A 57,671-nucleotide genomic window follows, 5' to 3' on the forward strand; every position below is an offset into this window, starting at 1 on the left:
AACCGTTAGGCGCTGAGATGACAATGAAAATTGTAAATTGCGCCCGGGAATCCCTAAACTCAATCTCAAGAACAGGAGAAAAAATACCATGGCAAACCCTGAACATCTCGAAATACTCGAACAAGGTGTAGAGAAGTGGAATGAATGGCGACGAACAAACCCTGACACCATACCCGATTTGGGAATGGAAAACTTGAGCGACGCTGCACTGACTAATGCCAACTTGAGCGGCGCTATACTGATCAATACAAACCTGAGCGGCGCTGACCTGACCGATGCCGATCTAAGCAATGCGAACCTGGGCAGTGCCATTCTAAGCAGCGCTAACCTAACCAACGCTAACCTGGCCAATGCCAACCTGACTAAGAGCGGTGTGGGTCTGCATGGCGCTGGCTCGTATAGCGCCAACCTAAACAGTGCCGATTTGACGAATGCCAACCTAAACAGTGCCGATTTGACTGGCGTCAACCTGCCCAACGCCAACTTGAGCGGCGCCAACCTGACCGATGCCAACCTGACCGAGGCCAATCTGACCGAGGCCAATCTGACCGAGGCGAACCTGACCAATGCCAACCTGACCAATGCCAATCTGAGCAATGCCAACTTGAACACGGCCAATTTTACGAATGCTAATCTAAGTCGCGCCAACTTGACGAATGCAGACCTCGGCAGCGCCAACCTGAACAATGCCAGACTGAGCGATGCCATCCTATTAAATACCAACTTGAAGTATGTTCAATTTATAAATATCGAGGCAAATCCTGAAGTTCTTGAAGAGTTCCAAAAATTCAATTTCAACCCAGAACATCTGAAAATAATCATGAATAGTGGCGAAGTTCAGTGGGGTGAATGGCGAAAGGCCAACCCTGGAGTGCAACCGGTCCTGTGTCAGGCGAACCTGAGCGGTACCAACCTTAATGGTATCGACCTAAGTAATACAGACCTCAGTCGCGCCGACTTGAGCAATACCGACTTAAGTGGCGCCGACCTAAGTGGCGCCGACCTGAGCTATGCCAATTTGAATGGCGCCAATCTGCGCAGTGCCAACCTGAACGGCGCCGATTTGAGCCATGCCGATCTGAGTCACACTAATCTGCACGCCAACCTAAGCAATGCCAAATTAACCTTCGCTAAGTTGAGCGGCGCCGAAATGTACTATTTTTCCAACCGTGATGATGGCACCAATCATACGACAATGCAAAAAGCCGATCTGAGCAATACTGATTTGAGTCACGTTAACATGAAGGGTGTCGACCTAAGCGGCGCCGATCTAAGCGGCGCAAATCTGAGTGGCGCATATTTGAGTGGCGCCAATCTAAGCAAAGCCAAATTAACCCTCGCGAATCTGAGTGGCGCCCAGTTAACCAATTATTTACTTGTCGATTTTTACACTGATCATGAATATGGCAACATGATCACGAACCTGCGCGAGGCTGATTTGAGTGGCTCAAACCTGAGTGACGCCGATCTAAGCGGCGCGATTCTCAAAGACGCCAATTTAACCAGCGCCAACCTGAAGAACGCCAAGTTATCCGGCGCCAATCTATATAATGCCGACTTGATCAAATCAGATCTAACCGGCGCCGATCTAACTGACGTAAACCTGAGCCTGGCCGATCTGGTGGAAACCAACCTCACGGACGCTACCATTACAGGTTGCCGTATTTACGGCACTTCCGCTTGGAATGTGGCGATGAACAATACTGCCCAAAAGGATCTGGTCATCTCCAAAGAAGGCGAGCCTGTCGTCACAGTGGACAATCTGGAAGTTGGTCAATTCATTTATCTGATGTTGAACAATACGAAAATTCGTGACGTAATCAACACTATCACGTCGAAGGGTGTGCTTATTCTCGGAAGATTCGCTGACCCCCAACGTAAGGCCGTTCTGGATGGATTAAGAGACAAACTGCGCGAATTCGATCTGTTGCCGATCGTCTTCGATTTTGACCGTCCGACCGATAAAGACTACACCGAAACGGTGCAAACCCTGGCAGGAATGAGCATGTTTGTAATCGCAGATGTGACCAATCCGAAATCGACCCCATTGGAACTCGAGGCGACTGCCAAGCAATTCAAGATCCCATTCATCCCCATTATTGATATCAGCGTTGACCCTCGTCCATTTGCGATGCTGGTTGACCTGCAAAAATCTTTTCACTGGGTGCTGCCAACTCTTTCGTATGAATCAAAGGAAGACCTGTTGGACGATGAGAATCTAAAAACCTATATTATCGACCGCGCGGTTGCGAAGCGTGAGGAATTGAGAACAGCCAAAAGCCAGGAACCAGAAATTATCCTAATCCGCAAGAAAAGCGCTGTTGCTCCACCTTCGTAAGAAGATGCAAGAGATCGAGAGGTATCGTCAGCGCGAGCCACGACAAATCCAGTTCGCGCCTAACAAAGCGTGCACTGGACTTGTGGGTACGGTGCGGCTTTTTGAGCATTTTCAGCATCCCGAACATTTTTCTGCCCGTCGAGTGAATCAGCGTCCCGCCCACAAGCCAGTAACGCAAACCGTTGGGCGCACTCGATTCTTGATAATCAGAAAGTCTAATTAACTAAAAAAGGTAAAGGCTATGTCGAAGACAATATCTGCTTTCACTCTAAATCACTTGGCTCTTTCCGTTAAAGACCTTAACACATCTATTGGGTTTTATAAGGAGCTTTTTGATCTGCAAGAAATTACTAATCGCACAGAAATCGAAGGCATTAGATGGCTTTCTTTAGGCGAGGGAAAAGAATTACATTTAATTTCGGTCGTGAAAGATTCTGTCTCAATTAATAAAGCGGTACACTTTGCATTTACAACTCAAGATTTCGATGTTTTTTTTACTAAACTTCAAAATATGAAGTTAGACTATTCAGATTGGCCCGGAAACTCTGGCAAAATTAATATTCGAGCTGATGGCGTCAAACAGATATATTTCCAAGACCCTGATGGTTATTGGCTTGAAGTAAATAGTGTTGGAGATGTTCAAGATGCATAATTTTGAAAAAACAGCAGGGCACCCCATATACTTTACCATTTTGGTGAAAAGCGCCTAACAAAGCATGCGCCTGACGCTGGGGATTCTGCGGCAATCTCAGGCAGTTTTCTACGCCTTAGCATTTTTCCAGCTGGACGGCTTCGCCGTTTTCACCCATATGCAGGTAACGCAAACCGTTAGCCCGCCTTCGCATATTATCAATGAGTTACAAATTAGCAATTCACCAATATGGGATAATTAACTGATGGCCTCCAAGTTACACATCAAAGCCGTACTGCAAGCATTGTTTGTAACTTTTCTATGGTCAACATCTTGGGTGCTTGTCAAAATTGGATTAAAAGCCAGCCTACCCGCTATTACTTTCGCAGGTTTGCGTTATTTCATCGCTTTCCTTTGCTTGATTCCATTTATTCTAATTAACCCAAATCACCGAAATGTATTACGCACCTTTTCTCGTGCTACATGGGGGCAACTTGCTTTACTTGGAATTGTATTTTATACCTTGACACAAGGAGCGCAGTTTGTAAGTCTTTCTTTTTTACCTGCCGCCACCTTGAGTTTACTACTCAATTTTTCACCGATTTTTGTCGCATTATCGAACAGCTTTCTAAAAGATGAATCACCTTCAATAATTCAATGGGGCGGTATCATCTTATCGGCAGTAGGTGCAATTGTTTACTTTCTTCCGTTGAATATACCAACAGGACAAATTCCTGGTTTAATAATTGCGCTTATCGGCGTTTTGGCAAATTCAGGGTCATCCATACTAGGAAGACGAGTCAATCATCAAAGCGGCTTAACGCCAATTCTTGTTACAGCAATAAGCATGGGTATTGGCGGTTTTCTTTTATTAATTATCGGAGTAACGACTCAGGGCTCTGGCAATCTTAACCTTGTGCAATGGCTAATCGTAGGTTGGCTTGCAGTTGTAAATACAGCAGTTGCATTTACATTGTGGAATAACACCTTGAAAACACTTACCGCAGTTGAGTCGAGCATTATAAATAATACGATGTTGCCACAGATCGCAATACTAGCGTGGCTGTTCTTGGATGAGCCGCTAAACTCAAGACAAATTCTTGGAATAGTTCTTGTTGGAGTTGGCACATTAATTGTCCAACTATGGCGTCATTTGCCAGGTGTTGCAAAATCTATGGCAGTCAAGCCCGAATAAAGCGGCGGGCTAAGGCTAACACAGCGTGCACTGAACGCCGGGAACTGCCGTTTTGCGACGTGCCCGATTTACAATCATTTTCATGGCTTCGAGTTTCTCCTGCCCCAAACATTGTCCACGCCCGCCCCATCGACAGTCCACGGGCACAAAGTCGGCGGTTTACGCACTCAAAATTATGTCAGGAACCTACTTTGATAATCCAAGAGAAAGTCGAACTTGGGCGGATCATGAAAGATTGTCAATTGACCGGGCAAACGGAATCACCCATGGCAATCGTGTCAGCACTCCTGGCAGAAAATACCACAAACAGGCACCCCTCGTAGGTCACAGGCTGTGGGTTAGACTGTGTAGGATCAAGAGGAGTTCCTTGATACCGTCCGTTTACGATGACAAACCACACCCTTGTTTCTCGAGGCCAGGTACTATAATCCCCATCGCCCAGCCCAATCATTTGGTTGGCTTCCTCAAAACTCATCTCTTCCGCAAATAACGGCCTGGGAACAGTGAGCCAATTTGCGCCACCTGTCGTCTCCAAAATTCTTATGCCTGCGGCTTCAGCAGCAAACTTCGTATCCACCATTGGAGCACCCGAAACATACAAAACAGGGGTCGCTACTGGCATCGGCGCATTGTACGAGATGGCTTCAGGCGTCGAGCAGCCCGCCGCCAAGACAAGTACGCTTGAAAGTAAAAATACATTTAGGAATCGCATAAAGGTCAGATGCATTCGCCGCGTCATTTGTTCCCGTGTATTCGCGCGAAAACAGGACCAGAAATTCTCAGGAACGAGCAACCCTAGAACCATCCGTGAACAAAAGGCCAACACTCCGCTTCTCCACCAGCCCCTTATACACATCCACAATCTGCGCGGCGATGTTTGCCCAGGCGTAGTCCAATGCATATTCCGCCGCATGCAGACCCATCGTTTCGCGCAGATGCGCGTCACCTAATAATCCAGATAATTTATTGCACAATGCTTCGGGGTCACTGTCGGGAATCGTGTATCCTGTCGCCCCATCCTGCACGAGATAACCGAGGCCGCCCACTTCTGAAGCAATGACGGGCGTGCCGCAGGCCATCGCCTCCAACGCCACCATCCCAAACGACTCATACAACGAAGGCATCACCAGCACCTCCGCCGCCGAGTAATAATACGGCAGCGTATCCTGCCCGCGCTTGCCGAGAAAAACCACCATGCCCCCCATGCACAGGTCGTCGCACATTTTCTGCAAGCGTGTCATTTCAGCCGACATATTTTCAGGCGTCACATCTGGCTCGCCGCCGATGATCGCCAGATGTACGGGCTGATGCGCCTCATTCAAACCCAAACAAGACATCGCCTGGATCAACGTATCCACACCCTTCAATGGCTCGATACGCCCAACGAAAAGCACCATGCGGTTATCAGGCTTCAGGCCGATATACTGCTTCGCCTCATCCGCAGGGATGGGATAAAAATGACTCGTATCCACACCGGGCGGGATGACAACCAGCTTGCGGTCATTCGCGCGGTAGAGGAATCTCAACTGGGTCAACTCAGCCAAAGTGGCGACGACGATCCGATCCGCCCGACCGAGAACCTGTCTCTCACCTTTGAGTCGGTCCTCCCCTGCGCGTTCATCCTCCGAACGCGCCACCCGATTCTTCATCTCCCCCAGCGTATGAAACATGTGGACGATCGGCGTGCCGCCCCAGGCATCACTCAACGCCTCCGCCGCCAAACCAGACATCCAATAATGGCTGTGGATGACATCGTACGTGATGCCCTTTTCCGCGGCAAACTGCTTGATACCCTCCACAAATTCAGGGATGTAATTCGCCATTTCGCTCTTGGACTTGGGTGCTTCCGGGCCCGCAGGCACATGCACCACGCGGTTACCGAACCCCAATTCATGGACAACATGCGGCACGTGCTCATCCTGCGAGCGGGTAAAAACATCCACATGGATTCCCATCCGCCCCAATTCACAGGTCAGGTCACGGACATAAACGTTCATTCCACCGGTGTCCTTGCCGCCAAGCGTGGCCAAAGGACAGGTATGATACGAAAGCATGGCAATACGAAGCATAATGATATCAATCTCCAGGGTACTGACGACATGAAACCCCGAAAACTTGCGGGTTTATCTGTAATCCTTTATAATCTCGCCGCTTCAAAATACCCTAACAGGTATCAGGCCACCATAGCTCAGCTGGTAGAGCAAACGATTCGTAATCGTTAGGTCGTGGGTTCGTATCCCACTGGTGGCTCTCAATAAATTCCTCTCCGCGACCCGCAGGGCAATAAAGCCTTACGGGTTCTCTTTTTAAAGTAGAATTGTTCAATCTGACAATATGAAAAAACACCTCAGAAAGACACCAAACCTCGCAGAAAAGACAAGCTCGCTTAACGCGCACGGAATTGTCCTCGCCACCCTCTTTACCGGGGTGATAGGGTCTGCCTTGATGGCGGTCATCAACATCAACCGCGCCGAAATGATGCCGTTAAGTGTGATGCTTTTCATCACATTGCTATTCGGGTATTTCGGCTACCTGAACGTGGCGCGCTGGCTCTCGCTCTTCACCACACTGGGGGTGATTTCAAGCCTCGTTTACAAAAATAACGGTATACGTGACCCCGCCATACTTGGGCTCGTCGTGGTTTTGATCGCAGCGGGGCTGCTGGCAGGCCGCAAAGGGACCATTATCGTTGGCACAGCCATCCTTGCCGAGGTGATTCTGTTCGGCTTTCTCGAATCACAGGGATACATCACAAATAAATTCAGCCAGTTCAACTATTTTGCAGATTATTTTTCCACAAGCCTGTGCATTGTGCTTGTCACTGTTTTTCAATGGCTGGTAATTGCCCGTCTCAATGAAAATATCAAAACCGCCGAGCAGGAAATCGCAGAGCGCGAACTTGTGGAAACACAATTGCGCGATGCCGAGAATCGCTACCGCAACCTCGTCGAGCAGATCCCCGCAGTTGTTTATATTTCCGAGCCTGGCGCGGCTGGCGTTTGGCATTACGTCAGTCCGCAGATCGAAGCGATGACAGGGTTCACACCCGAAGAATGGACAGGCAATCAAAACCTGTGGTATCGGCTCATCCATCCAGAAGATCGCGAGAAAACCGTGGAAGCTGAATCCACGGCGCTCAGCGAGGGCCACATGCCTCGCACCGAATACCGCCTGCAAACCCGCAGCGGTGCCTACATCTGGGTGCAGGATCAAAGTATGCGCTCGATGGAAAACAACGTTCTGCAGGGCTTTCTCGTGGATATTACCGCCCGCAAGATCGCGGAAGATCAACTGCAAAAACGTCTCGCGGAATTGAACGCTGTCCGCGGAGTGAGCGAGACACTTATCGCCCAAACCGACTTGAAAGAATTGATCCAACAAACAGGCGACCAGATCAGGATCACTTTTGGGGTCGATAACCTTTTCATTTCCCTGTTGAACACCACCACCAGCCAGATCCACTTCCCGTATTATGTTGAAAAGGGCCAGGAACTTCAGGCTCCCTCGCTGACATTCGGGAAAGGGATTACCTCCAGCGTGCTGTTAATGAAGAAGCCGCTCCTGATCAACGAGAACTGGAACGAAAACTCCGCCGAATACGGAATCATCTACTACGACAACCATCCCGCCAAATCATCGCTGACCGTGCCGCTGATGATCGGCGACAAAGGCATCGGTGCGATCTCCGTCCACGATATGGAGAAGGAAAACGTATTCACTGAAAATGACCTGCGCCTGCTTTCCACCATCGCCGCCAATCTCGCGGTTGCAATCGAAAATACCCGTCTGCAGGAATCGCTAAAAAGGGAATTGACCATTCAGGAAAAACTGGTCATGGAACTCGAGCAAAAGAACGCGGAACTGGAAAGATTTACATACACCGCTTCGCACGACCTCAAATCTCCGCTTATCACCATCCGCGGCTATTTGGGCTATCTTGAACGCGACGCGCGCAGCGGCAATTTCGACCGACTGCAACAGGATGTCAGCCGCATTTCGGAAGCCGCCGAAAAAATGCACAACCTGCTCAATGACTTGCTCGAACTTTCGCGCGTTGGCCGAATCATGAGCGAACCACAAACCATTCAATTCGAAGAGATCGTGAAGGAAGGCTTGAGGCGAGTGGAAGGCCAGTTGAATCAGAGACAGGCCAAAGTCCAGGTGGGAAGCGAGTTTCCGCAAATCCTCGGCGATAAGGAACGTCTCATAGAGGTCATCCAAAACCTGGTCGATAATGCCTGCAAATTCATCGGCGACCAACCCAACCCCACCATTGAGATCGGTGTGGAAAAAAGGGACGGCGAAAATATCTTTTTTGTCAAAGACAATGGCGTCGGCATTCGCAAGGAATTCCACGACAGAGTGTTTGGACTTTTCGACAAGCTCGACCCCGATAGCAGTGGCACGGGGATCGGACTGGCGCTGGTCAAGCGCATCATCGAGGTACATGGCGGGCGGATCTGGATCGACTCACATGGCTACGGCTCGGGGACAACTTTCTACTTCACCCTCTCGGAAAAACCAACCCTCTAAATGCTCTGGAAAACCCAGAGCATTTTTTTACCCTTGACAATTATAAACCTTATACTATAATACTAGTATTATAGTATAAGGTTTATAATCACTATACGCAAGGAAGTAAACATGTCGCTCAAACACGCCATCCTCGGTTTTCTGTCTTTTGCTCCATTCTCAGGCTACGATCTCAAAAAAGCCTTCGACCATTCGGTTCAGCATTTTTGGCCTGCCAACCAAAGCCAGATCTACCGCACACTGGCCGAGTTGGAGGAAGACGGTTTTGTCGAAAAAGAGATCATTGAGCGCGAAGAACGGCTCGACATGAAGATATACCATATCACCGAAACAGGCCGCGGCGAACTGCATCAATGGCTTGCCACTCCCCTGCCCGAACGCGACGGCCGCGAACCGTTTTTGATTCAAGTCTATTTCGGCAGCCAGCTCAGTGACGATGAATTACTCAAGGTGTTTCGCCACAAACTCACAAAGACTGAAGAACAACTGGCAGTATATGAATCGGTTCTTCAAATGATCCAAAGCACCCCGTCAAAGATCAACGACCCGCGCGCCATCTTCCTGAGCGTACTCACGCTGGAAGCGGGCTATGTCAACACGCAATCCATCGCAGCGTGGCTGCACTCTGCCATTGAACGCATCGAAAACAAAAACTACTCGATCAATATAGGAAACTCATGAACAAAATAATTCGCAATATCGTCATTGTCGCACTCTTCACCGTGGGCGGCGGCTGGCTGGGCATCTGGCTCAACAACATCACTGGCAACACCATGCCGCCCATGCAAAGCTTGGGAGCGCTCATCTGGCTGACAACTCCCGCCCTATCAGGTATTTTGCTGCGCGCCATCGGTGGGGACGGCTGGAAGGATTCTGGCTTCGGGTTGAATCTCATCTCAGGCTGGAAGTGGTACCTTATCGGAATCCTGGTCTATCCGCTCGCGGCTCTTTTGACCTTTGGCCTGGGTGCCCTTCTCGGCATCGTCAGCGCCGACGGTTTTGCCGCGCAGGGCTTCGGCGCGTATCTTTCTGTGGCAGGCACAATGTTCGTCGGTTCGTTGATGAAAAACATCTTTGAAGAATTCGCCTGGCGCGGCTACCTCACCCCACGATTGGAAGCGGCAAAAATCCACCCGCTGATGAATCACTTCATCGTCAGCCTGCTATGGATGACCTGGCATTTGCCGTATTACTATTACTACCTCGACCGCGCCCTTCTGGAAAGCGCCCTCACGACAAGCATCCCTGTTTTTCTCATCACTGGCTATATTGTTATGTTCCCCACATCCATTTTGTTTGGCGAACTCAGGCTGTTGAGCAAATCGGTGTGGCCTGTCTTCATTCTGCATAACATCATCAACGCCCTGAGCATGCCGCTGCTCATGAATGGCTTTATCAAGGTCAATGGTCCACTGGGGTTTGTTTTCACTCCTACAAATGAAGGCATTATCACATCCATTTTGTTGGGTGTGGCAGGGTGGATGCTGTACCAGTATCGAATGAAGAAGGAAGCCAGCGAAAAAATATCGGTATAATTGCGCCTCATCAAATCCAAAATTGACGGAGGAATCCATGCAGTTACCCGCAAATTTCATTCTTTTGCTGCTTCTCGGAGGCGGCTACTTGATCGCTGTGCAGCCATTCACAGGCTCACTATGGGTCGGCATTGCATGCATTGTCGCAGGGTTTTATTTTAGCTGGCGAAAACGCAACGACATCAAGGCCAAAAGGGAACAGTTCAAGAAAGACCAGGAAAATCTTCGCTAAGCCATGCAAGTGTCAACAAAAAGCATCCCCGAAAGATTATTTCGGGGATGATTTTTGTTGCATTCGTTTATTCAATTCCATCGAAAATGTGATCGAGCACATCCTCACTCACATCGAAGACTGAGCCGTTTTCGGGAATGGCTTCTTCCATCATCCACTTCGGCAGGCGGTCATCTTCTTTGGTAAAGCCAGCCCGCTTGTTGAACTCACGCTCCAGTTTAATGGTCTCTTTGCCAAGCGCCTGCAAGATGTTGTCGGGCAGGTCGTCCCAGCCATAACGCGCCTTGAGCAGGCGCTTCACCACGCCATCGGGGGTGGCGGCATAACCGAAACCAGCGAAAATACAGGCACCGAGGGTATCATAGCCCGCCATGTTCAACTGGGCGTTGAGCGAAGCTTCTTTTTGCTGGGTCGGGTCAAGATGATTAACTTTGGCTCGGATGGTCAATCCGCAGGTGTGGTCGGCGCCTTGGGGCGTGGTTGCGTAGGTAACACCCGTGCCTTTGATGGAGCGCGGCTCATACGCCGACATGGCCTGTCCCTTCACGGCAGGGACACGCTCAATGTTGTATTTCTTTCCAACCGTCACCGCGCCATCGCCCAGAATGCGTCCAAGTTCAGTTCCAGCGCGCATTTCGTCGATCAACTTTTGGGCGTCTTCCTCACTGCCCCAACGCATGAGGCCTGCTTCGGCAGCAACCCCCAGCGCACCACCGACCTCGATCGAATCAAGCCCAAGGTCATTGACATGCCAGTTCATGCGGCCAATGGCGTCGAGAGAGTCAATATCGAGGTTGGTACCCATCAGGCCAATGGTTTCATATTCCAAAGGTGAGACGATGATCTTGCCATCTTCCCCGCCAAAGACATTCGAGCATTTAATAGTGCAGCCCGCCATGCAGGCATGCGCAGGGTCAGACGGTTTTCCGCGGGTCAGCGTGAACTCGCGCAAGGTCTCGCCGCTTATGGCTTCCACATTGTCAAATGTGCCGCGCGAAAAATTATGCGCGGGAATGGCCGCAAAGCTCTGCGTCATCTGAGCCATAGCCGCCGTGCCATAGTCACGATACGTAACCGACTGCGGATGATTCATCACAGACTGGGTGTAATCCTTCTGTGCGACTTTGAACGCTTCAGGATCCGCGATGGCAGGTTTCTGCCCACCAGCATGATCGAACACGATGGCCTTGAGCCCCTTCGAACCCATCACCGCGCCGAGTCCACCCCGGGCTGCAATACGTGAAGGGATTCTATCCTTGTCGAGATTCTGGATTCCCGCAGACTTCATACGCATCTCGCCGCCAGGCCCGATCATGGAAATGGCGACCTTATCACCATATTTTTCCAGCAGTTTTGGCGCAGTGGCATATACACCCAGCCCGGCGAGGTCGTCGGCGCGTTCCCATTTTGCACCATTCATTGAAAGATACAGCACCCAGTAGCCATCTTCATTTGGCATATCTTCGATGATCAAGGCGTGCATTCCCATAAAAGCCATGTGATAGCCCGTGCGCCCACCCGCGTTGGCTTCCTTGATGCCGCCCGTCAGCGGGGATTTACCACCCACTGAAAGGCGATCTGTGGAAGAAAGCATGTGCCCAACTAAAAGTCCGGGCGTAAAGATCAGCTTGTTTTCTGCACCAAGCGGATCACATTTTGCATCCACCTCATCCACGAGGACACGCGCGATCAGACCGCGTCCGCCCAGTCGCTGCCAATTTTCGGGGACAGGCTCACGCTTGAGTTCCTGCGTTCGGGTGTTCACCCGCCAAATTTGAGATTTGTATTCAGCCATTTTTCACTCCTGTGAACAGGATTATATTCACATCTATTTTCAAAAAGTTTGCAAAAACTGGAAATCAAGATTTAAGTGCTCCAACTCCTAACGATCAATTCCCAAATAACGAAGTTACCGCTTCCCTGAAAACCCTCGTATGATAATCCACATCGGCTTGTGTGGTCTCAGGCGAGATCAAAGCCATATTGTGGAAAGGCGTCATGAGAATGCCGCGATTTAGGGCGTAGAGATGCATGTAACGGTCAAGTTCGGGGTCAATGGCCGCATGCGCTTCCCCGCCATTCTTCGGCGGGTTGGGACGGAACCAATATTCGGAACGGTTGCCCAATTGTTTAACGATCCAGGGAAGTTGGAACTCTTTGATGACCGATTGAACGCCTTCAGTGAACTGCTCCTGAAGTGAGGTTGCCTTTGCGTAGAAATCCTCGGTCAAGACATTTTGCAGCGTGGCTTTCATCGCCGCAATGGACAGGGCGTTGCCCGCCAATGTGCCGCCGATGCCGCCCACATCAGCATCGTCCATGGCGAGTTTGGCGGCGAAGGCTTGGGAGACTTCTTCAGTAAAGCCATAAATCGCGGCGGGCACTCCTCCAGCAAGGGGTTTGCCGAGGGTCAAGAAATCAGGCTCGAGGGAGTAAGAAGCGGTGTATCCGCCTGGTCCAGCGCAGATCGTGTGAGTCTCATCGATGATGAGGTAAGTGCCATATTTGCGGGTAATGTCGCGCAAGGCTTTATGATAGCCAGGATCCGGATGAATGATTCCGATGTTGGTCATCGCAGGCTCAGCGAGGACGACCGCCACATCGCGGGCGGAAAGCGCAGTCTCAAGCGCGGCAATGTCGTTGAATTCAATAACCTTGCTGGTCTCGCGCGGATCAATCTGTGGACCCATGTTGTTGGGACGTGACATCGGCGTCCCTTCTTCATCAAGCGTAATAAAAGTCTCATCCACGGAACCGTGATAGCAATAATTGAAAACCAGAACTTTGGAACGCCCCGTGATAAGGCGCGCCATACGCAACGCAAATCGATTTGCATCGGTGGCCGTGAGAGCAAATTGCCAGTATGGAAGTTTGAAACGGCGCTGAAGTTCCTCACCGACCCAGATGACATCTTCATACGGGAGCATGAGCGTAATGCCTTTTTGAATTTGCTCAGTAATGGCTTTGATGGTTGCCTCAGGGCCATGGCCTGTCATTGCGCCCGTATCGCCGAGACAGAAATCGATGTAGTCGTTGCCATCCACATCGGTGAAGTGGGCGCCTTTGGCTTCTTTGACAAAGACAGGAAAGGAACCCGCCCAACGGATCATCCACAACATCGGCACGCCACCATGCAGCGACTTGCGCGCACGCTGGTAAAGTTCGTAGGATTTTGGATGGTTCTTATGAAAGAGTTCCTCCTCTTGTTTGAGGAGGGATTCAAGTTTGGAACGGTCAAGTGATTTTGTCATTTTATGTCCATTGCAAATAAGTTTTTAGGATTGTCAATATCTTGAATCAACTTTATATTTCATTGTACGCGGGGCTTCAAGCGAATACCCACACCTTCTACCGAGGAAAACATGGAAAACACAGCTACTGGAACTTTGCTCGACACGCTCAATCAAGACAAGCGCTTTCGGATATATGCGTATCACACGGTTTGCTTCGGCGGCCTGCCATCCTGCCTGCGCTTTTCCGTATTCACAGACCGCACCCGAACACTTGTGGATGAGATCATTACCTGCCTTGACCTCGAACGCTTTTCATTCGAAACGATCTTCAAAAACTGGTCCACCGAGGATTTCAAAAACGCGCTGCCTACCGATGATTATCCCTATGAATACGTTTTCAAAAGCGAAAGCGGACAAATGCTCGTTCATCTCAACGCCCGTGAAGGTTTCATCACCGTTGATTTTTACTACAACGTGAATCGCGCCGACTGCGAACAATGGATCCTCAAAACGAACCAAAACCTGCGTGCGAAGTTCAGCCCGGCGAAACAGCCGAAATTCAAGGTGCTTATGCAACAGGAGGGCATGTTCGGCACAGAGGACGTCAATACCAATGATTTCGAAGCCATCAATCTCACCGAGTATTACAACGACGACTTTATGGAGATCGACGCGACTATTTCAGATTTCATGACCAAAAAAGAATCGGGCATCATCCTTCTGCACGGCGAGCCTGGCACAGGAAAAACCACCTACATCAAGAACCTGATTTCCAGATTCCATGACAAGAACTTCATCTTCGTTCAGAACGATTTCGTCCGCGACCTGTTGAAGCCGTCGTTCGTATCCTTTCTTTTGCAAAATAAAAATGCAGCTTTGATCATCGAGGATGCCGAGAAGGTCGTCGTTTCCCGCGATAATGTCTCGGAGGATTCAGTCGTCTCGACCATCCTGCAACTGACGGACGGCCTGTTCAGCGATTTTCTCAACATCAAGATCATCTGCACCTTCAACACAGACATCGAACGCATTGACAAGGCGCTGCTTCGAAAAGGCAGGATGGTCGCAAAATACAATTTCACGGCCCTCTCGGCTGAAAAGACCGCCGCACTGGCGAAAAAGCTCGGTCACGCTGAAGTAAAAGGCAGCCTTACCCTGGCAGATATTTTCGAGTTCGACAAACGCGATTTTAAAGATCAATCAAAGAAAGTGATCGGATTCGTTTAGTTTTGCAGTTCAATATTCTGATCGTTACAAGGAGACAAGTGGTATGCACTTGTCTCATTTCTGTTTTCTACGCTGATTCCTTCAACGCCTCACCAAAAATATTCAATCCATCATTGATCTGTTCGGACGTGACATTCAACGGCGGGATCCAACGCAAGGTGTTGTCGTAGGTCCCGCAGGAGAGAAGGAGCATGCCTTTTTCCTCAGCCTTGTGAACGATCTCCTTGACGAGCTGCTTGGCTTTGGCCTGACTTCCATCAATGATGAATTCAGTTCCGACCATGAGTCCCTTGCCGCGCACATCGCCGATTTGCGGATATTCCTCCTGCAATTTGCGTAAGCCCGTCATCAATTGGATACCTTTATCTGTGGCATTCTCCAGCATCTTTTCGTCTCTCATCGCGCGGATAGTTGCCACACCTGCCGCACAAGCGACTGCGTTCCCGCCATATGTTCCGCCAATCGAACCGACATCGAGCTTCTTCATAATGTCTGTGCGGCTGAACACAGCAGAAAGCGGCATACCTGAGGCAATGCCTTTCGCGGCGGTGATGATATCTGGCACGACGCCGAAATGTTCGAGAGCAAACCATTTGCCCGTGCGCCCAAAGCCTGACTGCACTTCATCGAAGATGAGCATAATGCCGTGCTTATCGCAGATCTCGCGCAGACCTTTCATGAACGAAGTCGGCGGGACGATATAACCACCCTCCCCCATCACGGATTCGATCAGGATGGCAGCGGTGTCTTTCGGTGCAGTTTGTGAAGCGAGGAGATATTCAAGCTGTTCCAACGCATACGCGGAGGCTTGCTCTTCGGTCATGTTCATGTGGAAAGCGTACGGGAACGGCGAGACGTAAATCCCCGCAGGCAATGGGCCAAAGCCCGTGCGATAACCGATCTTGGATGTGGTCAATGCCATCGTCTGAGCAGTGCGTCCGTGGAAGGAGCCGTTGAAGACGATGATATTTTGTCTGCCTGTTGCAGCACGTGCGATCTTGACCGCATTCTCCAATGCTTCCGCGCCAGAGTTAGCGAAGTAAAAAGAGTCAATCGAAGGCGGAACAATTTTTCGGAGTTCTTCGATCAATTGCAGCATCGGCTTATGGACAACGATATTGGCCTGCGCGTGCAGGAACAACCCAGCCTGCTCGCGGATGGCTTCCACAACCTTCGGGTGGCAGTGACCTGTGTTCGTCACGCCGATTCCGCTGGTGAAGTCCAGCAGTTTTTTGCCATCGTCGGTGTAGATGTAAGCGCCTTCGGCACGGTCGGCTACAAAATTAAAAATGCGACTCCAGGCGGGAGTCATGTGAGAGAAATTATCTTGATAGAGTTGGTTCATGATTTTCCTTGAAAATAGTAGACCACAAAGGAGCACGAAGTACCAAAGGGGAAGACTTGGAATCTTGCCCTCTTTTCCTTCGTGTCCAAATTACTTTGTCTTTTGCATATTATTTATGCGGGCAAATATTCCGCAGCCCATTCAACGTCATGCTTCTTCAACGTCTCAGGGGTGGGAACGCCGTCATTCGTCCAGCCTGCCAGCTTGTAGTAATGATCGATGGCAGAATCAACTTCCTCGTGAGTCAGAGCGAAGCCCGCTGTCGGGCCGGTACCAGCCAATTGCTTGAAAAATTTCTTTGGCAGTTTATCCGCATTGCGGGTCAATCCCTCGCGGGCATTGAACACACGGAAGAGATCCAAACGGCGGCGGCCAACTTCCATCAATTCTTCAACGGTCATATCCCAGCCAGTGACGGAGCTGACCATGTGCGCGGTGTCCTTGCCATCGTAGAGAGTCCATGTGGGGCCGTAGACGAATTGGCAGAGTTCGGCGGAGTCGAGCATGGAGTAGAAGACTTCGGTCTCATACGCAAAGCGGACTTTTTCTTCGGTGAGGCTGTACGCGGGTTGCGGCGAGCCAAGTCCAATTTGCTTGAGGCGGTCGAGGTTGAAATCGCCAACGCCTTCTTCGTAATATGGGTCGTGCTCGCTGGACTGATGATCTGCGCCGAAAGGATTGACGGCATAGATGAGCGCGAGCGTGCGCTTGGCCTGCGGCATGTGCGCGGGAGCCTCAGCGCCTTTGACGGTGATGAGGAATTCATCGGAGTTCTTGCCCCAAACTTTGGAGGCGCGTTCAGAACCCAAGCCGAGGGTCTTGCCAAATTCGCCTTCGCCCTTCACCATCATATACAAAGCCTGGATCATGGCATCGGCATTTCCAAATTTCAGATCAAGTCCGCCAGTTTGTTCTTTGGTGATGACACCCTTTTCGTAACATTCCATCGCGAAGGCAATCGTTGCGCCAGCGGCAATGGAATCAACTGCGTATTCGTTGCAAACCTGATTGGCAAGTGAAACCGCCGCGAGATCGTCAACACCGCAGTAGGAACCGAAAGTTCCAAGGGTTTCGTATTCAGGGCCGCCGTAGCGCGGATCAACATGATACGGGCCGTCTTTGATTTCCACCACGCGTTTGCATTTGACAACGCAGGCGTAGCAGGTATCGCGTTCCTTCAAAATGGTCTCAGCCATTTTCTCGCCGCTGATCGGTTCACAGCCTTCAAATTGAGCTTCGTTATAGTTGCGGGTCGGCAAGGTGCCGATGGTGTTGTTGAACAAAACAACCACGGCCGTACCAAACTTGGCGAGGCCGTCCATATCACCATTTTCAGGAAGCGCCTTCGGGCCAACGCGGTTCAAAGCAGTCAACGCCTTCGCATCAGCAAGCTGAACCTTCTTGGTGCCGCGCACCACAACCGCCTTCAAATTCTTGGAAGCCATCACAAGGCCCATGCCCGTGCGTCCATTGTGGCGGTTGGACATGGAACACAGCGACGAGAACAGCACGCCGTTTTCCGCGCCAATGCCGTGCTGCAAAATTTCAGCCTTCGGGTCAACTTCCTTGTGGATGATGTCGTCCACTTCCCCCGTCAACTTGCCCATCAAATGCGCCGCGTCGCGCAATTCAAATTTTCCATCAATGATCGAAAGATAAACAGGCTTCGCAGATTTCCCCTTGATCACGATCCCATCAAAGCCAGCGAACTTCAACTCGGCGGGGAAAAATCCACCGCTCTGCGAATCACCAATACCGCCGCTGATCGGCGACTTCGCATTCGCATTCAAACGGCTCTGCCCCGAAATCGCCGCGCCCGTCGTCACGCCTGTGAACAATGTCAACACATTATCAGGGCCGATCGGGTCAGCGCCCTTTGGCATATCACGCAAAATATAGTGCATCCCCATCGCACTGCCGCCAAGATACTTTCGGTAAAAAGCCTCTTTGGGTTCCTCTACTTCAAGCGTACCTTTAGTCAGGTCAACGTGCAAAATCTTTCCGTTATAACCGTTGGGCATGGGTTCCTCCGTGTGAGTATTGGTGTTCCGCGTAGAGATTATAAGCGCATTCTGAATGGCCAGCATTTTATTTGTTCGATTATACCGAAGGTTCACAACGGAATTTTCCGAAAGCGACAGACTCTCAAAATAAAGTTTTTTCTTACACGACTAGCACCGATTCATTCCTAACTGGAAGCTGATTCAGCCTCGAGAGGCAGTTTCCATCGAGAAGTTGTTCTCAAATCCAAAACTAGATTTCGATATTCACTTCTCCAGCAACCAAGCCTTGGCATCATCCTGTGGTACCTTACAAAAGCATCGGTTGACTACCTCAAAGCCTTGAATTTTCTCACAAAACCCGCCACCAACGGGCCGTTTAAATCTCCCATTTCATGGAGCCTGCGGAACCATGAACGCGCAGATCCTGGGATAATCCAAGAAATAGATTACAACCATTTACACCCAACGCCCAAATCGAGGTTAATGTGACGCCATCCCATCATCAACATATAGCCTGTAAATCGACGCATGTTTGCCCCCAATCAAAATGACCTGACAGGAGCCAATTGTAACAAAAAGGGGCCAAACAAGTGAAAATATCCACGCCAACCTGGCGTGGAGCGGGGGGCATAAACCCACCCCCCCCCCCCCCCCCCCCCCCCCCGCCGGGCGCCGCCGGGGGCGCGGCCGGGCCCCGGGGCGGGGGGGGGGGGGGGGGGGGGCCCAGGCGGGCCGCCCCCCCCCGCCCCGGGGGCCGGCGCCCCGGCCGCCCCCCCCCCCCCCCCGGGCGGGGGGGGGGGGGGGGGGGGGGGCGGGGGGGGGGGGGGGGGGGCGTTCCAAATGCGGCATGGTGAAACGCAGCTTCCACATGGCAAAGAATTCCGCCATCAACACCAGCATATTGAGGAACACATCAATGACCACCAACGCGGCAAATGCTGAAAGCGAAAAGATGGAATAGATCAATCCGCAGAACAAGATCGCCACCCACGGCGTGCCATATTTCGGGTGGACTTTGACCATGAACTTCGGCATCATCCCATCCGCAGCCATCGCGAAAGGCACGCGCGTTCCGCCGAGTCCATTGCCGATGAACAAGCCGATCATGCTCAACACTGCCGAGAATGTGACCAAACCACCCATCACAAGAGCAAGCGTCCCGTTGGTTTGACCCGTCAATTTATCCGAAACTGCATGAGCAATATCAGGGAATTCCCATCCCACCGAGCTGGACGTATCCACGCCCCAGGATTGCGCCTGCTCATGCGGAACTCCATATTCATCAAGAACAGGGCCAATGCCTTCGCCGCTTTCGTACTCTTCAATGCCCCACATTTGATAACGACCATCTTCACCCGCGCCGCCATACAAACCAGCTAATGTCGGCAGAGCATACGTCGCAATGGCCGCAACCAATACCAACACCATCGCCAATGGATACGTCTTCTTTGGGTTGACGATCTCATCACCAGCCGCGGCGGGCAATTCCCAGCCCATGAAATTCCACATGGCAACGAAGATACCCGTACTCAACGCGCCAATGGTATTGCTGAAATTAACTTCCGCGCCGCCAGGCAGGAATGGCAATTGAACCGTCGTCCCGCCCTTCATCCACGCCATGAAACCGATAATCGTCAACGCGATCAACGGCAGCAGCATGATGACGCCCAGCCAGTTGGTCAGCAAGCCAGAAAAACGCGCGCCGCGAACATTCAATGCAGAGACCAGCCAAATGAGAGTGACAGCAACGAGGAAGGAAAGCCAGGTGCTATCCACGAACACGCCGCCGATCGTTGCACCTTCGCGCAATGCAGGGATGAAGTATCCAAGATAATAAGCGGCAAGCACGGGGTAAATGGAAACGTCCACCCATGAAACCACCCAGTTCATCCAGCCGCCCATGTAGCCTACGAAGGGGCCAAAAGCAACCTTGAGCCAGTGGTAATATCCACCCTCCACAGGCATCATGGACTGCATCTCACGCACCATCAACATATTTGGAATACTGAAGAACAAAGGAGTTAATACAAAAAGAAGCAATGCCAAGCCCGGCCCCGACCAACCCACCATCGGTTCTGCACCAAACGCACCACCGCATACTGTGAAATAAATCAAACCAAAAAGCGGCAACAACGTCAGTTCGCGCTTTAGCTTTTTAGTCTCAGCGCTGATAACATTCTCTTCCTTTGATTTCTTTGTCATTTTGCCCTCCGAAAATTTTTCCATCAGCAAGCTAATGGACTCCAGATTACAAAAAAAATAGTGGACAAACGCTCTTCCGTTTGTCCACTTAATCTTCTTTACGCGGCCATTTCCTTCATCCCGTACGGGAAGCCGTAATCTTCCATTTTTTCCATGAATGGATCAGGCGGGAAAGCCTCTGGGCCAAGAACGCCCACGCCTGTCCAAACACCATGCTCGATCAAATCCATGGCGATGACTGCGCTGAAAGCAGTCTGTGCGACCACAGCCTGACAGCCCCACGCATCCATGCAGGCTTTATTATCGGCCACCTGATAAAGATAGACCTGGCGCGGTTTGCCGTCTTTGGTGCCTTTGATCCATGTGCCTGCGCATGTCTTGCCAGACATTTTTTCGCCAAGGTGAGCAGGGTCAGGCAAACAGGCAGCAACCACGTCACGCGGCGCGACTTGCATACCTTTGACGGTGATCTTCTCTTTGTTATCAAGGCCGAGCATGTGCAAGGTCTTGAGCACACCGATGAACTGGTCACCGAGGCCGTATTTGAAGGTGGCGCGTTTGGTCTTTACCCAGCGCGGCATGAGCAGCACTTCTTCATGCTCCACATTGACAACTTCCACGGGGCCGATCTCTGGGAAGTCAAAGACTTCGGGTTCAGAGAATGGCGCAGTGGTGAACCAGCCTTTGCCTTCCTCCCAAATGACTGGAGGATTGAGACATTCTTCAATCGTTGTCCAGATCGAGAAGTTGGGAGCAAATTCATAGCCTTCGATTGCAATATTGGCGCCGTCACGGATGCCAAGCTCTTCAATTTCGTCAAAGAGATGATCTTGAGCATAGCGGGCAAACACATCTGCCATACCGGGTTCCACGCCGAAGCCTACCATGGCGAGCAAGCCCTTCTTCTCCCAGTCTTTTGCCTTGTCAAATTGATAATCACCCAATTTGATGCCAGGTTTATTGAACGGATCGGTCGGATGCGGTTCGGACAGGGTCATGGCCATGTCCATATATTTTGCACCAACATTGTAGGCGGCATCGAAGATCTGCTTGTTGAAGATCGGGTCGACGGAATTCATGATCAGATCCACGCTGTATTTTTTGGCGAGGTCTTCGATCATTGTTTGATTACTGGCGTCGATGAATTCAACAGGGAAGCGTTCGGTATTCCCCATTTTCTTCTGTACTTCCTCGGCGCGTTTGACGTTGTAATCAGCCAGCACCATTTGTTCCATCCAGGCACGCGGCTTTGCGATTGCGGCAATCGCCTCACCCACCCCGCCAACACCAACAAGTAATACTTTCATGATCTGTGCTCCATTTAGTTTTATAACTCGCGAATACGCGAGTTAGGATGACAGTTTGGATTTATAAATAGCCCCACCATATATACTTTGGTAAAGGTTTCCCCAATCATACGAACTGCTTTCAAAAACGCTTTCATTTTCCCTTTCAAGAGGCTCCGCCGTCGTTCATTTTACGGGGCGGACAAAGTTTTATTCCGCCGCACCCGGACCGAGGTCCGGTGTGCAGCGTGAATTTCCTAAAAATAAATTTCCTTCATGATTTTCAAATGGATGAATGATTCAGTCTCACGGATCCCATCCACCTGGGCCAGCTTTTCGGTAAGGAACTTGAGCAAGTCTTCGTGATCACGGCAAAAGACTTCACATACAATGTCGTATCTGCCGCTGACTACCACGAGATAGACGACCTCATCAAGTTTGGATATCTCCTCAGCGACCTGTAGCATTTTATGGCCGTCGGTATGGATGCCGATGAGTGCCATGGTGCGAATGCCCATCATGAGGGGATTTGTGACCGCCACCACTTTGAGATAACCAAGCTCGACAAGTCGGTTATATCTCTGGCGAATCATGCCCGGCGAGACGTTGAGTTTCTCGGCGATCTGGGCGAAGGCTTCCCTGCCATCTTTCCGCATGGCATCGATAATGTATTGATCTATATTGTCGAGACGACTGGAAGGGGTATTACCGATTACGCTCTCCATTGGTTTATTTTATTCCTTTTTTGCACAAAAGTCAATGAATTTATAACTATTGATTATAAAATCATTGTTTTCAGTAACGCTTACGACCTCAGTTTCTGACTACACGAAGGTCTAGGCGTTCCACTGCTTCCAACAATAAAAAATAACCTCAATGGGTGCTTACCCATTGAGGTTATTGTACTTCAAGGCAAGTACTGACGTACGCCTGTTATTTTATTGTCCACCTTTTACTTCGACCCAGATATCATCGAACAACGGAGTTGCATCGCCAACATCTTCGATGCCGTGTCCATTCGCTACAGCCTCGGCGGGCGGGTTTGTGATCGGGGAATCGGCGTAGGCTTTGTAAACATCAGGCTGATTGGCCTTGGCGTATTCCAGCGCGGCTTTGTTGGGGTTGGTGTACTGGAAATCACGGATGGTCAGCCAGAAGACATCACCTTGCATGGTGTAGTTCAACCAGGCATAGATCGCATCAGTGTGCGATGCACCAACGGGGATAGCCCAGTTATCCTGCCAGAGGATCGGGCCTTCGGTCGGGTAGACGTACTGGATATCGGGGTTTTCCTGGTTAGCGATGAAGGCTTCACCAGTCCAGGTCATGCCGAGATCGACATCGCCAGCGATCAAAGCGGTCTTGGGGCTGTCACTATCGAACACTTTGATGTTCGGGACGAGTTCGGCCAGTTTCGCTTTCGCCTCTTCCAGTTGGGCAGGATCGGTCGTGTTAACATCGTAGCCAAGCGTCAGAAGTGTGAGACCGATCACGGCGCGGGAATCATCCAGGAAGATCATGCGGCCTGCATATTCGGGCTTCCAGAGGTCTGCCCATGAGGTGGGAATGTTTTCGACGGTGGCAGTGTTCACCACGATCGAATCAGTGCCGCCCAAATAAGGCAGGGTGTACTTGTTGCCCGGGTCGAAGGATTGATCCATCCAGCCCGAATCGAAGTTGCCGATATTGGGCAGTTTGGAGTGATCCAGTTCCTGCAAAAGCTGCTGACGGATCATCAGGCCGATGATGTAGTCGGTGGGTTGAACAAGGTCATACGAAGAGCCGCCAGCGGAAATCTTGGCATACATTTCCTCGTTGCTGGAATACTCGTCGCGGTTCAACTTGATGCCGTAGACCAGCTCGAAACAATCAAGCATGTCTTGCGGGAAATACTCGGTCCATACAAAGATGTTCAATTCTGTAGAGGTGACTTCCATACGCGGGCTCGGCTCAGGGCATTCAAAGCCGGTCGAAGTCACTTTTGGCCCTTCCGATTCAGTATCGGAAGCTGGAGCGGCAGAACCGCCGCCACAGGCGGTCAATACCATGCTTGCTATTACCAACACCCCTAATAATCCATACAGGTTCTTTTTATTCATCTCTTCCTCCTTAGAAGTATTGAATCGTTTGGCACAACGCCTTTTCGGGCGTGAAATACCCTAAACAAATTACGAATGCTGTTTCGAATCACGACTTTGAAGTATCTGCAAAAGTAGTACAGCAGTGAATACAACCAAGATCCATACCGTTGAAAGTGCATTAACCTGCGGGGTGATAATCCTTCTCAAAAGACCATATACGTAGATCGGCAGGGTGGTGGAACCCGGGCCGTTTGTAAAGAAGGTAATTACGAAATCATCCAGCGAAAGCGTGAAGGCGAGCAAGGCACCTGAGAGAACGCCAGGCAGAATCATGGGGAAAGTCACGCGGCGGAAGGTGGTCCATTCGTTGGCGCCAAGATCCATGGCAGCTTCCTCGAAGGATTTATCAAAACCTTGTAAACGAGCCTGAACCACCAACGTAACAAAGGGTACCATAAAAGCAATGTGACTCACCGTCACAGTCACAATGCCAAGCGACAATCTTGCATCGCCTTGCAGGCTAAAGGCTTCATTTGCCCAGCCAAAGAACTGACTGAACAAGGTAAGAATGCCAATGCCCATCACGATCTCTGGGATGACGATCGGGATATAGAGCGACAACTGCGAAAAAGGCTTCATCTTGAAATTGTAGCGTTGAAGCGCAAGCGCCGCCATTGTGCCGATGATGGTGGCAATGATGGTGGCAGTGAAAGCGATGGTCAGGGTGTTGCCCGCAGCCTCTGCCACATCGTCATTATTCGCAAGGTCGCAGTACCAGTGAAACGGTCCGCAGGGACTCGCTTTCACGAGACTGCCGTCCATTTCAATGCGGTCACTGAAGGCGGGGATGAAACCTTCGAAGGTCACATTCGTCCGCGAAGCATTGAAAGAATACAGGATCAGGATAATGATCGGCGCGTACAAAAAGGTGTACACAAAGATCGCCGCAGCGATCACGAAAGGAGAACGGCGAAAGGGGTTCATCCCGCACCCTCCATTTCAAATAAGATTGTAGTTTGCGGGATTATCATGCGGCCACGATCTCCTCTCCAAATCCAAATTTACGAGTGTAGAAGTAGGTAACGATCAGGGTCAGCACCATTAAAATAAGCGAAGCGGCTGAACCAAATGTCGGGTCGCGTGCATCGAGGAACTGACGCTGGATCAGATTACCAACGAGGATCACCTGTCGTCCGCCAAGGATATCGGAAACGATAAATGTTCCCATCACGGGGATGAACACAAGGATCGTCCCAGCCACCACGCCAGGCATGGAAAGGGGCAATGTCACTCGCAAAAACGTCTTGACGGCATTTGCACCCAGATCCGCAGCAGCTTCGTAAAGTGAGTTATCGATCTTTTCGAGCGAAGTATAGATCGGCAGGATCATGAACGGCAGGAATTCGTAAACCATCCCCACCAACACGGCGCCCGGGGTGTACAACATCTCAAGCGGTGTGAATGGGATATTCAACAAATTCATCACCCAGCCAATAATGATATTGATTGCACCCTCCTTGCGTAACAGCATCATCCATGCATAAACGCGGATAACGAAATTGGTCCACAGAGGGATCAAAACCATGAACAGATACATATTCCGTTGTTTGGGATGGGCACGTGCAATAAAGTAAGCAAGCGGATAAGCCAGCGTGATCACAAAGAACGTCGTATTAAACGCCAGTGACATTGAGCGGCCCAGAATGCCCACATATAACGGGTCAAAACAAGCGGTCTGGCCATCAGGGCAGTCTGTGCTATAGCCTGACAAACGGATGTAATTATCCAATGTAAATGTGTAAATCACATCGCCATCGGGGCTGCGTTTACCGAAACTTACGATCAAGGTGAGGATCAACGGAATGATCAACAGCACAAACAACCAAACCGTTGTGGGAAGCGCCAAAAGCGTACCCTGTGCAGATTTACTTTCACGAAGTCGCTGAAGCATGGCTAATCCTTCTTCAGTAAAAGTGTATTTTCAGGCATGAGCATCAACCACACTTCCTGGCCCACCGAGTAGAACGATTTGGGGTCAAGCCGTGAAATACGATTTTGCTCCAACACCTTCAACTTCACACCATGTGCTTCCACATAAATGTGCGTGTCCGCGCCAATATATACTGTATTAGTCACTTTCGCGTGGAATATATTCTGATTGATCGCATTTTTCTCGGTGATGCGGACCTTCTCAGGACGGATGCTAACATAAACTTCCTCGCCTTTGACAAGCCCATCAGACACCGGCATGCCGGTCAACTCGGCATTCAAGCCGGGGATGAAAACCGTCGCTTCATCCTTTGAGATGGTCCTGATCTTGCCTTCGAGGAAATTCGACTCCCCGATAAAGTCTGCCACAAATTTATTCGCGGGGCGTTCGTACACTTCCACCGGCGACCCCATCTGTTGCACCTTCCCCTTGCTCATCACCGCGATACGATCAGACATGGTCAGGGCTTCCTCCTGATCGTGCGTGACGTAGATGAAGGTAATTCCAAGCTGTTGCTGCAGCGCCTTCAATTCAAGCTGCATTTCCTTGCGCAGTTTCAAATCCAGCGCGCCGAGAGGCTCATCGAGCAGGAGAACATCCGGTGTCTTGACCAGCGCACGGGCAAGAGCGACGCGCTGCTGTTGTCCGCCGGAAAGCTGCTTGGGCTTACGGCGATCCATCCCGGTTAACTGGACCATATCCAACGCGCGTCCGACGCGTTTTTTTATCTCTTCTTCTTTTGCACCTTCCATTTCCAAGCCGAAAGCGACGTTTTGATAAATGGTCATGTGTTGGAATAAGGCGTAACTTTGAAACACTGTATTGACTTTGCGCTGAAAAGGCGGCGTGTGCCCCATCGGTTTCCCCTCAATAAATACCTCACCTTCGGTAGGCCACTCAAACCCGGCGATCATTCGCAGGGATGTGGTCTTACCGCACCCGGAAGAGCCAAGCATGGAAAAGAATTCGCCGTTCTTGATCTTCATCGTCACGTGATCCACGGCGGCCATCTCATTTCCTTCCGGAGTAATGAAACGTTTTACAACATCGCGCATTTCAACTGCAAATTCACTGATCATCTATCTTCTCCTCGATGAGTTTTGGAAAATTACATTGTCTTGCTAATTTCACCTAGCGTATCACCCAGGCGGTCAAGCAGCATATCGATCTGCTCCATGGTAACCACCAGCGGCGGTTCAATACGAATGGTTTGTGCACTTGTCAGCGTGCCTGCAACCAGCACACCCCGCTTGAACAATCCCGAAGCAACCTTATAGCCGATCTCCGGGTTCTTGAAATGCATGCCGATCAGTAAACCCATGCCCGTTATTTTCTCATAAATTTGTGGATACTGCGCCGCGAATTTTTCCAATTGTGGAATCAGGTACGAACCTTTGGCAGCCGCCTGCTCCCATAACTTTTCGCGCAATGTGACATGAATGGCGGAGATCGCCGCAGAACAAGCCAGCGCGCCGCCGCCCGTTGTCGTTGTATGCATGAACGGGTTTGGATACATCATTGGCTTGAATATTTCCTCGGTCGTCGTTACCGCGCTGACAGGCATGACGCCGCCGCCCAATGATTTGGCAACCGTCAAAATATCAGGCACCACGTTCCAGTGCTCAACACCCCATAACCTGCCTGTGCGTCCTAAACCAGTTTGCACTTCATCCGCTATTAACAGCACGCCATACTTTTTCGTTGCGGCGCGGATGCGCGGCCAGAAATCATCAGGCGGAACGATCGCCCCTGACTCACCCTGGATCGGCTCAAACATCACTGCAGCAACACCAATGCCAACCTTTTCACAGATCTCAAGCTGTTTTTCCACCGCATCCGCATCCCCAAACGGGACGTGATACACCTGCCCCGCATACAGCGCCCCCATCGGGGCGCGGTAATCGGATTTACCCATCAACGAAAGCGCACCCATCGTCTTGCCGTGGAATGCCCTTACACCCACAATGAACGCCGTCTTGCCTGTATACAGCTTGGCAATTTTCATCGCGGCTTCATTGGCTTCCGTACCACTGGCAGCAAACCAGCTATATTTCAGGTCGCCTGGTGTAATGGAAGCAAGCAATTTCGCCAGTACACCGCGAAGGGGATCGATCAATTCCTGCGAAGGCATCGGCGAGCGATTCAATTGTGCCTTCACCGTTTCAACCACATCGGGATGACTCCATCCCAAATCCAACATGCCGTAGCCACCGAGAAAATCCAGGTATTCGCGCCCAAGCACATCCTTGAACACCGCTCCTGAGCCGCCCCATTCCACAGCCGCCCAATCTCCCGACTCGGTCACACTCTTTCGGTATTCCAACCAGTTGCGGTTGTAATGTTCCGCAAAATTCGTTTTCGACTCATCAATGATCTGGTGTGCCTGTTCGGTTGTCGGAAACTCATTCTTTTTGATCAAATCCATCCAACGTGATGAATAATCCAGTGCGTCTTCGTAATCTACTGCCATGATTTATCCTCAAATTTACAGACCTGACAGGTTTTGAAAACCCGTCAGGTCTTTTAACTAAAATTTTCTCGACCATTCCTTGGGCCAACGTTCGACCACAACTTTCTTCTGGGTAAAGAACTCTACAGCATCGGTCCCCTGTCCGTGCATGTCGCCGAAGAACGAATCCTTCCAACCGCTGAACGGGAAGAAAGCCATTGGCGCAGCCACACCAATATTGATGCCGATGTTGCCCGCATCCGCTTCATAGCGGAAACGACGCGCTGCATTGCCGCTCGTCGTGAACAAGCTGGCCTGGTTTCCATACTGTCCGCTGTTGACCAACTGGATGGCGTCATCAATGGTGTTGACATGCATGAGACTTAACACGGGTCCGAAGATTTCCGTCCTCGCAATTTCGCTTCCAGCCTTAACGTCGGAGAGGATCGTCGGTCTGACGAAAGATCCACTCTCGTAGCCTTTCACCACCGTCCCACGTCCATCCACCGGCACGCCTGCGCCTTCCTTCGCGCCGAGAGCGATCAACTGCTCCACGCGCTGTTGTGACGCAGTGTTGATGACGGGTCCCATCTGCACGCCGGAGTCCATGCCGTAGCCAACGGTACGTGATGCCGCGGCATCGCAGATCAACTCGGTGAAATGATTCTTCGACTCGGCCACTGTCACAGCGAGAGAAACTGCCAGACAACGCTGACCAGCACACCCGAAGGCAGAATCGGCGATGATCTTCGTCGCCATTTCCATATCTGCATCAGGCAAAATGATGACGGGATTCTTCGCTCCGCCTTGCGCTTGAACACGTTTACCGTGCGCCGCTGCGGTGGAGTAAATATACTTCGCCACATTGGTCGAACCAACAAAGGTGATGGCACGAATGGCAGGGTGTTCGAGAATGCCATCCACGGTTTCCTTCGCGCCGTTGACCATGTTGACCACGCCTTTCGGGAAGCCAACCTGCTCAATGAGCTTGAAAATGAATTGCATCGTCATTGGCACTTTTTCAGAAGGCTTGACAATGTAGGTGTTGCCAGCAGCGAGCGCGTAGGGCAAATACCAAAATGGGATCATGCCCGGGAAGTTGAACGGCGCAATAGTTGCACACACACCCACAGGCTGACGGATCATGATCTCGTCGATACCAGGGGCGATGTCTTCAACAAATTCGCCCTTGCCCATATGCGGCATTCCGCAGGCAACTTCGACGTTTTCATAGGCTCGCACCATTTCAGCCTTGGCTTCTTCAAAGGTCTTGCCCGCTTCATTGGTGATGAGCTTGGCGATTTCATCGCCGTTCTCGCGCATGAGATTGCGGAGTTTGAACAGATATTGCACACGGTCGTTGACAGGGGTTCTGCGCCAGGCAGGCAATGCTTCACTGGCAGCCTTTGCCGCCGCATCCACATCAGCCTTGGTGCCGAGCGGCGTCTTTGCGATCACCAATCCTGTAGCAGGGTTGATGACATCAAAATATTCTTTTACAGTAGGCTTGACCCATTCACCGTTTATGTAGTTTAGGATTTCCATGGTTTCTCCAATCACGTTAGAAAGTTGGAAGGTTGAAACGTTCAAACCTTCCAACTTTCTAACTCACTTTTTTATCCGCAACTTCCAGCGCCTTTTCAACCAGCGCCAGACCTTCATCCAGTTGTTCCTTTGTGATGCACAGCGGCGGGACGACAAAGACCATACTGCCCATATTATTCGCCATGATGAAGGTGAAAAGCCCATTCTCACGCAAAGCTTTCCCCACTTCCGCCATAACAGACGGCGCGAAGATTTCCTTCGTCTCGCGATTCGCAACCAATTCGATGGTAGAGAACAGGCCAATGTAACGCACATCGCCTACGGAAGGATGCCGCGATTTGATGTCTTCGAGGCATTCGCCAAGGTAATTGCCCAGCGTCCGCGCGTTTTCGATGAGGTTATCCTCTTCGTACACTTCAATGGTGGCGAGTGCTGCTGCACAAGCCAATGCATGGCCGTTATATGTGAGGCCTGCATAAAGATATTTATCTTCAAAATATTCGGCGATCTTGTCTGAAACGATCACCGCACCGAGGGGGACATATCCGCTGGTGATGCCTTTCGCGGTGGTGATAATGTCAGGGGTTACACCCCAATTATCCACGGCAAACCAGTTGCCGGTGCGGCCCCAACCGCTCATTACTTCATCTGAGATCAACAAAATGCCGTACTTATCACAGATCTCGCGGACTCGCGGCCAGTAATCATCGGGCGGAACGATCAGCCCATTCGAGCCGACCACACCTTCCATGATGATCGCGGCGATCTTGTCGGGACCTTCGTATTTGATCACCTCTTCGAGATGGGAAATGCACTCGCGCTTGCAGGATTCTTTCTTCTGCCCAAACGGACAGCGATAGCAGAATGGATCAAGGAAATGGACTCCACCGGGCATGGCAGGTTCAACAGCATTACGACGGTAGTCACCTGTCAATGCAATGGAACCGTGAGTCGCTCCGTGATAAGAACGATAACGTGCAAGAATCTTATGCCGCCCGGTGTAGAAGCGCGCGATCTTGATAGCGTTCTCATTCGCTTCTGAACCGCCAAGGGCAAAAAAGGTCTTTTTCAAGTTACCCGGCGTCACCTCTGAGAGTTTCTTGCCAAGCTGGGCACGGACATCTGTGGTGTTGCCTGGATGCACGAAGCACAATTTAGCCGCCTGATCTTGAATGGCTTTGACCACTTTCGGGTGTTGGTGGCCGATATTGGTATTCATGAGTTGGGACGAAAAATCGATATAGCGTTTTCCGTCCACGTCCCAAAAATAAATACCCTCCGCCTTTTCCACTGGAATGGGATTGGCCTGCCCCTGCACCGACCATGAGAAAAAGGTGTATTCCTTGCTGAGATCAACGATTTCTTTTGAGGTTAGTTTGGTCATGGATTCTCCATAGGGTTAACAAGTACATAGGTTTAAAAGTTGACAAGTCGAAACCTTCCAACATTCAAACCTTTAAACAGTTATTTTTTCACTTCCTTCACGATCTCAGCGTACACGTTCAAAGTCTCGTCTACGTCTGCATCGGAGTGCTCGTAGCATAGGAACCATGGCTCACGGGCATCGTGATCGGGCATGACACCTTTTGCAACGGCTTTCTCCACCAATTGCAAATAAAGGTCGCGGTCGCTTTCCTGCCAGTCACGCTGACAGGTGACAGACTCAATATTCAATGAGAATGAGAACATGGCGGGGTATCCCGTGAAGACAGCAGGAATATCATTCTCTTCGAAGATCTCCTTCAAACCGTCCATCAGGCGTTGTCCGCGCTTTTCGATGGTCTTGAGGATCGGCTTGGATTTAAGCAGACTCAATGTGGCAAACGCGCCAGCCACACCGGGCTTATTGTTCGTGTACGTGCCGCCTTGTGCCACCCCATGCCCAATAATGGACATGATCTCCCGTTTGCCGCCGAAGGCCGCGATGGGATATCCATTTCCGAGTGCTTTGGCGTAGGTGACCATATCAGGGTTGAGGTTGTAATATTCCTGCGCGCCGCCGTTTGCGATGCGGAAGCCAGTTTTCACTTCATCGAGGATGAAGACACAGCCATATTCCTCAGTCTTTTTTCGGATGAGCTGCAGGAATCCCTCCTGCGGATTGATCGCGGCGCAATTTCCCTGACACGGCTCGGTGATCACTGCGGCGATCTGCTCCCCATAGGATCGCATCACGCGCTCAAAGCCTTCAAAGTCGTTAAAGGGCAAGGTAATGATAAATTCGCGCATCGATTTCGGAATACCCGAAGATGCCGGCACAGCAATGGGGCTTCTACGATTGCCATAAGCTTCCACGGGCGAATAGGTTGACCACAAGGCATGGTCATGCATGCCGTGATAATTGCCTTCAAATTTCAAAATAATATCGCGCCCAGTGTACGCGCGGGCAACGCGGATCGCATGCATGGTGGCTTCGGTTCCTGAACAGGCAAAGCGCACCATTTCAATGGCTGGCGACATTTCAACGATCATTTCTGCAACGGCCACTTCAAGCTCGCCCGTCATGGCGAACAATACTCCCCGCTGAATCTCTTCAATTACTTTTGAATCAACTTCGGGGTAGGCGTGACCGAGGATGATCGGCCCAAAGGCCAGGCGATAATCAATATATTTCTTTCCGTCCACGTCCCATAAATATCCGCCCTTGGTCTTGTCTACATACGGGGTGATCCCGTCACCCCAAAAACGAAAATTGGAATTCACCCCCAATGGTAAAACTTTTTGCGCGCGCTGCTGTAATGCCTGCGTCTTCGAACCAAACATACACTCTCCTTGAAATGGGTTATTTGGATGTTGTTGCGGCTTCTTTTTCAGACAACTCGTTTGCGATTCGTTCGGGCACTCGCCACTGATAAACATCCTTGAGGATGATGGGCACAATGGAAGTCGTGGTCTTGCGCACCCCAGTCACCTTGCGGACCACTTCCGTGACGAAATAATATATCTCGGAAGTATCGCGGGCGACCACCTGAATACTGATATCGTTCTGACCGATACCACAGGCCACGTAGGTGACATTCTCGAAAGCAGCCATTTTCTTTGCCACCTCGAAAATGAGGTCGGATTCCACCTCCAGCCAGACATCGGCCTTGATGGTGAAACCCAGCGCCTCGGGGCTGACCACCGCACTGATCTGAATGACCCCATCATCGATCATGCGGTCCACACGGTACCGAATAGACCGCTCAGAAATGTCGCCCATACGGCGGGACATCTCAGAAGCGGACATTCGGCCATCTTCAAGTAACAAGTTGACGATTTTTATATCTGTTTTGTCGAATTCATACATGGATTCACTCTATGCCTTCCGAAAGTTACGCGCAGAATATACCTTGTGGCGTTTTAATCGTCAAGGGGGAAATAAAAAGCCGCCACACAGAGTGGCGGCAGACGGGTTGAAATCCATTTACGGGGTAATTTGATACAAACTAAACCTGCGGTCTTTGAAGACAAGGGAAACGTTTTCGGGGAAACTTTGCTGAAACTCGACCACCCACGCGGGCTCGTCACGGATCAACAAATACTCGATCTTACTTTCCTGAAACTTGGTCAGGCGTTCTGACGGAGAAAGATTCTCCCCGATAAGGGGTTTCCAGAGCTGAGTCTGCTCGCCGCCCGATTGCACGCGGAAGACCAGCGGCTCAAATTTCAACGTCAGGCTGGGAATGATGGAATTGGTGGCGGCATCAGGCCCGCCGATGATGATCGGCGAATCGACATCCATTTCGTTCATCTGCCGCGCAGTGCTGACGTAATTGGAATACAGATCCACCATGTCAATGCCGTTGGGCGGGAGATTTTCCATCGCCCACGGTCGGACGTACACGACCAGCCCCAGCATGGCAACGGTCATCGCCAGATAATAGGCAGGTTGAATCCATTCCATGCGGCGGACGAATTCAAGTTTCTGTGAAATTTCAAAACCAGCCCAGATCAAAAACGCAAAAGCCAACCCGAAAGGCATCAGCCAGGTGAGTCGCCACAATTGGAACGGCGTGGTGAACATGCCAACGATCCAGCCTGTGTAGGGGAACATGCTCACACCCAAAACGAGAAACGCCGCCAGCACATAGCGGGCATGTTTGTGTTTCCAAAAGAAGAAAAGACAAAGAACTGCCGAAACAAGGCTGACCTCATACGGCAATCCCTGAGTCAAATAATGCGAAATGCCGTAAAAATTCGTGCCTTCGATAATATCCACGCGGCGAACACCGAAGCGGGCGAATTCATCGTTCTCGGCGACATCATCGAGCGAAAAGCTGAGGGTTTGTGAATACTCCCCCCCACCGAAGCGGAAGGTGTACGGGATCAAAACCACCGCCGCAAGGATTCCGATCATCATCACATACTTCCAGCGGATATCTTTATCGAGCAGTTTTGGCAAACCGTAAACGCCGACGATCATGCAGGCCATGCCAAACTGGATGGGATGCGTGAACACCATCGCCAAACCCGCCACACCGACGAGAATCAATTTCCGCACTTCGGGCTTTTCCAGATATTCCACTGCCAGCAGGATGAAAAGATACGAAATGAAGAAAGCCGCGACGACCTTATCTTCAGTGAGTCGTTGATAAAAGAGATTGCCAGGCTGATTCCACTTCGTCAGGCGCATGAGGCTGAATCCCTGTGCGAGGATGGCAAGCCCAGCCGCGGCGCGGGGTAGACCGAGAGTCCGCCCGAGGGAGTAAATGCCCAAAAAGGAGAAGCAGGCCAGAGCGGGGGGAAGATACGCCCCCGCGATGATAAGCCCGTCCACTTTGCTGAATCCAGAGATCATGGCTTCGACGAGCGGCCAATAGGCGATCCAAAAGCGGGGGATTTCCAAACGATCGAGTGAAACAGGAAATTGAAATTCAAGCGCGGGCGCGTGCTGATAATAATAAAGCAGGGCGTTATAGGTGAAGGCGTCGTCGTGGATCAACGGCGGGCGGGCGATGCTGGCAAAATAAATTGCGCCGCCTGTTGCAAAAAGCAGCGAGACGATCTCCCACCATGTGAATTTTTCAAATTGAAAGGTGAATTTCACATCCATCAGGAAAAAGAGCAACAAAGCGGCGGCGCCCCACAACGCAAATCCCCAGCGGATAAAGGTGAAGTTGAGTTGAAACAAACGCGCCAGCAGGCCGAGCAAGCCTGTTGCGAAAACAGAAACGACAAACCCGCCAAGAAAAACGCGCGGAGAAAAATTGCCGTCGCCGCTTACGCGCATAAACGTGAGCACGCCAGGGACAAAATAAATGAACAGGCCGATCAGAAAACGCAGGACGCCTGTCCATTCGAGCCAGGATTGCCAGGGATATAACGAGAGAAACAACCAGAAAATAATGGAGATGACAATAAGAACAGACTTGTTTTTGAGCATGATTCTTCCTAAAATCGGGGATACCTAGCCAATTATACTTGTTTCGATTATTATCCCAGCGCGCTTTTTGGGGAAGCAAGTCATTATTGGAATGCGGACTTTAGTCCGACACGATCACACAACGCGGATTGAAATCCGCGCTCCGAGCAATCGGCTTTTATGGAGCAATGAATGCAACCAGAAAAAAAGACATCACCGAAGATCACTGTCATCATCCCTGCCTTCAACGAAGGCGAGGTGATCGGCGGCGTGATCGAGCGGATTCGCGCGGTGGTGAACACACTGGACCCAGAGAACGAGATCATCGTCATTGACGACGGCTCAAAGGACAACACCGCCCAAAGCGCGCGCGACGCCGGGGCAAGAGTGATCGAACATCCCTACAACATCGGCAACGGCGCGGCGGTCAAAACAGGGATTCGCAATGCGCGCGGAAAGATCCTCGTCACCATTGACGGCGACGGCCAGCACGACCCGAATGACATTATCAAACTCGTAAATCGCATCGGCCCCTATGACATGGTCGTTGGCAGCCGCAACCGCGCATCAGATACGGCTGCACATCGCGATGTGGCCAACAGGGTCTTCAATTCGCTTGCCACCTACGTTTCAGGGCGCAAGATCGAAGACCTGACCTCGGGCTTCCGCGCGATCAAAGCGCATATTGCGCGCCAATTCGTTTACCTTTTGCCGAATCAATTTTCGTATCCCACCACTATTACGCTGTCTGTCGTTCGTGCGGGGTACAGCCTCGGCTATGAATCGATCCGATTTGCGCGGCGTGAGGGAAAAACCAAGAGCAAGATCAAGCCGCTGCGCGACGGTCTGCGCTTTTTGATGATCATCCTGAAGATCGCGGTCTTTTACGCGCCGCTGAAGATCTTTGTGCCTGTCAGCATTTTCACCTTCGTGCTCGGCGTGGCCTACGGCCTGATGCGCATCTTCATCCTCAACGCGCCCTACGGACAAACCTCCGCCCTGCTGATGTCCACTGCGGCGCTGATCTTCATGGTGGGGCTAGTCTCTGAGCAGATCGCACAACTGCGCTTCGACCGCAGCGAATCGAACAACCCTCTCAACGAAGACGAATGAAAGATACCCAGCCAATTTTGATCATCTCCACTGGGCGCACGGGGACGATCTTTTTTTCACGCCTCTTTGCGGACCTGTATCCCGATGCTGCTTCCTATCATGAGCGCGGCGCCTCAAGACCGATCCAGATTCTCACTAATTTACATTTCTCACATCTCTTCCCCAAAAGCGGATTGAAAACCGCGTGGAAAATGCTCAAGGGAAACGAAATCGAAACCTGCGAAGCGAAATTCCACATTGATGCGAATTGCTTTTTGTACGGACTGGCTCCACTTGCACCAGAACTTTACCCAAACCTGAGAGTGCTGCACATCGTTCGCGATCCGCGCAGTTATGTGACCTCACACTTGAACTTCTCCCGCCAAAAAGGGACGAGTTTCATCGCCAATTATTTCGTCCCATTCTGGCAGCCGAATCCGTTTTTGGTGGGCGAATTGCCGCTCAGCAAAGCCTTCGGATTCACCCGCTTCGAAAAATACTGCTGGATCTGGGATTTCAAGAACCGCGTGATGGAAGGCCTGGAAAACACGTCCACGCCGTATATGCGCGTGAGATTCGAAGATTTGTTCAACACCGAAAATCCCGAAGATTTATTCGGCGCAATTACGGATTTTCTCGGCCTGCCGCGTGTGACGGGAATCCGCGAGAAATTCCGCCAGCCTGCCAACACCTCATCCAAAACCGATTTCCCTGAATGGCCCGATTGGACGCCGAAACAAGCCGCACAATTGCAATCCCTTTGCGGCGCAAGGATGGCGAAGTATGGGTATGGCGGGGAAAGTGAATGGGAACAGAAGGTAATTGGTTGAAGTAAACCTGTTGGTCTCGATACGGGCTCGAAGAACGCCCGCCCTACTCGACCAACGAGAGTTTGATACCAATATGAAAAATCGTAACCTCCTCCTTTACATCATCAGCGGAATCCTTTCTGCAGTATTACTCGCGTATTTGCTTCTCAACCTTGATTGGGAGATTTTGCGCGTGGCGTTTTCTGATATCCACTGGGGATGGCTGGGGATGGCTTTGCTGGCGTATCTGGTGAATATTCTTTTGCGGGCATTGCGTTTTACAAATTTGATCTACTCGCGCCCAGTGACGTGGCTTGAACTGATTCCCGTTTCGGCATTGCACAATATTTTGATGTACCTCATGCCCGCCAAAACAGGCGATGTGACCTATATCTTCCTCGCCAAAAAACAGATTGGATATTTCCCTCACCGAAGGGACCGCCACTTTGCTAGCGGCGCGCTATTACGACTTTTCGGTCGTGGCATTGATCCTGGCGATCCTTTTGCCGTTTTCAAAAAAGGACATGCCCGATTGGATTTTCAAATCATCGGTCATCTTCTGTCTGTTGATTTTGCTCGGCACAATCGGCATTTTTCTTTTTCTGAAATTCAGCAAACCCGCAACGGACAAACAACCAGCCACCGAGAAAACCCTGCTCACCCGCATCCGCGCGGCGTGGACAAAATTCATCGCGGGGTTGCGCGAGATTCAAAGCCACGGCGCGCATGGACGGGTAGCCCTGCTCACTGCGGGAATCTGGCTGTGTGTTTATTCCAATTTTTATTTCGCCACGCGGAGCATGGGACTGCCCGTCGCGTTCTATCACATCGCGATCATTTCCATCGTGATGATTCCGCTGACCCTGCTCCCCCTGCAGGGCTTCGCCAACATCGGCACGCACGAGGTCGGCTGGACTTCGGTGCTGGTGGCATTTGACTATCCATACAAAACCGCGCTGGCCATTGCGGCTGGGTCGCATTTTGTGCTGCTGTTTTCGGTGCTGGTCGGCGGCGGGCTGGCGTTCTTCGGCGCAAGGTTTCTTTCAACCACAAAGGAGACAAAGAAACACGAAGGAAAACCTTGAAAAAACTTTGTGACCCTTCGTGACCCTTGGTGGTTAAAATTTTCAGGATTACCCATGACCAAAATTCACTTTTCAAAAATCCAAACTGAATCAAAGATCATCAAGGCGCGGGAGTTGCAGATTGAACTGCCTTCGGCGCCTGTCAAATATTATCGTCACGGCTGGCAATCGTGGTCACTGGCGGCGTGGACGAGTTTGAGTCCGCTGCCTGTGCAGAAGCCTGCGATCTTTCATCCATTGCAGGTGGATGCGGAGTCGGTGCATGAGTCACGCCCGAATGGATCGTGGCTGGGCGCGGTGGAGTTTGCAGATGGCAACGTGCTTTTGTTGGGCGCGCTTGCCACAGACACGATCGTGCTCCTTGAACAGGATCAACTCACAGGGCGGAGCGAAGCGGGCGATGTCGAATGGTTCATGGCGTTCGGTCGGGAAGATGTCATCTTTGCTGAATATGCCAATGCGTTGGAACATCGCTTCGGGTCCATTCAAAGAAATGATACGCCGCGTGTGTGGTGTTCGTGGTACAGCCTGTATCACGCCATTGATGAGCCCGCGCTGCATAAAATTTTCGACGAGTTGACCGACCTGCCTTTTGAAGTGCTGCAAGTGGACGACGGCTGGCAGATGGATATCGGCGATTGGACGGTGAACGAAAAATTTCCATCGGGCATGGCTGATCTTGCGCAAAAAATAAAATCAACGGGCAGGCGCGCAGGATTGTGGCTCGCGCCGTTGATCGCAACGAAGACTTCGCGGCTGTTTCGTACACATGCGGATTGGTTTCTGCGCGATGAACATGGACAATTCGTCTCGGCGGGATTCAACTGGGGACAGCCGCTGTATGCGCTCGACACCACGCATCCTGACGTAACCCCGTGGCTGGCTGCGCTCATGAAGCAGGTCCGCACCTGGGGCTTTGACTACCTAAAACTGGACTTCCTCTACGCGGGCGCGTTGAAAGGCAAACGGCACAACAACATGCCGCGCGAAGCCGCGTACCGCGAAAGCCTGCGCGTGATGCGCGAAGCGATGGGCGCGGATGCGTTCTTCCTGACCTGCGGCACACCGATTCTGCCCGCACTCGGCCTGTGCGACGCCATGCGCATCGGACCCGATGTGGGCGCGCATTGGGAAAAACACCGCGACTCGGTGCTGTTTTACAACTTCACCATCCCAGGGACAAGGAACGCCATCCGCACGGTGATCAATCGGCTGTGGCTCAAGCCGCTTGTGCGCATTGACCCTGATGTGGTGTATTTTGAATCGAATGAAAATTCGCTGACCCCCGAACAAAAATCCCTGCTGCAAGACCTCGCGCTGATCTGCGAATTCAAAGCCACCTCAGACCTGCCGCAATGGATGACCCGCGACGAGTACGAACACCTGCGCGCTTACCTGAATCTGAATCCCGAAATCAAACAGACAGGCCGCTACACCTTCGAGATCGGGAATCGCCAAGTGGATTTCACCCCCGCCACGGAATTACCCGAAATCCCCAATGGACTGGTCGCGTTGTGGGCGTCCTTTCTCAGTTGGCTGGGAGATTTTCATTTCGTGCTGAGGATTTTCAAGTGGTTGGATGACGAGGCGTTGAAAAAACGCAGAGCCAGTTTGTAGAAAAATCTCCCCAAATATAATTTGGACGCAGATGAACGCTGATTTACGCTGATAAAAGAATCAGCGTTTTCTGCGTTTATCTGCGTCCATTTTGTTATTATAAAGAAAATCTATTTAAAGATTAATTCGGAATGCAACATGCTTTGAAACGATATTCTCATTATTCGCTGGCAATCTCATCCGTCTTCGCCGCCATGATGAAATCATTTTTGTGCAATCCCCTGATCTTGTGCGACCACCACTGCACGGTGACCCTGCCCCACTCGGTGATGATCAGCGGGTGGTGATCCTCTTCTTCGGCGATGACGCCGATCTTGTTCGTGAAGGCGATCGCTTCGACGAAATTCTTGAGTTTGAAGATGCGCTCGATCCGTTTGACACCGTCCACTTCGAGAATCTGCCAGGCGGGGACATGCAAATGCAGGTCGGCGATCTCGGCATCGGTCAAGGTCGGTTCTTCACGACGGCAGGCGACACATTTTCCTGAGGCTAGATTTACCCATTAAATACATCCTCTCTGTTTATTTACCGCGATGGGCTCAAAGAGAAAAAAGATTTTCTTCGCGCCCATCGCAAACTTCGCGGTTCATTAATAAACTCAACCCAAAAGTGTGGCCAATTTCTCCACCTCCACCGATTGTTCAACTTCACGCGCAATACTTTTCGCCCAGCGGCGATCAATGCTTCGTAATCGCCCAACGCCTGCGCGCGGATCAGTGTGCCGAAGGTCATTCCCTGCGTGGGGATGTCCATATCGTTTTGGGCATCGTACACCACCTGAATAAAACGTCCCTTGTTGGGGCCGCCCTTGTGGAATTGTCCCGTTGAATGTTGGAAGCGCGGACCAAAGCCAGCAGAAACGGCGCATTTGGTCTTTTCACGAATGGCAACGCGCAAGGCTTGCAAAACGTTCTCAGTGTCTTTGTTGCGCGGCAGATAGGCATTGATGGTGAAAAACTCGCCCGCTTTCGCATCGGAAACAAATTTCTCCAAAGCAGATTTCGCATCGGCGATGTCCACCAGGTCCGCTTCGGCAAGTTTGCCTGTGGCTTGATAATCTTTGATCTTCGCGATGGTGCGCAGTTTGCTATCTTGCACATCGGGTTGATCAAAAGTATTGATTCCCAAAATATGGCAGGCCACCGAAACAGCGATCTCCCAGCGGAAAAATTCCGCGCCCGCGTCGTAGAGATTGGTAATTGGTAATTCGATCACAGGGAAGCCAGCATTTTTCAAAGCGGCAATCCCGTCGCTCAATTCACCGTTGTTTCGCAAATATACAAACAGGCGGTCATCACCATACACATCGGGTGAACCCAAAGGCTCCATCGGCACGGGAAGGATGCCCTTTCCATGCTTGCCACTGGACTCGGCAATGACCTGCTCGATCCAGCCTGTCAACGCTGAAACAGGCGCATCACTCAGGACCGTAAGCTTGTCTCTGCCTGCGAGAGCAGACTCAGCAAGTAGAGCGCCAAGCGCAAAGCCCGCGCTGGTATTCTTGCGTGAGGCATGCTTGATCTTCTCAGCGGAAGCCAGCAGTTTTTCAATGTCCATGCCAAGCAAGGCGGCGGGGACCAAACCGAAATCGGTCAGCGCGGAAAAACGTCCGCCCACGTTGGGGTCGGCGTTGAATACTTTTCTGAAGCCGCGATCCTTGGCGAGTTTTTCAAGGGATGTGCCCGCATCGGTGGTGACCATGAAGCGCGAGCCGTCGCCTTTGCTGAGTTCCCAGAAATAATCGAAAGCAGCCAGCAATTCCGCAGTGCCGCCCGATTTGCTGGCGAGGATGTACAACGATTTTTCTGGCGGATAATTCTTTGCCGCCAATGCCACCTGTTCCGGATCAGTCGAATCGAGAATGGCAAGGGACAATTTCGCTTCAACATTGGCCGCCGCAAGCAAGGAACTTAACACTTCGGCAGTCAGTGACGAGCCGCCCATGCCGATGACGAGGACTCGGTCAATGCCTTCTTCGTGGATCTGTTTTGCAAAGGAGAGATAACCATCAAGCCGAGTGCGGGCATCTTCGATGGAATGCAGCCAGCCGAGGCGGATCTTGATCTCTGCCTGACCTTCAGGGTCGCTGGCCCACAGTGTGGGGTCGTGTGCCCATATTCGGGCGGCGACCGAGTGTTCTTCCAGCGTAGTTAAACGCTTGGCCACAGAATCAGCTAAAGGTCCAAGTGAAGATACGGCGCTCTTCCTCCGATCCTCAATGGCTTGCAAGAGAGTCGTGAATGCATCCGCAAAAGACTTCACACCTTCCTCTTCCAATTCCTGTGTGACGGTGCTCATCGAAATGCCAGCGGCTTTCAGTTCGGCGAAGAACATCTGTGATTCTTCAAGGCCGCGCGTGATGGTGAGGCTGGCGGTGCCGTGGTCGCGGAAGGCATCAAGCGTGGCGGGCGGCACGGTGTTGACGGTGTCGGGACCGATGAGGGTATCCACGTAGAGCGTGTCGGGGTATGCGGGATTCTTCGTGCCCGTGGAAGCCCACAGCGGACGCTGCACACGCGCGCGGAAGCGGGCTTTGAGGGTGGCGAAACGCGGCGAAGTGAAAATGGATTCGAATGCATCGTAGGCCATCTTGGCATTTGCGATTGCGGCGCGTCCGCGCAAAGGCGAGCCCTCGGGCAAACGCGGATCCACTTTGGTATCGACACGCGAGACAAAGAACGACGCAACCGATGCGACCATTTCGATGGGTTCGTTCGCGGCGATGCGGTCTTCGAGGCCTGCAAGATAGGCATCCATCACGGCGGCGTAGCGGTCGAGCGAGAAGATCAGCGTCACGTTGATGTTGATTCCCGCCGCGATCGAAGTGCGAATTGCAGGAATACCAGCCTTGGTGGCGGGAATCTTCACCATCAAGTTCGGGCGGTTCACACGCTCCCACAATTCCTTTGCTTGTTTCTGTGTGCCTTCGGTGTCATTCGCCAGATACGGGCTGACCTCGAGACTCACGTAGCCATCACCGCCACGGGTTTCATCGTACAACGGGCGGAAGAGATCGCAGGCTTCCTGAATATCTTCGATGGCAACCTGCCAGAAGATCTTTTCTGCATCCCAGCCTGCCCAGGCAAGTGGGGTCAATGCGGCGTCGTAATCGGTCGTCTTTGCGATGGCGTTCTGAAAAATGGTCGGGTTCGAGGTCACGCCGCGGATGTCACCGCGCTCGATCATCGCCTTAAGTTCGCCGTTTTCGAGGAGCTTCCTCTGAATGTTGTCGTACCAAAGAGATTGACCGAGGGAGGTAAGTTTTGGGATTGGGTTCATGTTTTTGTCCAGTTCGTTGGTTTTCAGGTTTAAATGTTGTCAAGTTTACAGGTTGAAAGGTTACTTATGCTTCGTATTCAGCGGAGTCTTCGCGAAGTTTACCCGATGACGGATGAGATTCGAGATACGTGATGAAATTTGCAATTTGACGGGAATTTTTCTCTGCCAGTTGAAATACAGTTGAAAACTGCTCTTCTTTTATGTATTGCAAATCGCGTACTACATACAACTGTGAACGCACTTCACCAGCAGAAGCTTTTGCAATTCCAAGATAACGAATGAATTGCGCCTGCGTCTGGCTTTCAAAGCCTTCAGCAATGTTACTCATAATAGAAACTGACGCACGACGAATTTGATCTTTCAACCCAAAATCACGCGCGAACTTTCCATCTTCTGTATATTCATAAATCAGTCTGGTCAGTTCCCGCGCAGTCTGCCATGCTTCTATTTCTTCAAAACGGGTAATCGTCGGCATGTTTCCCTTTTAGTTCATTGGTTTTCAGGTTTGAAGGTTTGAAACTTGTAAACCTTCAAACTTTCGAACTTTTCAACTTTCCAACTCTTTGATCTTATTCACCCGTTTTGCAAACCGCTCGCCGCCTTTTTCTTCGCCAAGATACTTTGCGCCCAAAAATGCGGGGACGAGCACCTTCACCAATTCAGGTCCGATCACGCGGCCGCCCAGGCAAAGGACATTCATCGCGTCATGCTGAACGCCCTGCGCAGCGGAATAGGTATCGTGGCAGATCGAGGCGTAAATGCCTTTCATTTTGTTGGCCGCGATCGCCGCGCCGATGCCCGAACCGCAGATCAACACGCCGCGTTCGGCTTCACCGCTTTGAACTTTTTCGCCAACTTTTTTTGTGAAATCAGGGAAATCCACCGCATCTGCGCTGTAGGTGCCGACATCGATCACTTCGTGCCCAGCGGCCTTCACCGCTTCAATCACAACTTCTTTCAGCGGGAATCCGCCATGGTCACAACCAACTGCTACTTTCATTTTTACTCCATTAAGAGACCCTAAAGGTCTTAAAGACCTTTAGGGTCTAACAATTACAATTCCTTCGCTCTCGCCACAACATTCTCAACAGTAAACCCAAGCTTCTCGAAGATGATCTTCGCAGGAGCGGATGCGCCGTATCGGTCAATGCTGATGACGGACTTTGCGTATCGTTCCCAGCCGAGGCCTGCCCCTGCTTCGACAGCGAGTCGCTTCTGAATGGCTTTCGGCAACACGGACTCGCGATAAGCTTCGTCTTGTTTCTCGAACAATTCCCAGCTTGGGAAGGAAACCACACGCACGCCTTTACCTTCGTCAGCAAGTTTCTGTGCAGCATCGAGGATCAAGCCCACCTCAGAGCCTGAAGCCATCAGGATCATTTCTGGATTTCCAAAATCCTTCAACACGTACGCACCTTTTTCAACCTGTGCAGACGTATCCAAAGTCGGGACGTTCTGCCTCGTCAACGCAAGGACAGTCGGGCCGTTACGTCTCTCGATGGCCACCTTCCAAGCTGCAACGGTCTCATTTGCATCCGCAGGCCGAATGACCACGAGATTCGGGATCAGGCGCAGAGAAGTCAAATGTTCGATGGGCTGATGCGTGGGGCCGTCTTCACCAAGGCCGACACTATCGTGTGTGAAAATAAAAATGGACGGGATATGCGAGAGCGCCGCTAAACGAACCGACGGACGCATATAATCAGCAAACACGAGGAAGGTGCCGCTATAAGGAATCACGCCGCCAAAGACCGCCATGCCATTCAATGCCGCACCCATCGCATGTTCACGCACACCAAAATGGAAGTTACGTCCCTGATAGGAATCTTTTTGGAAGGCGGGGCTTCCGTCAATTTTGGTGTTGTTCGAGGGAGCCAGATCCGCAGAGCCGCCGATGAGTTCTGGGAGTTTCGCTGCAATTGCGTTGATGGTCTTGCCAGAGGCCGCACGGGTAGCCATGCCTTTTGCATCCGCAGGGAAGGTCGGCAATGCAGATTTCCAATCGGCGGGCAGTTCACCATTCAAACGGCGCTGTAATTCCGCGCCTAAAGTGGGATTCAGACGGGCATACGCTTCGAAGCGCATCTTCCAATCATGTTCGAGTTCACGGCCCTTGTCCACGGCTTTGCGGTAGAAGGCCAGCACATCATCGGGGATGAAGAAGCGCGGTTCCTTCGGCCAACCAAGGTTATCCTTCGCGGCGTTCAATTCTTCCTCGCCAAGGGCTTCGCCGTGCGCTTTGGAAGTCCCCTGCCGGGTGGGCGCACCAAATCCAATGATGGTGCGGCACACGATCAAAGTCGGGCGTGGATCGGTTTTCGCCTCCTGAATGGCTTTGTCAACCGCTTCCACATCATTGCCATCTTCCACACGCAAGACCTGCCAGCCATATGCACTGAAGCGCATCGCGCGATCTTCGGTGAAGGCAAGGTCTGTAGATCCATCGATGGAAATGTGATTGTCATCGTAAAGATAGATCAAACGCCCAAGCGACAAATGCCCTGCCAGCGATGCGGCTTCGGAGGCAACGCCCTCCATCAAATCACCGTCGGTGACGATGGCGTAGATGAACGGGTCGATAATCTCATGTCCGCGCTGGTTGAAATTTGCGGCGAGATGCGAAGCGGCGATTGCCATACCGACGCCATTGGCAAAACCCTGTCCCAACGGACCTGTAGTCACTTCCACGCCCGGGGTTAATCCATATTCAGGATGACCCGGGGTGAGGCTGCCCCACTGGCGGAAGTTTTGCAGCTCAGAAAGTGGCAGGTCGTACCCCGTCAGATGCAGTAAAGAGTAAAGGAGCATCGAACCATGCCCACCCGAAAGGATGAAGCGGTCACGTCCCGCCCACTTTGGGTTGCGTGGATTGTGCCGCAGGTGGCGAGTCCAGATGGTGTATGCCATCGCCGCGGTTCCCATTGGCAAACCGGGGTGGCCAGAGTTGGCCTTCTGCACACCATCGGCAGAGAGAAAACGAAGAGTATTAATTGCGCGAGCTTGCAAATCAGCAGTCATGAGTGAATCCTGTGAAAAAAGATTTTTTACTATTTTACCAAACGATGATATGCTTTTAATGAAACCTGTAAAGAAAATCACCTTTGATCTGTAATTCATCGAGGCAAAATGAAACCAAATGCTCAAAGTTCCCAGCCCACCACATTCAAATTAACCATCCTGCACACGAACGACATCCACGGCAGGGTTCCACAACTTGAAAGAGTCGCAACCCTGGTTCGAGAAATTCGCGGGGAGGTTGAGTCGAACGGCGGTTTCTGTTTATACGTGGATGCAGGCGACGCAGAAGATACCATTCTGCTCGAAAGCAGTCTCACCAAAGGCAGCGCCATGAACGCCATTCTGCGCGGCGCGGGCTGTGAATATGCCGCGCTGGGCAACGCCATCCCGGTGCGTTACGGTCCGCAAGCCGTGGCAGACCTCGCTTTGCATTTCGGGCGTCCGCTTTTGTGTGCAAATTTTTTCGACGCCAACGATGAATTGGTAAAAGGACTTGAGCCGTTCGCCATTCATGATTTCGGTGGATTCAAACTGGGCATCATCGGCGTAACTGATCCGAACAAAGCGTACAACACATTCTTCAACATGCACGTCGTCCCAGCCGATGACCTGCTGCCCAACCTCATCGCTCAAGTCCGCACGTTGGGCGCACAAACCGTTCTCCTGCTTTCACACCTTGGCTTGCGGGATGACAAACGCGTGATCGAAAACATCGGCGGCATTGACTTGCTGATCGGCGGACACAGCCACGACCTGCTTGACCCGCCATTGCAGATCAACGAGACAATCCTCGCACAGGCAGGTGACTACGGAAGATTCCTCGGTCGCCTCGACCTGACAATTGATCCTGCATCAGGAAAAGTGACTCACTTTGAGCATGCCCTCCTCCCCATCGAAGAGACAATCGACCCCGACCCCGCCGCACATGCCGCAGTGGAATCGGAACGCGTGCGCGTGCAAGCGATCATGTCACGTGAGGTTGGGATGCTGTCTGCACCTTTCGAATTATCCGATGAAAAAGAATGTGCCGTCGGCAATCTGCTTGCAGATGCCCTGCTGGAAAGAGTGAAGGGCGCACAAATGGCCTTTGTCCTTGCTGGGCATTGGGAGACCGCTCTGGAGAAAGGCTTGCTTACACAGGGAGCCTTGTTCGCGGCGAATCGATCCACTGCCAACCCTGCCTGGCTTAAATTGACGGGGAGTCAGATCAAACAATTTCTGCGCGAAGCGTTGAAGGCCGAAAACGCCGCGCGCACTCCTCACGGTTTACGCGGACGAGCGGTCGGCATGCCGCATATTGCCGGGGCGATCATTCGTCGAAACGGGAGCAGTTCCGGGGAAGTCGAGATCGAGTATCAGGGCAGGGTCATCCGCGATGATGAAAGTTTCCTCGTCGCCTCCACTGATATGGAATTCGCAGATTTCATCGGCTATCTCGTCATCCCCTTTGAAGAAATTGAGTTTGAAGTTCCCACCATCATGCCCGAGGTGCTGGAGGATTACATCCGCAGGCATTCTCCCCTATCCATTCCGCCAACAAGACTTAAATAATTAAGGGATCATTGCCTTAACATCCGATGCTTCAGGCATTGTTGTTTTATTTCTAATACTTTTCTTTCAACTCTTTTTCTGGCAAGACAATCAATCCCTCCATTTCGTCGCCAACCGTTGAAATGCGTTCCGTTTTATGCACGGCCAGCCAGGCTGTGTAAGCCGCCGCAAGCGCATCGAGCTGTTCAGGCAGGTACAACAACTCCATCGGCCAGATGCCTTTGATGAGTTTGTAGCGTGTGATCTCTTCAAAGAAATCCATCGGGTCTTTGACATATAATCCGCGCTCATGCAGGATCAACTGCCTTTGCAAGCGACCCTCCAGCGAAGGCTTTGCCAGCGGAACCTGCCCCGCCATCACACAATAGCAGGCGTGCGGATGCGTCTCCAGAATCTGATAGGGCGAATCCTTTTCAGGATATTTCTTGAAACCCGCTTTTTCCAGCTTGCGATACAACTCAAAGCCAACCTGGATCCACGCAGGGCACAATGCGGCGTTTGCGGCAGTGCCGGTCACAGTAATTCCACGCTCGCGCAATTGAAATTCCGCCATGCGCAACTCTGCACCGCGCACCTGATGCGGCGTGAGCATTTCCTTTTTCATCTTTTCGCGAACCAGTCCACGGTTGACTCCTGCGGGTGCATTAATCGCCGCGGTCACAGATTTCTGACCCGCAAGAAAGGCAATCACATCCTCCATCTCACCATCTGCCAGCGCGATGAGGCGCAGATCCTTATCCAGCGCAGCGTACGTGAAAGATTTGCGTCCGGAAGTGGGGTCGATACCAACAAAGGCAGAGTCTGTGAATAGCATGGGTAAGTTATGAGAGAATCAAGTAGACAGGTTAACAGGCAAAAGAACTTAAGCCTATTTTACACCTCAATTCATGTATACTCGGTCATCATGCAAAAAAATCAGCGAATCATTCTTTACATTCTCCTGCTCATTGCAGGCGCATCATGGGTCGCGCTGAGTGCGGATAAAACAGGCGCTTCCACATCAGGGAACATCCCCGCACCACAGGTGGGCTTTGCCGCACCCGATTTCTCGCTCAAGACCCCCACAGGCGAATCGTACACCCTCTCTGAATTGCGCGGACAAGCCGTGCTCGTCAACCTTTGGGCAACGTGGTGCCCGCCCTGCCGCGCCGAAATGCCCACCATCGAAGCCATGTATCAGGAATACAAAGATCAGGGCTTCGTCGTCCTCGCCATCGACATGACCTATCAAGACGACCCATTTGCAGTCGTGCCGTTCACAGAGGAGCACAACCTCACCTTTCCCATCCTGCTCGAAGAAACGGGGGATGTCGCCGCACTATATCAACTGCGGTCCCTGCCCTCTTCATATTTCATTGACCGCGAAGGCATCATCTCAGAAGTCGTTATCGGCGGCCCCATGTCTGAGGCGTTGCTGCGCACCCGCATCGAACAGATCCTAAAATAATATGCTTGAATTTTTCCGAAACATTTTCTCACCGCCCCGTCACATGATCCTGCTCGTTATCGCAGCATGGATCGGGCTTTCCCTCGCCGAAAAACGCGCCGAGCGCCACGGCATCCACAAAGACGATCTCAATAACGTCATCTTTTATGGGCTGGTCGCGTTCATCCTTGGCGGGCGAATCTCATTCGTTCTCCAAAATCTCCCCACATTTCTCAAAAGCCCGATCGGAATCGTCTCGATCAACCCCGATATCTTCGACGCATTTGGCGGACTGGCCGCCGCACTCATTGCGGCATTCATCTTCGGTCAACGGCGCGAGCTTGCGCTTTGGCCCACTCTCGATGCGCTAACTCCATTCCTTGCGATCCTCTCCATCGGCATGGGGCTGGCCCATTTGGCGGCTGGCACCGCCTTTGGAAAAGTGACCGATGTGGCTTGGGGAATCAACCTGTGGAGCGCCACGCGACATCCGACTCAGGTCTATGAGACGCTCGCTTCTCTCTTAATCTTTGGCCTGATCTGGTTTAAAAAACATGATCCACGCCCGGGCATTCTCTTCCTTACCTTCGCCGCACTGACAGCAGCCGCACAGCTTTTTCTACAAGCCTTCCGCGGCGACAGCACGCTGATCTTAAACAGCCTGCGCCAGGAACAAGTCATCGCGTGGCTGGTACTTGCCATTTGCTTTATTTTCATTGAAACAAGATTCAAATCATTGCCAAAAGCCGAAACTGATTCGGCGGCGATTCACGTCAAATGACAGAAGCAGGCCTGGGTTAAGTCAGGCGCGGATTTACATTCAAGCAATAAAAAATGCGGAATAAAATTCCGCAATTTTTTATATCTAAATTTGCAAAGGCGATGAGCCGCGCGAGATGTTCGCCAGAAATTCCTGGCGCGTGGCGAGGTTTGCGCGAAATGCGCCATGCATTGCCGAGGTGGTCATGCGGGCATCATGCTTTTTCACGCCGCGCATCATCGAGCACAGATGCATCGCCTCCACAACGACAGCCACGCCCTGGGGCTTAAGCAAGTCGCGCAGAAAATCCGCCACCTGACGGGTCATGCGTTCCTGCACCTGCAGACGGCGCGAGTACATTTCAACAATGCGGGGAATTTTCGACAAGCCCAGCACCTTGCCGTCGGGGATGTAGGCAACATGCACCCGCCCCATAAAAGGCAGCATGTGGTGTTCACACAGACTATAAAATTCGATGTCACGCACGAGCACCATTTCATCATACTTCACGTTGAACAACGCGCCGTTGATGATGGCGTCCGAATCCATTGTGTAACCGCCAAGCAGTTCGTGATACATGCGCGCTACGCGGCGCGGCGTAAATTGCAATCCCTCGCGCTGCGGGTCTTCGCCCACGGCGTTCAGGATCTGCGTCACTGCATTTTCTATCGCAGGGTTATCAATGGCCGTGTCTGCCACATCGTTCTCATTCACATCATCAAATTCCATTTTCGCTCCGAACATCCCGCGCGGATTCTTCACATTCGCGGGATGGGTTGATAAATTAAAACTGGCCTGGCAGCATAGCCGCCAAGCCAGTCATTGGCTCACCGATTAACCGAGTTCAGGCTCGATCAACCCATAGCTTCCATTACGACGGCGGTACAGCACGTTGATTTTGCTGGTTTCAGCATTATAAAAGATAAAGAAGTTATCGTGTCCGAGGTTGCGCATTTGGACCACAGCCTCCTCTTCATTCATCGGGTACAACACAAACTTCTTCTTGCGCGCCACGAGCGGGGAAAGCTCGCCCGTCTCATCATCAATGATTGGCTCGGCAGCTTCGGCAGCCGAACGGCCATCGCCGCGTCCGTGTTGATGCTTGCCTTTGTAACGCTCGATCTGGGTTTGCATATTATCAACCGCGCGATCAAATGCGGCGAGCGCCTCATCGGCACGCTCCTCTGTGCGAAGCGTAAACCCCTTGCCATACACTGTGATCTGCACTACATTGCGATCGGTGGCACTGCGCGCCGCTTTAAAATGAGCAAGCTCCACGCGCACAGAGTCTATTGTTGGCAGGTAACGGTCGAGGTTGCCCGCCTTCTTGTTTACATATTCTTCAATTTTTTCGGTCAAACGAATGTTGCGTGTCTGAACTTCCACTTTGTTGGACATACGTCCTCCTTTTAGGGATGAAAAGTTACGAACACAAAACGCTCACGCATGCCTCAGACCGTGATGAGGCAACGCGCGCGCGACTGTCAACGCAAAAACATTTTTTGCACCCGATCGAAATAACGCGTCCGCGCTGGACGATAAAGTTGATCCTGTTGTGGAGACATCATCCAACACGATGACGTTCTTTCCATTCACCCCACCCCCAGCTTGAAATGCCTCGTGGACATTTTCACGCCGCTCTTCCTTTGTAAGCCCCACCTGTGAACGCGTTTCTTTGCGGCGGCTTAATGCCTTCGGTGCGAATTCCATACCAAGCGCCAATGCCAGCGGTTTTGCGATCATTGCAACCTGATTATATCCCCGTTCTTTATATCGCTGTTTTCCCAACGGGATGGGAACAATTACATCCGCATTCCAATTTAATTCCCTTACGAAATGGGTCATGTGCGAAGCAAGCGCATCTCCCAACGCAAGGTCGCGTCGATACTTTAATTTATGCAGTGCTTTCCGCACCGGGTCTTCAAAAACAGCCCATGCGCGCAGAGAATGAAAACGCGGCCTATCCGCCCGACAGGTGTCACAGACACCCGTCTTGTTTTGCGGTAGGCCGCACACTTCACACAAAGTCCCCTTTAAGACCTGTACACGCTGTTGGCATTCCAAACACCAACGAGAGCCCGTTTTCCCACACCCTCCACACACAGGAGGATACAGGAGGTCCAACCCAGTCCATATTGACCTGTAAAGAAGATACGATAAAGAGCTGTCAGGCAAATTCTGCCTCCATTTAGAACGAGCTAAAGAAGGACAAGGACGTTTTTTTGTTTTTTTATTGGCCCAAGAACGGACCAAAAGCACCAGCGATCTGGAATGCTGCAGGAGCCATCAAAATGATCATGATGGACGGGAAAGTTAACAAAGCCATCGGGATGATCATCTTTACAGGAGCTTTATGCGCCAATTCCTCTGCAAACTGACGGCGCTTCACGCGCAACTGGTCAGATTGAATTCGAAGCACCTTTGCAAGACTAACACCGAGGATCTGACTCTGAATCACGGCCGCAACGAAACTGGTCAGTTCAGGCAAGCCAAGGCGGTCTGCCATGTCACGCAACGCTTCACGCTGCGTTTTACCCAATTGGACCTCCCTGATACACCGCCCGAACATAAGCGAGAGTTCGTTTTCCCATTTTTCAGCGACCTTCGACATGGATGCATCAAAACCCAGACCTGCTTCCACGCAGATGGTTAACAGGTCGAGAGCATCAGGCAGAGCCTTGCGAACCTCGCCTTGACGGCTGTTAATTCGGCTCTGCAGCCACAACTGCGGAAAGAAAAATCCAATCACAGAAAATATACCTACAACGAGAACAATTCTGCCCACCGGCCAGGTCTTGGAAGCCAGCGCGATCAGCAACAAGCCGCCACCGAATATGCCTGCACCAAAAAAGCGTGTCGCTAAAAAGGTGGCAGCATCAATACGGCCTGGATTTCCAGCCAATTCCAATTTAAGGGTCGTTTCCTGAAGGAGTTTTTGCGGTGTAAAGCGGGAGGAAACCTCACCCACCTTCTCGATCATTGGAACAATCACCCTTTGAATAAAGGGCTGCTGCAATTCAATATCTTCGAGGGAAACCGACTCACCACGCTGGGTGGCTTCAGCTAAACGCGAAAGAACAGGGTCGGATTCGTCCTGCCCGCCCTGACGGGCACGCAACCCCACAACAATGAGCGCAATCACGCCGCCCAAAACAACGATGCCCAGAATAATCCCAACAACAGTACCCATATTACACCTCGATATCCGCAATCTTCATCATGATAAAGTAACCTGTGAAAATCAAGCCAAGTACGACGCAAATAATTGCCGCCGTAATAATAGGGCCGCCTTTGGTAACAGCCATAATGTATTCAGGATTCAAAAACCAGAGAATAAGAACAAGAAAAAACGGGATCAACGAAAGCACAGATCCGGATGTGCGAACCTGAGCGGTAAGTACGCGAACCTCGCCTTTGATACGAACGCGTTCACGAATGGTAAACGAGATGGTATCCAGAATTTCGGAAAGATTACCACCTACTTCGCGTTGAACGTTGATCGCGGTCACGACAAAGTCAAGGTCATCGCTGGGAATACGGCGGAGCAGATTCTCCAACGCGGTTTCCATGGGAATACCGATCTGCATTTCCTGCACAACACGACGGAATTCGTCATTAATCGGCGACGGAAGTTCCTTGCTCACAGCTTCCATGGCCTGCATGGTCGAATACCCAGCACGAAGACCATTCACCATCAAGTTGAGCATATCGGACAACTGGTCGTTGAATTTTTGAAGGCGTTGCTTTTGCTGCCGTCTGACATAGATCCCCGGGGCAAAGGCACCGCCTATCGCCCCCATTACAGCAGAAGCCCAGTGCTGGTTCCCCAGAAACCATATGACAAGACCACCAATCAAAATACAAACGATGATCAAAATAAAATATTCACCGGCTTTGAACTTCAGATCTGCGCGAGCAAGATCCCTGGCGATGCGATCGCCAAAGGATGTTTTCTCCACCCGCTTGGATACCCACTCTGTAAGGACGGAATTTTGAGCTTCACGGTCCAAACTTTGTTTATCATCATCCAAATATTGAGCAAGGCGTTGTTCGACAACAGCACGTTCACTGTTTGAAGAAACAATAACGCCTACTATCAATAGAATGATTAGAACAACACCGCCGATGATAATAAAGGTAGCCATGTAGTACTCTTCTACACCATGAAGTTTTCTTTAGTAACGCCTTCGCTCGCCAATACCAAAGATGGACGGCGGCAAGTGGATGCCCGCAGCCTCGATCTTGTCCATGAACTTCGGACGCAGACCAGTGGGGCGTGTACGCCCAATGATCCTGCCGTTTTCCATGCCGGTTTGTTCAAACGTGAAAATATCGGTCATCGTGATGACGTCACCTTCCATGCCGCTTACTTCGGTGACGGTGGTCACTTTACGGCTGCCATCACGCATACGTGCCTGCTGGACAATCACATCAACCGCGCCAGCAATCTGTTCGCGAATCGCGCGGACCGGCAAATCCATGCCCGCCATCAGGCACATGGTTTCGATACGAGAAATCGCATCACGCGGGGAGTTGGCATGGGCGGTGGTCATTGAACCGTCATGACCTGTGTTCATGGCTTGCAACATGTCGAGGGTTTCTCCACCACGGCACTCGCCAACGATAATTCGTTCAGGGCGCATACGAAGGGCATTGATCACGAGGTCGCGAATTGTAATTTCGCCGCGACCTTCAATGTTAGGCGGGCGGGATTCCAATGTCACGACATGTTCCTGGCGCAATTGCAATTCGGCCGCATTTTCAATGGTCAGGATGCGCTCATCACCTGGGATGAAACTGGAAAGGACATTCAACAACGTCGTTTTTCCAGAACCAGTACCGCCGGAAATGACAATGTTCAGTCTGGCTTCCACACAAGCCTTCAGAAACTGAACAGCTTCATGTGATATCGAACCAAATTGAATCATTTGCTCAATTGAAATTGGGTTCTTCGAAAATTTACGGATAGTCAGCACGGGTCCGATCAAGGAGATCGGGGGAATCACCGCATTAACACGGGAACCATCCTGCAAACGCGCATCTACATATGGGCTGGATTCATCGATACGGCGTCCCAAAGGAGCTACGATACGGTCAATAATACGCATGACATGTTCGTTGCTTTCAAAGGTCACGGGAACCCGGTGCAACTTACCTTTGCGTTCAATGTAGATATTCTTGGGACCATTGACCATGATTTCGGTGATCGTATCATCTTCCAACAGAGCCTGTAGTGGACCAAGCCCCAGGATTTCCGCCGCGATCTGTTCGAACAAACGCGCCCGTTCAGGTCTCGAAAGAACAATATTTTCTTCGGTCAGGATTTGCTCAAACAAGCCCTGGATGGTGCGCTTGACGTCATCCGTTCTGGAAACATCCATCGACGGATCAATCTCGGCAAGCAGCTTGTTTTGAACGCGAGTCTTTAAATCAAAATATGAACCGGCTTGCGGTGATGTAATCGGAGCACTTACCCGCCTTGCCTGCAAGGAGGACAAACGGGAAGTATCGCCTCCCCCGCCTGCACCCTCCCCGGAACCGGGTTGGGCTGGTCCACCAGGTTGTTTGCTCGGAGGTGGAGTTGGTGTACCATTGTTACCACCAGCACCCTGCTGTCCGCCACCCTGCCCCTGCTCAATACGTCGAAGCAACGACATAATTTACTCTCCTTACCGTCTTTCAGACACTTCAGTTTCAGATTCTAAAGTTATTAAGCGACCCCGGACGGCCTCAGCCAAAGAAAAGATACCCCTTCCAATCGGCTGGGATTTATTGTCCAGCATAAAAGGCACGCCACGATTAACCGCTGTGATCGCAATCTTCTCATCAAGAGGTATTGTAACAGATACTTCATGCTTAAGATTTTCACTCACCCGTTCCGGGGTGATCGAAATTCGTTTGTCATATCGATTCATCGTAAAGATGACACGATTCTTGTTAATTCCCATGGTCTGCAACAGGTCAAGGAATAATCGTGCATTCTTAATCGCAGGAATCTCCTGTGTGGTCACCAATACGATCACATCACTCACATCAAACATGGACAAAACCACATCAGACAAAATATGTGAAGTGTCCACCACCACATATGCATACATCCGCTGCAAGTATTGCACCACCTTGGTGAACTGCTCTGCGGATATTTTTTCAGCATACTCCGGACGCTGGGGGGCGGTAAGAATTCTTACTCCGGACGCACTATGGTTGATCAGAATTTCATCGACAACTTCCTGCTCCAATTCGTCCACGCGCGGGGCAAGCTCAATAATCGCATTCTTGCCCTGCTCATTGACAAAAATGGCTACATCACCAAATTGCAGGTTTGCATCAACAAGCGCAGTGCGGGTATCTTCATTGTTCAAAGTGATCGCCAGGTTTACCGCAAGAGTGGTACAACCAGTTCCGCCTTTGGGGCTGTATATGGTGATGATCTTGCCTTTATGCGCAGGTGCAAAGCCTGACGACCCGCCCCCAGCACCAGCCACAACAGAAGCCGCAAAGTTCTGCTGCGCGTTTTTCGCCCGCTCAGCATGTGCCATCTCTCCGGCTCGACGAATCGCAGAGATCAATTCATCGCCCAATGGCGGTTTGTTCAAAAAATCCCGCGCACCAGCGAGCATTGCACGGCGCATGTAACTTTGATCACTTTGTACCGATAAGATGACCACCTGAACATGCGGTGATCTTTTTCTCACCTGCTCAGTGGCAGTGATGCCGTCAATATCCGGCATGTTGATATCCATTAATACAACATCCGGATCCAGCTCCTGAGCCAGCTGAATACCTTCCTTGCCAGACCGGGCCGCACCAACAACATCAACGTCCGATTCAAACTGTAATAACTTGCGAATATTCTCTCGCGTCTCTGCAATATCATCTACAATGAGTATGCGAATTTTATCTGCGGCCATTTTTATTACTTCCATTCATTTCGAAAGTTTAAGTCTGATTTTATCAATCCTATATACGACTACCTTTTAATTCCTTGCAATACCAGAGAATCAAAACTGGCAGGCCACGAACAAGCTTTTCAGCAGACAACCTGCTTATTGCGCCGGAGGAGGAGTGGCTGAACATACCGATGACGTGCCAAGGCTAAGGTTACAAAAACTGACTGTGTAAGGCTCAAGAGAGTAAGGAAGCTTCGCAGGTACGGGTATATTGTATTGGCTCAACAGGAATTGCAGAGTTGACGCCTCGGTTGCCTGCCGTAACTGGTCGGTGGGATTCCTTAAAGCCAAGGTCAATTTGGCATCTGTACTGATTAAATATGAAAGAGTGACTGAATCCTGTGGAAGAACGATCAGGGTAACGATATCCGGCGGAACGGGCGCTGCCTGTTGGGTCTGCGGGTCGGTGGCAACCGGGGCTGGGGCAGACAGACTTGCAGCCGGGTCAGCGGGGAAGTCACCAACCTTCATTACGACCACATCCTGCAACAGCATCTGACATACCATTCTTGGGCGCTGACGCTCAGAAGGCATCAAATAGTAGGGTTGTTGGATCGAGGGATCAAGTTCGAGTCTTCCCTGACCTGAGCCGCTGGCTGTTACACCAAGAGAAAGCACCGGCAAACCTTCAGGTGTAAAACCCGTGCCCGTCAAAATACCTGTCTGATTCGGCAGAGCAGATTGGAAGGAGGGATCAATATCTACAAAAAGGAAACAGGCGTTGATATTAACATGGGCTCCATTATTTACCCCATAACCAGCAAGCGATAAGCGATCAGTTGGAATGGAGATGGCTGTCATTCCAGGTGGGATTAACGATGCCCATTGCGGACCCGAAATCGGGACTGCAGCGGTGGCGTCGCTCACCATGGCCTGCGTAATTACAACACCTTGATCGAGCGGGTATTTAGCCAC

Annotated in this window: 47 protein-coding genes, 1 tRNA gene and 1 pseudogene (1 of these 49 running past the window's edge); 16 read left to right on the forward strand and 33 right to left on the reverse strand. The window is 51.3% G+C overall.

The features are described 5' to 3' along the window. Positions 1-88 precede the first annotated feature (88 nt). The 3 genes from IPI86_RS24130 to IPI86_RS24140 all read left to right on the forward strand — a co-directional run bounded on the left by IPI86_RS24130 (position 89) and on the right by IPI86_RS24140 (position 4,164). Positions 89-2,338, forward strand: coding sequence for a pentapeptide repeat-containing protein (locus IPI86_RS24130; RefSeq protein ID WP_345300593.1), 2,250 nt, complete (start codon positions 89-91; stop codon positions 2,336-2,338). Between the two features lie 241 nt (positions 2,339-2,579). Further along, entirely contained in the window at positions 2,580-2,990 is a 411-nt protein-coding gene (locus IPI86_RS24135; RefSeq protein WP_345300594.1) for a VOC family protein, read from the forward strand. A gap of 244 nt (positions 2,991-3,234) precedes the next feature. Further along, entirely contained in the window at positions 3,235-4,164 is a 930-nt protein-coding gene (locus IPI86_RS24140; protein WP_345300595.1) for an EamA family transporter, read from the forward strand. 238 nt (positions 4,165-4,402) lie between these two features. On the opposite strand, the gene IPI86_RS24145 is transcribed toward IPI86_RS24140, so the two are convergent. Next, positions 4,403-4,891: a hypothetical protein gene (locus IPI86_RS24145; protein ID WP_345300596.1), complete on the reverse strand. Its 489-nt coding sequence runs from the start codon at positions 4,889-4,891 to the stop codon at positions 4,403-4,405. A gap of 52 nt (positions 4,892-4,943) precedes the next feature. Beyond that, positions 4,944-6,233 carry a glycosyltransferase gene (locus tag IPI86_RS24150; RefSeq protein ID WP_345300597.1) on the reverse strand — a complete coding sequence of 430 codons (1,290 nt, stop codon included), beginning with the start codon at positions 6,231-6,233 and terminating at the stop codon, positions 4,944-4,946. A gap of 108 nt (positions 6,234-6,341) precedes the next feature. Here IPI86_RS24150 and IPI86_RS24155 point away from each other — a divergent pair. The 5 genes from IPI86_RS24155 to IPI86_RS24175 all read left to right on the forward strand — a co-directional run bounded on the left by IPI86_RS24155 (position 6,342) and on the right by IPI86_RS24175 (position 10,464). After that, positions 6,342-6,414, forward strand: a tRNA-Thr gene (locus IPI86_RS24155). Positions 6,415-6,498: 84 nt separating this feature from the next. Beyond that, positions 6,499-8,697 carry an ATP-binding protein gene (locus tag IPI86_RS24160; RefSeq protein WP_345300598.1) on the forward strand — a complete coding sequence of 733 codons (2,199 nt, stop codon included), beginning with the start codon at positions 6,499-6,501 and terminating at the stop codon, positions 8,695-8,697. 111 nt (positions 8,698-8,808) lie between these two features. Further along, complete coding sequence (locus IPI86_RS24165; RefSeq protein WP_345300599.1) at positions 8,809-9,378, forward strand: PadR family transcriptional regulator; 570 nt, start codon at positions 8,809-8,811, stop codon at positions 9,376-9,378. Further along, positions 9,375-10,232 (forward strand): CPBP family intramembrane glutamic endopeptidase, encoded by an 858-nt coding sequence (locus IPI86_RS24170; RefSeq protein WP_345300600.1) that lies wholly within the window; start codon positions 9,375-9,377, stop codon positions 10,230-10,232. The genes IPI86_RS24165 and IPI86_RS24170 overlap by 4 nt, the downstream gene beginning before the upstream one ends. Before the next feature lie 37 nt (positions 10,233-10,269). Next, a complete protein-coding gene (locus IPI86_RS24175) occupies positions 10,270-10,464 on the forward strand; it encodes a hypothetical protein (protein ID WP_345300601.1) in 195 nt (64 codons plus the stop codon). A 67-nt stretch (positions 10,465-10,531) separates the two neighbouring features. On the opposite strand, the gene IPI86_RS24180 is transcribed toward IPI86_RS24175, so the two are convergent. Next, complete coding sequence (locus tag IPI86_RS24180) at positions 10,532-12,259, reverse strand: aldehyde ferredoxin oxidoreductase C-terminal domain-containing protein (protein ID WP_345300602.1); 1,728 nt, start codon at positions 12,257-12,259, stop codon at positions 10,532-10,534. A gap of 94 nt (positions 12,260-12,353) precedes the next feature. Next, positions 12,354-13,715, reverse strand: coding sequence for an aspartate aminotransferase family protein (locus tag IPI86_RS24185; RefSeq protein ID WP_345300603.1), 1,362 nt, complete (start codon positions 13,713-13,715; stop codon positions 12,354-12,356). A gap of 111 nt (positions 13,716-13,826) precedes the next feature. Here IPI86_RS24185 and IPI86_RS24190 point away from each other — a divergent pair, with 111 nt between their 5' ends. Continuing rightward, on the forward strand, positions 13,827-14,924 hold the full coding sequence (locus IPI86_RS24190; RefSeq protein WP_345300604.1) for an AAA family ATPase: 1,098 nt from the start codon (positions 13,827-13,829) through the stop codon (positions 14,922-14,924). A gap of 67 nt (positions 14,925-14,991) precedes the next feature. On the opposite strand, the gene IPI86_RS24195 is transcribed toward IPI86_RS24190, so the two are convergent. The 15 genes from IPI86_RS24195 to IPI86_RS24265 form a co-directional block, all read right to left on the reverse strand. Continuing rightward, entirely contained in the window at positions 14,992-16,269 is a 1,278-nt protein-coding gene (locus IPI86_RS24195) for an aminotransferase class III-fold pyridoxal phosphate-dependent enzyme (protein ID WP_345300605.1), read from the reverse strand. 113 nt (positions 16,270-16,382) lie between these two features. Next, entirely contained in the window at positions 16,383-18,290 is a 1,908-nt protein-coding gene (locus IPI86_RS24200; RefSeq protein ID WP_345300606.1) for an aldehyde ferredoxin oxidoreductase family protein, read from the reverse strand. Positions 18,291-18,752: 462 nt separating this feature from the next. Beyond that, complete coding sequence (locus tag IPI86_RS24205) at positions 18,753-20,474, reverse strand: APC family permease (RefSeq protein ID WP_345300607.1); 1,722 nt, start codon at positions 20,472-20,474, stop codon at positions 18,753-18,755. A 98-nt stretch (positions 20,475-20,572) separates the two neighbouring features. After that, a complete protein-coding gene (locus IPI86_RS24210; protein WP_345300608.1) occupies positions 20,573-21,781 on the reverse strand; it encodes a saccharopine dehydrogenase C-terminal domain-containing protein in 1,209 nt (402 codons plus the stop codon). A gap of 236 nt (positions 21,782-22,017) precedes the next feature. Beyond that, positions 22,018-22,485, reverse strand: coding sequence for an Lrp/AsnC family transcriptional regulator (locus IPI86_RS24215; RefSeq protein ID WP_345300609.1), 468 nt, complete (start codon positions 22,483-22,485; stop codon positions 22,018-22,020). A gap of 213 nt (positions 22,486-22,698) precedes the next feature. After that, positions 22,699-23,859 (reverse strand): spermidine/putrescine ABC transporter substrate-binding protein, encoded by a 1,161-nt coding sequence (locus IPI86_RS24220; protein WP_345300610.1) that lies wholly within the window; start codon positions 23,857-23,859, stop codon positions 22,699-22,701. A gap of 69 nt (positions 23,860-23,928) precedes the next feature. Further along, positions 23,929-24,825: an ABC transporter permease gene (locus IPI86_RS24225; RefSeq protein ID WP_345300611.1), complete on the reverse strand. Its 897-nt coding sequence runs from the start codon at positions 24,823-24,825 to the stop codon at positions 23,929-23,931. Positions 24,826-24,868: 43 nt separating this feature from the next. Continuing rightward, complete coding sequence (locus IPI86_RS24230; RefSeq protein ID WP_345300612.1) at positions 24,869-25,792, reverse strand: ABC transporter permease; 924 nt, start codon at positions 25,790-25,792, stop codon at positions 24,869-24,871. A 2-nt stretch (positions 25,793-25,794) separates the two neighbouring features. Next, positions 25,795-26,910, reverse strand: a complete 1,116-nt coding sequence (locus tag IPI86_RS24235) for an ABC transporter ATP-binding protein (RefSeq protein WP_345300613.1) — start codon at positions 26,908-26,910, stop codon at positions 25,795-25,797. Positions 26,911-26,939: 29 nt separating this feature from the next. After that, positions 26,940-28,301 (reverse strand): aminotransferase class III-fold pyridoxal phosphate-dependent enzyme, encoded by a 1,362-nt coding sequence (locus IPI86_RS24240; protein WP_345300614.1) that lies wholly within the window; start codon positions 28,299-28,301, stop codon positions 26,940-26,942. A gap of 57 nt (positions 28,302-28,358) precedes the next feature. Continuing rightward, entirely contained in the window at positions 28,359-29,825 is a 1,467-nt protein-coding gene (locus tag IPI86_RS24245; protein WP_345300615.1) for a CoA-acylating methylmalonate-semialdehyde dehydrogenase, read from the reverse strand. 58 nt (positions 29,826-29,883) lie between these two features. Next, entirely contained in the window at positions 29,884-31,209 is a 1,326-nt protein-coding gene (locus tag IPI86_RS24250; protein WP_345300616.1) for an aminotransferase class III-fold pyridoxal phosphate-dependent enzyme, read from the reverse strand. An 80-nt stretch (positions 31,210-31,289) separates the two neighbouring features. After that, complete coding sequence (gntE, locus tag IPI86_RS24255) at positions 31,290-32,588, reverse strand: guanitoxin biosynthesis PLP-dependent transaminase GntE (RefSeq protein ID WP_345300617.1); 1,299 nt, start codon at positions 32,586-32,588, stop codon at positions 31,290-31,292. Positions 32,589-32,607: 19 nt separating this feature from the next. Next, the gene (locus IPI86_RS24260) at positions 32,608-33,114 is read right to left on the reverse strand and encodes an Lrp/AsnC family transcriptional regulator (RefSeq protein WP_345300618.1); all 507 of its coding nucleotides are present in this window, start codon (positions 33,112-33,114) and stop codon (positions 32,608-32,610) included. Positions 33,115-33,231: 117 nt separating this feature from the next. Continuing rightward, on the reverse strand, positions 33,232-35,190 hold the full coding sequence (locus IPI86_RS24265; protein ID WP_345300619.1) for a hypothetical protein: 1,959 nt from the start codon (positions 35,188-35,190) through the stop codon (positions 33,232-33,234). Between the two features lie 171 nt (positions 35,191-35,361). On the opposite strand from IPI86_RS24265, the gene IPI86_RS24270 reads away from it, so the two are divergent. The 4 genes from IPI86_RS24270 (at position 35,362) to IPI86_RS24285 (ending at position 39,772) form a co-directional block, all read left to right on the forward strand. After that, complete coding sequence (locus IPI86_RS24270) at positions 35,362-36,282, forward strand: glycosyltransferase family 2 protein (RefSeq protein ID WP_345300620.1); 921 nt, start codon at positions 35,362-35,364, stop codon at positions 36,280-36,282. After that, complete coding sequence (locus IPI86_RS24275; RefSeq protein WP_345300621.1) at positions 36,279-37,091, forward strand: sulfotransferase domain-containing protein; 813 nt, start codon at positions 36,279-36,281, stop codon at positions 37,089-37,091. Before IPI86_RS24270 ends, IPI86_RS24275 begins: the two co-directional genes overlap by 4 nt. Positions 37,092-37,483: 392 nt before the next feature. After that, positions 37,484-38,155, forward strand: a complete 672-nt coding sequence (locus tag IPI86_RS24280) for a lysylphosphatidylglycerol synthase transmembrane domain-containing protein (RefSeq protein ID WP_345300622.1) — start codon at positions 37,484-37,486, stop codon at positions 38,153-38,155. Between the two features lie 54 nt (positions 38,156-38,209). Further along, the gene (locus IPI86_RS24285; RefSeq protein ID WP_345300623.1) at positions 38,210-39,772 is read left to right on the forward strand and encodes a glycoside hydrolase family 36 protein; all 1,563 of its coding nucleotides are present in this window, start codon (positions 38,210-38,212) and stop codon (positions 39,770-39,772) included. A gap of 160 nt (positions 39,773-39,932) precedes the next feature. Here the strand turns inward: IPI86_RS24285 and IPI86_RS24290 are convergent. The 5 genes and pseudogenes from IPI86_RS24290 to tkt form a co-directional block, all read right to left on the reverse strand. Beyond that, positions 39,933-40,268, reverse strand: a pseudogene (locus IPI86_RS24290) (4a-hydroxytetrahydrobiopterin dehydratase); the annotation flags it as partial. 29 nt (positions 40,269-40,297) lie between these two features. Beyond that, positions 40,298-43,051, reverse strand: coding sequence for a bifunctional transaldolase/phosoglucose isomerase (locus IPI86_RS24295; protein WP_345300624.1), 2,754 nt, complete (start codon positions 43,049-43,051; stop codon positions 40,298-40,300). 64 nt (positions 43,052-43,115) lie between these two features. Further along, positions 43,116-43,526 carry a four helix bundle protein gene (locus IPI86_RS24300; protein ID WP_345300625.1) on the reverse strand — a complete coding sequence of 137 codons (411 nt, stop codon included), beginning with the start codon at positions 43,524-43,526 and terminating at the stop codon, positions 43,116-43,118. A 72-nt stretch (positions 43,527-43,598) separates the two neighbouring features. Beyond that, positions 43,599-44,051: a ribose 5-phosphate isomerase B gene (rpiB, locus tag IPI86_RS24305; protein ID WP_345300626.1), complete on the reverse strand. Its 453-nt coding sequence runs from the start codon at positions 44,049-44,051 to the stop codon at positions 43,599-43,601. Positions 44,052-44,104: 53 nt separating this feature from the next. Continuing rightward, complete coding sequence (gene tkt / locus IPI86_RS24310; protein ID WP_345300627.1) at positions 44,105-46,069, reverse strand: transketolase; 1,965 nt, start codon at positions 46,067-46,069, stop codon at positions 44,105-44,107. A gap of 108 nt (positions 46,070-46,177) precedes the next feature. Between tkt and IPI86_RS24315 the strand changes: the two genes are divergently transcribed. Further along, positions 46,178-47,620, forward strand: a complete 1,443-nt coding sequence (locus IPI86_RS24315) for a bifunctional UDP-sugar hydrolase/5'-nucleotidase (protein ID WP_345300628.1) — start codon at positions 46,178-46,180, stop codon at positions 47,618-47,620. Positions 47,621-47,672: 52 nt separating this feature from the next. Here IPI86_RS24315 and IPI86_RS24320 read toward each other — a convergent pair whose 3' ends face one another. After that, a complete protein-coding gene (locus IPI86_RS24320) occupies positions 47,673-48,434 on the reverse strand; it encodes a DUF429 domain-containing protein (protein ID WP_345300629.1) in 762 nt (253 codons plus the stop codon). A 90-nt stretch (positions 48,435-48,524) separates the two neighbouring features. Here IPI86_RS24320 and IPI86_RS24325 point away from each other — a divergent pair, with 90 nt between their 5' ends. Further along, positions 48,525-49,067: a TlpA disulfide reductase family protein gene (locus tag IPI86_RS24325; protein ID WP_345300630.1), complete on the forward strand. Its 543-nt coding sequence runs from the start codon at positions 48,525-48,527 to the stop codon at positions 49,065-49,067. 1 nt (position 49,068) lies between these two features. Next, positions 49,069-49,827 carry a prolipoprotein diacylglyceryl transferase family protein gene (locus IPI86_RS24330; RefSeq protein ID WP_345300631.1) on the forward strand — a complete coding sequence of 253 codons (759 nt, stop codon included), beginning with the start codon at positions 49,069-49,071 and terminating at the stop codon, positions 49,825-49,827. A gap of 84 nt (positions 49,828-49,911) precedes the next feature. Here IPI86_RS24330 and folE read toward each other — a convergent pair whose 3' ends face one another. From folE to IPI86_RS24370, 8 genes are all read right to left on the reverse strand, one after another. Next, positions 49,912-50,535: a GTP cyclohydrolase I FolE gene (gene folE, locus IPI86_RS24335; RefSeq protein ID WP_345300632.1), complete on the reverse strand. Its 624-nt coding sequence runs from the start codon at positions 50,533-50,535 to the stop codon at positions 49,912-49,914. A 105-nt stretch (positions 50,536-50,640) separates the two neighbouring features. Then, positions 50,641-51,204 carry a ribosome-associated translation inhibitor RaiA gene (gene raiA, locus IPI86_RS24340; protein WP_345300633.1) on the reverse strand — a complete coding sequence of 188 codons (564 nt, stop codon included), beginning with the start codon at positions 51,202-51,204 and terminating at the stop codon, positions 50,641-50,643. Positions 51,205-51,246: 42 nt separating this feature from the next. After that, positions 51,247-51,720, reverse strand: a complete 474-nt coding sequence (locus tag IPI86_RS24345) for a phosphoribosyltransferase family protein (protein WP_345300634.1) — start codon at positions 51,718-51,720, stop codon at positions 51,247-51,249. Positions 51,721-52,036: 316 nt separating this feature from the next. Then, entirely contained in the window at positions 52,037-52,996 is a 960-nt protein-coding gene (locus IPI86_RS24350; protein WP_345300635.1) for a type II secretion system F family protein, read from the reverse strand. 1 nt (position 52,997) lies between these two features. Further along, a complete protein-coding gene (locus IPI86_RS24355; RefSeq protein ID WP_345300636.1) occupies positions 52,998-53,951 on the reverse strand; it encodes a type II secretion system F family protein in 954 nt (317 codons plus the stop codon). Between the two features lie 30 nt (positions 53,952-53,981). After that, complete coding sequence (locus IPI86_RS24360) at positions 53,982-55,463, reverse strand: CpaF family protein (protein WP_345300637.1); 1,482 nt, start codon at positions 55,461-55,463, stop codon at positions 53,982-53,984. A gap of 12 nt (positions 55,464-55,475) precedes the next feature. Next, positions 55,476-56,732: a response regulator gene (locus IPI86_RS24365; protein WP_345300638.1), complete on the reverse strand. Its 1,257-nt coding sequence runs from the start codon at positions 56,730-56,732 to the stop codon at positions 55,476-55,478. A 120-nt stretch (positions 56,733-56,852) separates the two neighbouring features. Further along, a protein-coding gene (locus IPI86_RS24370; protein ID WP_345300639.1) for an SAF domain-containing protein crosses the window boundary here: on the reverse strand, positions 56,853-57,671 show its 3' portion. It continues 261 nt past the right edge of the window; only the last 819 of its 1,080 coding nucleotides appear in the window; the start codon falls outside the window, past its right edge; it ends in the stop codon at positions 56,853-56,855.

The organism is Candidatus Villigracilis affinis, from assembly GCF_016705895.1.
Classification (GTDB): Bacteria; Chloroflexota; Anaerolineae; order Anaerolineales; family Villigracilaceae; genus Villigracilis; species Villigracilis affinis.

Bases quoted from the DNA above. Each gene is read 5' to 3' on its own strand.
- IPI86_RS24130 (WP_345300593.1), top strand. From the start codon at position 89: ATGGCAAACCCTGAACATCTCGAAATACTCGAACAAGGTGTAGAGAAG.
- IPI86_RS24135 (WP_345300594.1), top strand. From the start codon at position 2,580: ATGTCGAAGACAATATCTGCTTTCACTCTAAATCACTTGGCTCTTTCC.
- IPI86_RS24140 (WP_345300595.1), top strand. From the start codon at position 3,235: ATGGCCTCCAAGTTACACATCAAAGCCGTACTGCAAGCATTGTTTGTA.
- IPI86_RS24145 (WP_345300596.1), bottom strand. From the start codon at position 4,891: ATGCATCTGACCTTTATGCGATTCCTAAATGTATTTTTACTTTCAAGC.
- IPI86_RS24150 (WP_345300597.1), bottom strand. From the start codon at position 6,233: ATGCTTCGTATTGCCATGCTTTCGTATCATACCTGTCCTTTGGCCACG.
- IPI86_RS24160 (WP_345300598.1), top strand. From the start codon at position 6,499: ATGAAAAAACACCTCAGAAAGACACCAAACCTCGCAGAAAAGACAAGC.
- IPI86_RS24165 (WP_345300599.1), top strand. From the start codon at position 8,809: ATGTCGCTCAAACACGCCATCCTCGGTTTTCTGTCTTTTGCTCCATTC.
- IPI86_RS24170 (WP_345300600.1), top strand. From the start codon at position 9,375: ATGAACAAAATAATTCGCAATATCGTCATTGTCGCACTCTTCACCGTG.
- IPI86_RS24175 (WP_345300601.1), top strand. From the start codon at position 10,270: ATGCAGTTACCCGCAAATTTCATTCTTTTGCTGCTTCTCGGAGGCGGC.
- IPI86_RS24180 (WP_345300602.1), bottom strand. From the start codon at position 12,259: ATGGCTGAATACAAATCTCAAATTTGGCGGGTGAACACCCGAACGCAG.
- IPI86_RS24185 (WP_345300603.1), bottom strand. From the start codon at position 13,715: ATGACAAAATCACTTGACCGTTCCAAACTTGAATCCCTCCTCAAACAA.
- IPI86_RS24190 (WP_345300604.1), top strand. From the start codon at position 13,827: ATGGAAAACACAGCTACTGGAACTTTGCTCGACACGCTCAATCAAGAC.
- IPI86_RS24195 (WP_345300605.1), bottom strand. From the start codon at position 16,269: ATGAACCAACTCTATCAAGATAATTTCTCTCACATGACTCCCGCCTGG.
- IPI86_RS24200 (WP_345300606.1), bottom strand. From the start codon at position 18,290: ATGCCCAACGGTTATAACGGAAAGATTTTGCACGTTGACCTGACTAAA.
- IPI86_RS24205 (WP_345300607.1), bottom strand. From the start codon at position 20,474: ATGACAAAGAAATCAAAGGAAGAGAATGTTATCAGCGCTGAGACTAAA.
- IPI86_RS24210 (WP_345300608.1), bottom strand. From the start codon at position 21,781: ATGAAAGTATTACTTGTTGGTGTTGGCGGGGTGGGTGAGGCGATTGCC.
- IPI86_RS24215 (WP_345300609.1), bottom strand. From the start codon at position 22,485: ATGGAGAGCGTAATCGGTAATACCCCTTCCAGTCGTCTCGACAATATA.
- IPI86_RS24220 (WP_345300610.1), bottom strand. From the start codon at position 23,859: ATGAATAAAAAGAACCTGTATGGATTATTAGGGGTGTTGGTAATAGCA.
- IPI86_RS24225 (WP_345300611.1), bottom strand. From the start codon at position 24,825: ATGAACCCCTTTCGCCGTTCTCCTTTCGTGATCGCTGCGGCGATCTTT.
- IPI86_RS24230 (WP_345300612.1), bottom strand. From the start codon at position 25,792: ATGCTTCAGCGACTTCGTGAAAGTAAATCTGCACAGGGTACGCTTTTG.
- IPI86_RS24235 (WP_345300613.1), bottom strand. From the start codon at position 26,910: ATGATCAGTGAATTTGCAGTTGAAATGCGCGATGTTGTAAAACGTTTC.
- IPI86_RS24240 (WP_345300614.1), bottom strand. From the start codon at position 28,301: ATGGCAGTAGATTACGAAGACGCACTGGATTATTCATCACGTTGGATG.
- IPI86_RS24245 (WP_345300615.1), bottom strand. From the start codon at position 29,825: ATGGAAATCCTAAACTACATAAACGGTGAATGGGTCAAGCCTACTGTA.
- IPI86_RS24250 (WP_345300616.1), bottom strand. From the start codon at position 31,209: ATGACCAAACTAACCTCAAAAGAAATCGTTGATCTCAGCAAGGAATAC.
- gntE (WP_345300617.1), bottom strand. From the start codon at position 32,588: ATGTTTGGTTCGAAGACGCAGGCATTACAGCAGCGCGCGCAAAAAGTT.
- IPI86_RS24260 (WP_345300618.1), bottom strand. From the start codon at position 33,114: ATGTATGAATTCGACAAAACAGATATAAAAATCGTCAACTTGTTACTT.
- IPI86_RS24265 (WP_345300619.1), bottom strand. From the start codon at position 35,190: ATGCTCAAAAACAAGTCTGTTCTTATTGTCATCTCCATTATTTTCTGG.
- IPI86_RS24270 (WP_345300620.1), top strand. From the start codon at position 35,362: ATGCAACCAGAAAAAAAGACATCACCGAAGATCACTGTCATCATCCCT.
- IPI86_RS24275 (WP_345300621.1), top strand. From the start codon at position 36,279: ATGAAAGATACCCAGCCAATTTTGATCATCTCCACTGGGCGCACGGGG.
- IPI86_RS24285 (WP_345300623.1), top strand. From the start codon at position 38,210: ATGACCAAAATTCACTTTTCAAAAATCCAAACTGAATCAAAGATCATC.
- IPI86_RS24295 (WP_345300624.1), bottom strand. From the start codon at position 43,051: ATGAACCCAATCCCAAAACTTACCTCCCTCGGTCAATCTCTTTGGTAC.
- IPI86_RS24300 (WP_345300625.1), bottom strand. From the start codon at position 43,526: ATGCCGACGATTACCCGTTTTGAAGAAATAGAAGCATGGCAGACTGCG.
- rpiB (WP_345300626.1), bottom strand. From the start codon at position 44,051: ATGAAAGTAGCAGTTGGTTGTGACCATGGCGGATTCCCGCTGAAAGAA.
- tkt (WP_345300627.1), bottom strand. From the start codon at position 46,069: ATGACTGCTGATTTGCAAGCTCGCGCAATTAATACTCTTCGTTTTCTC.
- IPI86_RS24315 (WP_345300628.1), top strand. From the start codon at position 46,178: ATGAAACCAAATGCTCAAAGTTCCCAGCCCACCACATTCAAATTAACC.
- IPI86_RS24320 (WP_345300629.1), bottom strand. From the start codon at position 48,434: ATGCTATTCACAGACTCTGCCTTTGTTGGTATCGACCCCACTTCCGGA.
- IPI86_RS24325 (WP_345300630.1), top strand. From the start codon at position 48,525: ATGCAAAAAAATCAGCGAATCATTCTTTACATTCTCCTGCTCATTGCA.
- IPI86_RS24330 (WP_345300631.1), top strand. From the start codon at position 49,069: ATGCTTGAATTTTTCCGAAACATTTTCTCACCGCCCCGTCACATGATC.
- folE (WP_345300632.1), bottom strand. From the start codon at position 50,535: ATGGAATTTGATGATGTGAATGAGAACGATGTGGCAGACACGGCCATT.
- raiA (WP_345300633.1), bottom strand. From the start codon at position 51,204: ATGTCCAACAAAGTGGAAGTTCAGACACGCAACATTCGTTTGACCGAA.
- IPI86_RS24350 (WP_345300635.1), bottom strand. From the start codon at position 52,996: ATGGGTACTGTTGTTGGGATTATTCTGGGCATCGTTGTTTTGGGCGGC.
- IPI86_RS24355 (WP_345300636.1), bottom strand. From the start codon at position 53,951: ATGGCTACCTTTATTATCATCGGCGGTGTTGTTCTAATCATTCTATTG.
- IPI86_RS24360 (WP_345300637.1), bottom strand. From the start codon at position 55,463: ATGTCGTTGCTTCGACGTATTGAGCAGGGGCAGGGTGGCGGACAGCAG.
- IPI86_RS24365 (WP_345300638.1), bottom strand. From the start codon at position 56,732: ATGGAAGTAATAAAAATGGCCGCAGATAAAATTCGCATACTCATTGTA.